This is a genomic window from Phocaeicola intestinalis, assembly GCF_014837065.1.
In the GTDB taxonomy this organism is placed as follows: Bacteria; Bacteroidota; Bacteroidia; order Bacteroidales; family Bacteroidaceae; genus Phocaeicola; species Phocaeicola intestinalis.
Genome location: NZ_JACSPP010000016.1, coordinates 1 through 56390 on the forward strand (window position 1 = coordinate 1; position 56390 = coordinate 56390).

The following is a 56390-nucleotide window of genomic DNA, read 5'->3' on the forward strand; positions in this document are numbered from 1 at the left end:
TTTCTTTCATTTACAAATTTAATAATTCTCTTGGCTTTATGCTATTTTGCTAGCACATTACAAACATAGGAACTAAATAATTGTCCGTTTGTCCATTGTTAATTGCGCAAGTTTTTTGCCATCTGAGAATTAATTGCTAACTTTGTAGACAAGAGGCAAAGAACTTGCTTTGTCCTATCAGAATCAACAAGACAAGGAGGAACGTCTTATGAAAGAATACAAACCAATAGAAAAAGAGACCACGGGCATGGTCAGCGAACCAGGGCTTTCATACAGCAGTCCTAATGCGGTAAAGCCACCTGTGTCAGAGTTTTCTGACCAAATAATGGACATGCTTTTACAGCAACCCACCCAAGTCAAGCTGTTGATTATTAACAAACTAGCTGGAAGTATGCTTGTGGACAAAGAAACGGGAACGACGCATGAAAATCCTGAGGTTTGCAGTCGCAAGGAAATTGAAGCGAAGTTGGACAATCTTCATGTGAAAGGGCATTTACGCCGATTATTTGGAGCAGCTCCTTTCATTGATGAGAATGATGACTGGAAAAAAGAAAAAGAGGCTTATTTAAGGAAAAAATACGGAATGTAAGATGAAATTATTCTTAGACACCAATGTAGTGGTAGATGCTGTAAAATTCCGTGAACCTTTCGTACATGCAATTGTCCCGATATTCGAAATGGCTGATGGTGGCATCCATCAACTGATAATTTCAGATTTAACCTTTGTCAATGTGGCATACCTTACAAAAAAAGGAATGTCGTTGGGCGAATGGTACGGACTATTGGATGAGTTGCGTTCCAATGTACAAATTGTAACCACAGGAGAAACAAGTATTGATGCAGCTTTATTATTGAGAGCTAAAGATTTTGAAGATGCCGTGCAATATTTCTCGGCAAAGCAAACTGCGGCAGACTGCATCATCACCCGCAACAAAAAAGACTTTTATTTTTCGGATATTCCGGTATATACTCCGGAAGAATTCTTGCTTAAGTAGCATACTTATTCGTTCTTAGAAGCTGTTTTGAATTTATCGTGCGATGATTTGGGATGAGTTTTTGAGGCATTTTCGCTTGTGTGATGAGGAAGATAGCGGGCTATCTGACGAAGAACAGGGGCGAAAAGGACCAAAAAATCGCCCAAAGCACACACGAAAACGGATACATCAAGCCAAGAAAAACTTTTTGGAGAAATTCAAAACAGTTTCTCAAATATTATTTTGCTTTTAATGCATAAACACAACGATAAGATTGCGCCTATTTTGGCGTATGCTCAAAAGGCTGTAATCCGTCCTTCCAACATCTTTACCATAGACAATCCGGACGCTTTGTTTATAGCAAGTGGCAATCTCTTTGGGTTGTTTATCCCCACGAAAAGCGAAATCCAAAATGTGGACTTGCTGGTAAGAAGAATCATGGTGTCCCGCCTTGCCTATGCGGAAAACATGAAAACCTTGTTGCTGTCGGAAGACTATGATTTCTTGAATAATCAATTTTCGCTTCTCAACCGGATATGCCATCGGATATTGGATAATAGTGCGAATGAATACAACTTGACGTTCGAAAATGGCAGATTTGAATCGAACACTCCCGGTATAAGAGCTAAAATCAGAGCTAAGCAAGCCAACCTATATGCCCGCAACCTTCGGATTTACCAATTAGGGCAGGAGGAAAAACAAGTCTTTGCTCCGTTTCAAATAGATAAACGGTATACAAACGGAGCGATGGCGGAAAGTTGGTCTCAATCACAAGTCAGCGTTAAAGACGCCTATATGCTTGACGACCTTTTCATCGCTTTCAAACGGAAAACTACCATGTCATTCAAAGAGACATTCAATAACCTGATGACACTTTCGTTTTTCATGAATTACGCCATACACGAAGAGGGGATGTCTTACAGGAAAACATTGGAATGTCCCAAGATGATAAACAGCGACTATTCTTTTATCAGAGAGAACGACAACGACCCTTATAAATACATTCGTGTCTTAGCTTTTTTGGGTTTATCGCCGATTCAAGCAGGTTCATTGAATATCTGTCTCAGCATAAAAGAAAAATTGAAACAAAAATGGCAAAATCGAATAAATCCACGGAGACACTTTTAGTCCAGTTGGAAAGCCTTTGTACGACCGATGTGCAAAGAAACCGCTACAATGATATCGAATCGGAACATAGGGTATATAAAAATATGGACCGACGTATAAAAACCGATGACCAACGGTTGTATAGAGTGTTACACATTACCCGTATGTTAGACACAAGCCTTCAACTATTCCTAGATATACATGGCTGCCGTCATGGGCATTCTATTGGTGAATATTTAGATGACCTTTCGAGAGGAAGTACCCCTTTCTTGCGTCTGAATGTTTGCTTGAAGCAACGGTTCAAAGAACAAATAGCTAATGTAAGAAACAAGTATATGCATTCTTCCAACCAATTTCCACGGGAAAATGAAGTAAATGCCTTGACAAGCACCATCCATGAATGCTTGCAGGCTGTTTTGAATTTGAAAACTTCATAAATTTTTCATATAAACCACATGATGAATATAATAAAAAAATTATGGAACAACAGGCGAATCCTTCGTTCCATCCTTCCTACCGTTTATTTCAATTTCCACTATCTTCCTTTCAGCCAAGCTATCAGGCTTCCTATGCTGCTTTATAAGCCTAGATTGTTAAAAATGAAAGGAAATGTTAAAATCGGGGGGGGGTAAAATGAAGTTTGGCATGATACGGTTAGGATTTCCTACCGTTTCCTTATATCCCAACCCAGGTATTGTATATGAAAATCATGGCGGAACGATTACATTTAATGGTGAATGTAGTATTGGCAATAACTCTGCAATCTCCATAGGAGCTAAAGCAAATGTTGAGTTTGGGGATAGATTTACGGCTACAACTACATTGCGCTTGACTTCCTACTACAAAATAACCATTGCCAATTGTGTAACTTTCGGTTGGGATACATTAATTATGGATACGGACTTTCATAAATTAACGAAAGTGTCTGGTGGTTATAGCAAAGGATATGCCTCTATATCAATCGGTTCAAACAATTGGTTCGGCAATGGATGCAGAATCATGAAACGTACCACAACACCAGACTATTGTGTTATTTCCGCAGGGACAATATTGTCCGGTCCTGTTTCTGCTCCTTCTTATAGCGTGGTTGGGAATGACAGCCATATCGTTGTAAAAGCAACTGGAGTTTGGAGAAATGTGGATGATGATGTGATAGAATATTGATTGAAAGGAAAATTTCTAATAAAAAGATTGAAGAAAGTCTGAAAACGATGACAAATAATAAGAGGTTGATATATCTTGATACCGCAGCTGGAATATTTATTATTTATATGATATTTTATCATTGCAGCCAGTTCGCCGATATGACAAATAATCATGTGTTTAAATTTTTACAGGTTGTGTTCTCATGCTTTATGGCTTGGTTTTTCTTCAAATCTGGTATGTTTTATAAAAGAGACATAACGGTTAAAGAAGAATTTATACATACACTACGCAAATTATGGAGACCATATATCTTGTTTTGGTGCATTGGCATAGTTGTCGAGGCAATAAAGTATTCCAGTATTGGCGATACCAATTGGATGCATTATGTTTTGACACCGTTCAAGTCCTCCTTATTGTACGGCGGTGTCAATAACGGTGCATCGCCGATGTGGTTTTTAGTGACACTGTTTGCTGTACGCACATTGTCTCCCGTGATGTTGAAAATTTGCAATGGCTATGGTTGGGCTGTTTGTGGCGTAGTCGGTGCTATTTTATGCTATATTAATGGAATGTATGGCTGGGGATTCATCCATCCATATTATATTTCAAACTTTTTCCCTGCCATGTTTTTCTATGGTTTAGGATTTTTAATGAAAGAAAAACAGTTCGATAAGGAGATATTTTTCATTGCACTCGTTATTTATGCAATTTCATTTGCTTGGCCGTCAATGGTTGATTTCCAAGCCAATTCTCTAACAAGAGGGAATGCTTTTTTATGGTATGTTTATGCTCCTGCTGCCATTGTCGTGTTTAATTATATCTGCAAAAAAGTCAATTACGCAGTTAGACCTGTTACAAACATCGGTAGAAACTCAATGTGGTGGTTTCTTGCCCATTGGCCTGTGTTATGTCTTTCAGATATATTTTATGTTAATGTATGTAAAATTTCGGGGGGTACTGCTTGCAACAGAATTTATAACAGTCATGTCGATATTGGCATTGTTACACCCTCTTGTAAACCGCTCTCCACTTAAAAGTTGGATATAACGATTCATAATAACTCAAGTACTGTCCTGTATTTCTTTGACATCAAAAATAATAGCAGATTTTATTCATCTCAATAATGCCAGACACATCAGCCAACAACAAGCGCATAGCGAAGAACACGCTGTTCCTGTACTTTCGCCAATTTCTAACGATGGCGGTCGCCATTTATACCTCAAGGATTGTCTTGAAGGTATTGGGAGTCGTGGATTATGGTGTTTACAACGTTGTCGGCGGCATGGTGGCTATGTTCGCCTTTCTTAACTCTGCATTATCCCAAGCTACGCAGAGGTTTATTGCCTATGGGCTGGAAAAAGATGACGTGGATACCCAGCGAAAGACGTTCTCAATGTTGGTGAACGTGCACATACTCATTGCGGTTATATTGCTCGTGTTGTGCGAAACTGTCGGGCTATGGCTGTTTTACAACAAGCTTGTGATACCTTCTGACAGGATTGAGGCGGCCTTTTGGGTTATGCAATGCTCAATAGCCACTCTGATGATAAGCGTAACACAGGTACCATACAACGCCTCTATATTCGGCCATGAGAGGATGAACGCCTATGCATATATAAGTATCTTTGAGGTTTTGTTGAAATTGGGCGTGGTCATAATGTTGCAATATTTATTTTCTGACAAACTCCTTGCTTACGGAATAATGATGATGGCGGCACAGTTCATCGTAGCCATGATCTATCGCGTTTATTGCCTGCAAAAGTTCAACAACTGCAAATACTGCCTATATTGGTCAAGATCTGTGTTCAAGCAAATATTCAGTTTTTCGAGCTGGAGCCTTATCGGCAACTTGGCTTACACGATGAACAGCCAAGGAATGAATTTCCTGATAAACATATTTTTCGGCCCTATATACAATGCGGCAAGAGGCATCGCTGTTGCCGTTGAAGCAGCCATAAGCTCTTTCGTGACCAATTTTTTGAGTGCGTCTATTCCTCAAATCATTAAGTCGTATGCTGCCGGAGATTTGGACTATTGCCTTAAACTGAACTATAAGAGCAGTAAATTCGGCTTTTTCTTATTTATGTTAATTTCATTGCCGCTAATCAGCATAATGAATACTGTTTTATCGTTATGGTTGGTTGAAGTACCGACTTATGCAAATATCTTCTGTGTGCTTTCACTTTTCTACGTACAAGCCAATACCATGGGAGGCACGTTGCAAAATGTCGTGCAAGCTACCGGGAACATCCGGATTTTTCAAATCTATAATGGCACTTTAAAACTATTGCCTCTTCCCATCGTATATGTATTATATAAATGCGGAGCTACGGTAAGCACCTATTTATACGTACTCATTGCCGTATCACTGATAGGCATTTTCGTCCAGCTATGGGCAACCCAAAACATCATTCATGATTTTCGTCCAGCTGATTTCCTTAAAAAAGTCACATGGGCTGAATTAAAAACATTCCCCATTCCATGCTTTTGCAGCTTATACTGCTGGCACTTGCCGCAAACCTATCCTATGGCAATTGGAATTTGTGTATTCATTTTTATTATTAGTCTTAGTTTTGTTTGGTTGGCCGGGCTTACAAAAGGAGAAAGGTTGTGGATAAAAACAGCTATTCGAACGAAAATGAAAAGATGAGATTGTAAACATACCAAGGTTAATTATAAACTTATACGGTCTAAATCAAACAAAAAACTTAAACATGAAAATAAGTATGAGTTTATAAAAGAATCGTATTTTTAATCTAAAATCACAAACAATATCATATTACAATGAAAAAATTATATGCACATTGGTGTTATATTGACAATTTTGGAGATGCTTTGAATCCATATCTTTTAAACAAACTATCAGGCTGTAAGGTCATATATTGTAACTACAAGTTTCCTAATTACTACTCTGAAATAAAGGTACTGATTAAAAATATTTTAAAATTGAAAAGTGTTGATGTATTTAGGTTAGTACCTCCTTTATTTTGGAAAAATAAAAAAGTAATATTAGCAGTAGGTTCAATATTAGACCGTTCACGTTCCAATTATCTTATTTGGGGAGCTGGTTACATGAATAAAAATGAACATGCACAAGGGGGACAACTATATGCTGTTAGAGGTTATTATTCTGCAAAAAAATTGCATTCAGAAGGTTTTCCTTTCTGTACAGTATATGGTGACCCAGCCATATTACTTCCATTAGTATATACTCCCCAAATTGAAAAAAAATATGAATGTGGTTTAATCCCTCACTTAAAAGATTATCAATCGGTTAAGAAAATTTACAACTCAGCAAATATTATAAATCTTAAAACTGAAAATATAGAAAAAACAATAGATCGAATAGCGTCATGTAAATTCATATTATCAACTTCTTTACATGGTATAATAGTGGCACATGCATATGGTATACCGGCATTATGGATAAAAAAAGGTGATATATCTACAGACGGAATTAAATTTCAAGACTATTTCAGTTCTGTAAATATTCCACCATATTGGGGAAATTTCGATATGTCATTCCTAATAAATAAATCATACGATGAAATACCTAAAGATATTAAAAATTTAATGCTGCCACAAATTCCCATATCTGAAGTTCAAAAGTCATTGATTAAAGTTTGTCCATTCAAAATATTACCTACAGTTAAGCAAAAACTTCTTATCAATTAATCCTCAAATATGTAATAAGCACCTTAATTTTAACTAATAACTTTGGATTAAATGAACTGATGTAACCGATTGACAATCAAGCATTGTTTAGTAAAATCTTTTGCAAACCAATTCTGATTGACTATAAATAGAACAGAAAATGTAATAGGTATATCAAAATAAGACTTTGTGTTTTATACAAATTTAACTTAAGAACCATTCTAATGAAACCAGTTTTAAATTTTACCATTCGGACTTTACGAAAAATTATCGGCAACAAGTCCCATCACCACCCTTTAAAATATTATGGTTATGTTGACCTGAACGACCAACAGGCCAACGACTATATTTATAGATTCCTAACGGACGGGAACAGCGGAGGCAAAATGCTGAGCAAGTTTGGTTCAATAGAATTAGGCAATATAGTGGCAGCCCATTATGAATTACATCATTGGAATCGAGAATTTTTCAGTGATGTAATGGATTATAATGCATCTTTTGATTTACGCAGAATGATGAAGATGCTATGTTCTAATGCCGGTTTTTTCCCTTATAACTTAAACTTAGGCATAAAATATTATAATCGCATGCTTTTAGATATGCTTGAGATAGACGTATTAAGCAGTTATATATATGAAGAAAAATATGTCATGCCTTTTTTGACCGAAATAAAGAAACGTGTTAACCTTGATGGCTTTTACGCTCCCTTTATGTGGAAAAATCCTTGGACAAAGGCACTCAAAGGGAAACGTGTGCTTGTAGTACACCCATTCGTTGAAAGCATAAGGTATCAATACGAAAGTAACAGGGAAAAGATTTGGACTGACCCAAATGTGCTTCCTGAATTCAGTGAGTTGCTGACTTTGAAAGCGGTACAAAGTATAGCTGACGCAAAAGAGCAGCCATATAAAAATTGGTTTGAAGCATTGGAATATATGGAGGATGAAATATCGAAAATGGATTTTGATGTAGCTATCATTGGTTGTGGCGCATACGGTATGTGTCTTGCCGCTCACGTAAAACGTATGGGGAAAACAGCCATTCATCTTGCCGGCTGGACACAGATGTTGTTTGGCGTATATGGTAACCGTTGGATAAAAGACCAACCCGAATACGCTAAGTTCATCAACGAATATTGGGTACGTCCTAATGAAAATGAACGACCAAAAGGTGCAGAGAAAGTTGAAAATGGATGCTATTGGTAAGCCCTATTGGTAAGCGGGACGAAAGCAATGTATTTCTATAAAATAGGGATGGTATTTTGAACTAAAAACATAGATTTTGATAAAATGCCATGAGTATTTATCTTATTCTACTGATATTGTTGTGTGCAGAATTGATAGTAGCAAAAATAAACGTCCGCTATGCACGATTAATATTCCCTTTTCATATTTCAGGGGTACTCACTCCTAGAAGACCTCAAGAAATTCTTTGCCGAGATCACCGCAGTCAACCGCAACTACGGAAAACTTACACCATCGACCATCGGCTTAAATGCTAACAAACTGTAAAAATTAACTGAATTTTAATCTTATTTTAGACATACCGCCTGAAAAGCGGGAAATACGTCAGAATTGGACGTTTACATGCCTGATTGGACAGGAAAGCCATAAAATTGAAGAAAACGATTAATGAAACAAGTATAAATAGATGCCGAAAAGGTACTGTGCAGGATTTTATAAAAAAGTTTAAGGATTTACAGGTGAATCCGAATATGAAAAAAGAGGTTTGTCTTGCAATCAACTTTATTTCGATAGGTGAGTTGAAAGACGCTTTTAACAGGATGGAACATGGAGAAAATTTCAAACAAAAAGACATTGTGGTACAATTGGCATGGTTACTGAATGGATTCATTTCTTTATGCAAAGAAAGGGATTTGAATTGCAGAATCTTCTGTAATATGTGATTGTTGCTAAAACAGTTGTCGTTTTAATATTACTTTTTTACTTATGGCTTTCAGTTTTATAAAATTTGATAAAAAGAAAATAGGAATAGTGTTCTTATTGCTATTCATGACAAATATATTTAGTATTAGAGGATATGACACTCCTATGTATAAAAACACTACCATTATAGTCCTTGTTTTATTGGCATTGTACACATTTTTGTGTTTAGGAAAAATAAAAAATGAACATATTCGTTTACGAAAACTCGTTTGGGGATTGATTCTGATTCCGTTCTTAGGTTTTATTCCTGCATATATTCTTCATGGACAAGGCATTGGTATGTCTATTATAAGTGCTCATATTCATGTCGGGTATTTCATCTTTTTTTTCTTATTTCTTACAAAAATAAAAGAGCAAGAAGTTTTAAAGATTTTTTGTCTATTTGGTGTTTGTTGGAGTGCTATCGAAATCATTCAACAATTCACATATCCAACCTATTGGTTCGCTACAAGATATGAAACAGATGATAGAGGAATTGAAATTAGAAACGGTATTTATCGATTTGTAGTATATGGAGTGAATTTCGGATTAATTTTATTATTTTATTGTTTTGAAAAATTCATGCAGATAAAACGTAGGTCGTATTTAGCAGGTATGCTGATTGCATTGATAGGAATATATCTATTGGCTACTCGACAAATCATAGTTATGTCTGTAATTTGTTTGTTCGCAGGATTGTTTATAATGAAGAAGATTAGCGTTGGAAGTTTAGTGCTCTTGGGAATATTCTCAACAATAATCTATCTAAACGCAGATTCGCTTTTCGGAGACTTTATTGAAATGACCAAAGAAGTAGACGAAGATTATATCCGTTTCCTTGCATATGAATTTTACGGCATTACGTACAACAAAGGAAGTGTATTGGCTTTTCTATTAGGTAATGGAACGCCAAAATCACCTTCTGAATATTTTCAGGAAATAACAAACTACCAGGAGTATTATGGCCTTTATAGAGACGATGTAGGTTTAATCGGAATATACAGTCTTTATGGGATTGTGTATGTTATAATGATAATCTGGTTTTATTGGTATGCATTTAGAAACAGGAAATATTTAAGTCCTTATCTGCAAATGTATGTATTGTATATGGCAGGTACTTCTGTCATGTTGTTGCATTTTGGTGCTCACTTACCTACAATCGTTACAGGCAGTTTCATTCTTTATCTAATTGAGAAAAACATTGAGAGAAACAAATCTACGAAAACAAGCCAATATGAAATTCAGTGTAACAATTCCCGCTTATAAAGCCAAATTTCTAAAAGAATGCATCGAAAGCGTTCTTGCCCAAACCTATAAAGATTTTGAACTAATCATTGTCAATGACGCTTCACCGGAAGATTTGACTTCCATTGTAAAATTATTTGATGATCCACGGATTCGCTATTATATCAACGAAACAAATTGCGGAGCACTGAATGTGGTAGACAATTGGAACAAATGCCTTTCGTATGCCACTGGAGATTATATTATCTGTATGGGCGATGATGATAAACTGTTGCCTAACTGCTTGGAAGAATATGCTAAACTCATTGAAAAATACCCAGGATTAGGAGTGTATCATGCAATGACAGGAATCATAGACGAAGATTCAAACCTCATTCGGATGCAAGAAACTAGGCCAGAACGAGAAGGAGTGTATTCGATGTTGTTAGGACGTATCTTATATCGGCGGATTCAATACATTGGTGATTTCCTTTTCGATAGAAACTTGCTTAAAGACAACGGAGGATTCTATAAACTTCCTATAGCATGGGGAAGTGATGACATATCAAGTTATATAGCAGCAAAAAATACGGGAATAGCCAATATGCAAGTCATCGGTTTTTTATATAGGGATAACTTGCAAACCATCACCAATTCAAGTAATGTAGTTTACAAATTAAAGGCGATGATGCAAGAAGAAACGTGGTATAAGGAGTTTTTGTCACATGAACCAAGTAAAGAGGATATTATTGAATACATGTATTGGAGAATGTCTTCAATGAACATTTCTAAATTTATAATAAGAAGAAAACTGTCAACAATCGTAAATGATTTAGTAAATAAAGGCTTTGGAAGGGCATATTACTATTGGAAGAATAGAAAGGAGTATCTGATTAATACAAAATTAATTGCATATGCCTTGATTGAAACTATGAAACGGAAACAGATTACTAAATCTAAATGTTAGATTTTTATGAAAAAAATACTTGTTGTTTCTCCTGTTCAAACGCCTCCAGTGCTGTCCGGAAGTCAAAAATGTATTTATGAGTACTGTGAACTTCTTAGAGCTATAGGGTTTGAAGTTTATTTTTTGTATATAAAGGGACAAAATGAAATTGAAAAACATTTAAAAAATTATTGGGGAGATAGGCTATTCATATATAAAAGAAATCTCATTTTAGATGTTTTTAAAAGAGGATTCATCGAGTGTAGGAAGAAAATAAGTGGATACAATCATATTGATGATTTATATCCAGTAGGACTGACCCGATTTGTTAAGAAGCTTCAACAGAAGAATAATTTTGATGCCATTATTATCAATTACGTAATATTATCCAAACTGTTTACATCCAAACTTAGTGGCAAAAAGATCCTATATGCACATGACTGTTTATCGTTTAAAAAGCAACGTCTTAACGTAAAACAATTTTGGATAGACTTAACTCCAAATCAAGAAGCTAAAGGATTGCAAAGATGTGATACTGTACTTTCTATACAAGAAAATGAATCTGTTTATTTTAAATATTTGTATCCCCAAGGGAATATTGTAACTGTTTATTCAAATTTTAAAGTTAGTCAACAAACTATTACAGGTAATAAAAACATATTGTTTTTGTCCGGGAAAAGTATACTTAATGTAAATGGTATCAATTATTTCATAACAGAAGTGTTTCCTCTGATTTTAGAGAAAGAACCAGATGTTCGATTGGTGATTGGGGGTAGCATTTGCGATGTATTACCTCGAATAGAGAATCCGAACATAAAATTATTGGGACGAATTGATAAGGAAGAAACATTTTACGAAATGGGAGATATAGCCATTAATCCCATTTATCAAGGTACTGGATTGAAAATTAAAACATTTGAAGCACTTGCATATGGAAAGGTAACAATTGTTCATCCTCATAGTGCTGAAGGTATATATCAACCACAGAAAGCACCTGTTTTTATAGGCCATACTCCTCAAGAATTTGCGAAGCATGTTGTTGATGCTTTATCCGATATTAAGTTACGAAAGTTGTATTCAGACAAAGCCGTTGCATACATTCAAGATTTAAACTTGTTCATCGAACGACAATATTGTCAAATATTATCATAAGAAATTAATGTATTTATGAAATCTCCAAAAATCATTGCGGAAATCGGTTGCAATCACAAGGGTGATATGGCAATCGCTAAAGAGATGATTATGACTGCCGCCACTTATTGTAAAGTGGATGTAGTTAAGTTTCAGAAACGTTGCAATAAAGAGTTGTTGACTCCTGAAGAGTACAATGCTCCGCATCCTCATCCGGAAAATTCATACGGGAAGACATACGGCGAGCACCGGGAATTCTTAGAGTTCAACCTTGAACAACACCGCCAACTGCAAGAATGGTGCAATGAATTCGGCGTGGAGTATTCTACATCCGTTTGGGACATCACTTCGGCTAAGGAAATCTGTACCCTGCATCCTAACCTGATAAAAGTGCCTTCCGCCTGTAACTTGAACAAAGGCTTGTTGGAATATCTGTGCGATTATTTCGGCGGTGAAATCCATTTGTCTTTCGGCATGACTACCCGTGACGAGGAAGAACAGATTATCCAGTTCTTCGAATCCAAAGGTCGTAACAAGGATTTAGTTATTTATGATTGCACATCAGGTTATCCTGTGCCTTTTGAAGACATTTGCCTGCTTGAAATCAACCGTTTGCGTGAACTGTATTCAGACAGAGTGAAAGCCATCGGTTTTTCCGGACATCATTTGGGTATAGCTGTAGATAGTGCTGCCGTAGCTCTTGGTGCGGAATGGATAGAACGCCATTATACGCTCGACCGTACTTGGAAAGGCACAGACCATGCAGCTTCCTTGGAACCGGATGGCGTGCGTAAGTTGGCTCGCGACTGCCGTGCCGTGGCAAAAGCGTTGACTTATAAGAAAGAGGACATTCTCGATATAGAGAAAGTGCAAAGAAATAAATTGAAGAAAAATCAAGTGAAATGGTAATCGCATTCATACCTGTAAGGGGAGGTAGCAAGTCTATCCCCCTTAAAAACATCAAGCCGTTCTGCGGCAAGCCATTAGTTTGTTGGAATATCGAAGCTTTGGAACAGTGTGAAGCAGTGGATGAAATCATTGTAGCTACAGATTCGGACAAGATAGAAGAAACGGTAACATCTCAATTTTATAAAAAAACAAAAGTATATCGCCGTTCTGCAGAGAACGCTTGCGATACGGCAAGCACGGAAAGCGTGATGCTGGAATACATCCGTTACGCACAACTTACGGCGGATAACATCTTCATGCTGGTACAGGCTACATCCCCTTTGACTGAAACCATTCATTTTACGGAAGCCTTGGAGATATATGGCAACGGTGAATATGATTCCATTCTTACCTGCGTCCGTAACTACCGTTTCTTTTGGAACGAGGATGGCACAAGCATGAACTACGATTACAGGAACCGCCCCCGCCGGCAGAACTTCTTAGGGATGCTGATGGAGAATGGTGCCTTTTATATAAATAAGGTAGGGAACATCCTTGTGTCTGGCAACCGTCTCAGCGGACATATCGGTATCTACGAGATGCCGGAGTACACAGCTACGGAAATAGATGAGCCGGATGACTGGATTGTGTTGGAGAACCTAATGCGCAAGCACGTTTTGTCAAAACACAAAGAAACGAAAAAGTCAATCAGGCTTTTCTTGTGCGATGTAGATGGTACGCTGACCGACGGAGGCATGTATTATTCCGAAAACGGGGATGAATTGAAGAAGTTCAATACCCGTGACGGCATGGGTTTTCAGTTGCTTCGTGAAGCCGGAATAAAGACTGGCATTATTACATCGGAAGACACTAAGATTATGGAAAAACGTGCGAAGAAGCTGAAAATAGATTTCTTGTATCAAGGGAAGCGGAATGGAGGGAAGTTAGCTGTAGCTAAAGAGATATGTGAACGGCTTGGCATCACACTTGATGAAGTGGCTTACATCGGTGATGATATAAATTGTATCGAGCTTCTGGAAGCAGTTGGTGTGAAGGCTTGTCCGGCTGATGCTTGCGAGGAAGTAAAAGCGATTGTTGGCATACAGAGGATGACGAAGAAAGGTGGATTCGGTTGTGTAAGAGAGTTTATCAAAAACTTTATATTATAGGAGTGTAAGATGGAAAAGATAAAAATTATATTTGTACATCCTTCTCAATTATCAGAACGATGGTTGAATTATTATCATTTAGACGAATTGCAAAACGCATTCGACATTGAATATTGGGATTGTTCTGCACTTGCGAATCCTAATTTTAAGGCAAAAGAAATACAAGAACGGCCTTATTTGCAGGTAATAAAGAATATTGGTGATTTTAAGGAAAATATAAACCGAATTCCCAAAGATACATTAATCGTGAACGATTTACATGCAAATGTAGCGAATTATCCCCTTTACATGAATATAGCTAAGCGATTTAATCATCGAATATATTTCGATTTTTTCGCTAATACACAAGGAGTACATAAGAGTAAGTTGTTTTCTAAACTAGCCACCTCCAATCTTAAAGATTTAATTTGCTATATCTTGATTAGAAGGAAATTTCACTTTTATGTATTTAGTAGCCGCTATTCTTCTGACGGAAGATATCGAATCAACCATCCTGATTTTGAAGTGTATCAAAAGGTTGCTAAAGATTCAACTAATAATAACCTTTCGAATTATGTGGTATATGTGGACAATTTTTTCCCATTTCACCCCGATATACTAAATAGAGATTCTCATGTTGACCCTACTCGTTTAGCACCTCTATTTTATGGTTCGCTAAATTCCTTCTTTTCCAAAGTTGAACAACACTTTGGTTGTAAAGTAGTGATAGCTGCACATCCTTCGTCTGTATATACAAACAATCCGTTTGATGGCAGGGATATAATTTATAATAAGACCTGTGAATTAATCAAGGACTGTACGGCGGTATGTATGCACACAAGTAATGCACTCTCATACGCCATCCTATTCAATAAACCTTTGGCTTTGTTAACCAATAAAGCTTTTCAACAAGCCCGACTTGAATTTATGAGATTAGAAAACATATCAAACATGCTTTCGATGAAACTTATAAATACAGATACAGTGGACGATATAAATTATGTATTCAACCATGTAAGCAAAGATTTTACTGAATTTTATAAAAAAGAATATTTGATTGCTGACCCAAATAAAACAAATGCAGAGCTTTTTGTTGAATATTTTAATTTATTACACAAAACAATTTATCAGTCATAGTGATTTAAGGAGAATATGCAAATAAGTAAGTTGTAAGCAGTCAAAAAAAGGCTATTAATTGAAATGAGTAACTTCGCTGCCAACCAAATTTATAGAATTATGTATAGCAGTGAAGATCTTGAAAGGTTTTACTTTCAGTACCAGACTGAGGCTTTGCCTCATGGAGAATTTCTCCAATCGTTTTGTGTCAAGAATAAAGTCCCTTATAACATTTTCCAAAAATGGTTTAAGGATACTCGAAAAAAGTAGTTGAAGTTCAGGTTGATGGTGCTCCAGTAATTACCTATGAGGAAAAGACTAAGACTGGTGACCAGCCTAAACTTGCATCAAGAAGCAGTGATGACGACACTGAGATTACCGCAACCTATCATAGTGTAATAGGAACGGTAAAGCTTCATGGCAGTTCTGCTTGGAACTTCATCGGGACTTTCTTCAAAAATATCTTTAACGGGTGCAGGGATTATGTTAACATGGTTCCTAATAAAATCACTTTGGCTACCTGCCAATGTTGAATTCAATAATTAACAAAACTCGGTTTTGAGCACTGAAAAGTGCCCTTTCAAAGGGGGATGCCCTAAATTGAGTGCTTACTAAATTCAAGCCTTTAAACTGTTAAGCACTTTATTGCTTTCGTCATGGAGTAGCAGAGGAACTCAGACAGAACTGAGGCATTAAATGGAACAGATTATTTCCGCATATATCGCTGTTTCATACGTAGTATTCTGTCAATTATTGCATTGATGACAACATGCTTTTTGATGTGCAACGGATATCCAAACGGGGAGGGCACAATAAGTTTGAAGCCTTTACGATAGAATATCCGTCGTTGATAGACCAGTGCAGGCAAGACGGCTGGATTTCGGAAAAATGTAAAAGACACATCTTGCAGCATATTATGACGGAATTTCTGCCTTCGTTACTATTTAATAAGTATATCGCACGGATAGAGACGTTCGATGCTACAGGTTTTCGACAAAATATCAGAAGATATTTTCCCAGGTATGCATACGGGCTGGTATGGTTGCTTGCATTTATTCAGCCTTTCCGCTTATTAGCGCGCAGATTGAAACTCCAAATTCATTCCTAACTATTTGGCATTCTCAAAATAAATCTGTTACTTTGTGTTGTAGGCATTTATTTACTGCTAAAATTGCTATTTTAAACTTTAAATGGATAATTGATTATGTCAACCTCTGCTTTAACATTTGATTTGGATGAAAGCATTGCCAATGCTTATTTGACCTTATTGCGGCAACAGAGCAAAAAAGTGAAGCTGTTATTGTTAAAAGGATTGCAAGAAGAATTGGATAACTCTGCGCAAAAAGAAAAAGTTTCAGCTAAAAACGGATCTTCCTTAATGGGGTTACGAGGCATTTTATCGGATGAATTGTCGGATGAAGAAGTTCGTATAATGCATTTCAAAGAAAAATATGGCTTATGAAACTTTTTTTAGATACAAATATTCTGCTGGAGTATTTTTGTAATCGAGCTCAAGCAAGAGTTGTAGAAAAAATTCTTCAATATATAGAAGAAAAGAAAATGGAAGGCTACATTTCTGTAGGTTCATTTTATACAATAATCTATTTGATAGATGGACATTTGAAGAAAAGCGGTCTTTTCAATCCCAAACGATTAGCATTGTTGCGTAAAATTCTGGAAGGGATTCTTACGCAATTTAAAGTCGTTTCTATTACAGACTTGCAATCAGCAATTCTTGATGAACGATTTTCAGATCTGGAAGATAGTTGCCAATATTATACTGCACTTTCTGCCAATTGTGATTTTTTACTTACTCTAAACGAACGGGATTTTAAAAATGTTATCTCTAACCGTATTTGTGTTTTGACACCGGAACGTTTTTGGACAGAATATATGAACCCTATCGAATAAATATACACATATTTGTGTTTTTCTTAACTGTTTGGCTTTTCTTGAAATAAATCCGTTACGATGATTTGTATATACATAAATACAAGTATAAAATGAAAGCATCAGAACCTGCACCAGCTTATAATACAGCATCTTTTCAAGCATTGAAAGACAGGATAATAGCATCTGTCAATACCGCGACAGATGAAAGCAAACTTGAGCAATGTTTGGCTATCTTGCATGACCATGAAATGCCGGGAATCTACACGAATGAGGAGTTTAAAGAAGAATTACGCTTGTCTGAAGCTAATGGATTCATTTCGCACGAAGAGGCTTTAGCGGAATTTGCAAAATGGGGATTCGTAAAATAAAATGGAGCAAAAGAGCGGTTTCTAATTTTACAGAAACTTTAATGTAGTATCGGAAATAATTTATCGCTATGACTCAACTATTGTAGCGATACGTGCGACAATGAAGAAATATCAATAAACAGCATTGACATCGAAAAACTGTCCCCCCCCTTAACACAAATTTAGGTAAAATCTTCGAGATTCTACACCGACAGAAAAAAACGTTTTTTCTTTAGAGGAAAGATAGAAACATCTGCTTCCTCTGAGTGCATTGCTTGTCATAGTAGCGTTTATACCTTTGCGCCATCATCATTAAAATCTATTTGGCTGATTAATATCATCATAGCCATTTGTGTATTCGCACCTTCTTTGCCCGGAATAGAAGTTTATTGTATCTATACAAGCTGAAAGACATCAAACAAATCTATAACATATCATCCAATGAAAATTGCATTTATCAGCACCCGTGGCATACCAAACAATTACGGGGGCTTCGAACAGTTTGCCGAATACATTTCAGTAGGATTGGCAAAAAGGGGGCATGAAGTAACGGTTTATTCGCCCCAATTCCACCCATATAAAGAAAACATGTACAAAGGCGTGAAGATTAAGCACATCTATAGCCCGGAAACATGGATGGGCAGCTCCGTTGGAAGTTTCTTCTATGATTTCGCCTCATTGAAGGACGCACTGAAGAATGAGGATTTTGACATAATCTATGAGGCTGGTTATACGAGTATCATTCCAGCCTACATTTGGTTCAACGTAAAGAAGCGGAAACGCCCGATATTCACCACGAATATGGACGGACTGGAAAACAAACGGTCGAAGTTTAGCCCCATGGTGCGCCGCTTCCTTGACTGGGAGGAGAAGATGGCGGTGAAGTATAGCCATTACCTCATTGCCGACAACATGGGCATCCATGATTATTACAAGGAGAAATACGGTAAGGAGAGCAAGTTTCTGGCTTACGGTGCAGACATACACGATAATTTCAACCCTGAATACCTGAAAGAGTATGAATTGAAGCCGGAAGAATATTACATTCTCATCGCTCGCCTTGAACCGGAAAATAACATTGTGATGGCCATTGAAGGTTACCTTCATTCAAAAGAGAATGGGCACAGACCGCTCATTGTAGTAGGAAAGACGAATACCCCACATGGGAAAGAACTTGTAGCCAAATATGGAAATGAACCAAACGTAAGATTCGTGGGTGGAATCTATGATTTCAAAAAACTCGACTCCGTGCGCCACTTCTCACTGGCTTATTTTCACGGACATAGTGTTGGAGGCACCAATCCGTCGCTGCTTGAGGCGATGGCTGCTGGATGTTTCGTGTTCGCGCATGACAACATTTTCAACCGTGCTGTGCTGAAAGATAATGCCCTTTATTATCCGACAGTCGAAAAGGTTACGGAATATTTTGACAACATTGATACCATTGCCGAAAACAGCAAAAAAACATTCACAACCAACAACATAGAGGTGATAAGGAATGAATATTCTTGGGAACACCTTGTTGATGAGCACGAGAAATACTTCAAGTGGCTGATGGAACAAAACAACAGATAAAGACAAAACTTAATTTAGACTTATTATGAAAGGAATAGTATTGGCAGGTGGCAGCGGTACACGGTTGTACCCTATCACCAAGGGAATCAGCAAGCAGTTGATTCCTATATTCGACAAACCGATGATTTATTATCCCATCTCGGTGCTGATGCTTGCCGGAATCAGGGAGATACTCATCATCTCCACTCCTTACGACCTGCCGGGATTCAAGCGGTTGCTGGGAGACGGCAGCCAGTTCGGGGTAAAGTTCGAATATGCCGAGCAGCCCTCTCCTGATGGACTGGCACAGGCATTTATCATAGGGGAGGAGTTTATTGGCGATGATTGCGCCTGTCTGGTGTTGGGCGACAATATTTTCTATGGTGCCGGACTGAACAGCATGTTGAAACAAGCAGTCAAGGATGCCGAGGAGAACGGTAAGGCTACGGTATTTGGCTATTGGGTGAGCGACCCGGAGCGTTACGGCGTGGCGGAGTTTGACAAGGATGGTAACTGTCTGAGCATTGAGGAGAAGCCGAAAAAGCCGAAGAGTAATTACGCCGTGGTAGGATTGTATTTCTATCCGAACAAGGTCGTGGAAGTAGCCAAGCATATCAAACCGTCTGCCCGTGGAGAATTGGAGATTACAACAGTGAACCAAGAGTTTCTGCGTGACAATGAATTGAAGGTGCAAACCATGGGACGTGGATTTGCTTGGCTTGACACGGGTACGCATGATTCACTTTCTGAGGCATCGACATTCATTGAGGTGTTGGAGAAACGCCAAGGCTTAAAAGTGGCTTGTCTGGAGGGAATTGCCTATCGCAAAGGTTGGATTACAGCTGATAAGCTGAAAGAGGTCGCGCAACCGATGCTGAAAAACGACTACGGGAAGTATCTGATGTCGATTCTTGAAGAAAAGGAAGATTCGTTGGAGAAGAATTTGGAATATTAAAGGAATATGGAAGTAATAAAGACAGAAATAGAGGGCGTGGTGATTATCGAGCCACGCATCTTCAAGGATGCCCGCGGCTATTTCTTCGAGAGTTTCTCGCAAAGGGAATTTGAGGAGAAAGTCGGTCATGTGGAGTTCGTTCAGGACAACGAGAGCATGTCATCGTATGGTGTCATGCGTGGGCTGCATTTCCAGCGTCCGCCTTATACACAGGCAAAACTTGTAAGGTGCGTTCGTGGCCGTGTGCTTGACGTTGCTGTTGACATCAGGAAAGGCTCGCCCACTTACGGCAAGCACGTGGCTGTGGAGTTGACCGAGGATAACCACCGGCAGTTTTTCATCCCAAAAGGCTTTGCACACGGTTTTGCCGTGTTGAGCGAAACGGCTGTGTTCCAGTACAAATGCGATGAGTTCTATCATCCAGAAGCGGACGGCGGCATAAGCATTCTTGACGGTAGCTTGGGTATTGACTGGCAAATACCGACCGAACACGCAATACTGAGCGAAAAGGATACGAAGCATCCGCTGTTGAAAGACTTTGAATCCCCTTTTGTTTATTCAAAATAACGGAATGCCATCATGAACATACTTGTAACAGGCGCAAACGGCCAGCTTGGTAACGAAATGCGCATAATAAGCAAAGACACGAACGACAACTATACTTTTACGGATGTCGTAGAGGTTGAGGGCGTTGAAACGACAATCTTGGATATAACTAATGCCGACGCCATACGGAAAATAGTGAAAGAAAAGGATATACGGTGCATAGTCAATTGCGCCGCTTATACTAATGTGGACAAGGCAGAGAGTGACGAGACATTATGCAGGAAGCTCAATGCTGATGCACCGAAGCTATTGGCAGAGGCGATGAAGGAAGTGGGAGGACTTCTTGTGCAAATCTCAACAGACTATGTTTTCGGTGGCGACCCGTATAACACTCCTTGCAGGGAAGACCAAAAAGGCACGCCTACGGGCGTTTACGGCCAGACAAAGCTGGAAGGCGAGGAGAACATCAAGGCGGTGGGTTGCGATTACGTGATTATCCGCACGGCATGGCTCTACTCCGAATACGGCAGGAACTTCGTGAAGACGATGTTGAACCTGACGGCGACGAAACCGAAACTGAATGTGGTGTTCGACCAGGCCGGCACGCCGACCTACGCCTACGACCTCGCGGTGGCGATAAAGACCGTGCTCGCGGACTATGAAAAGGAGAACCCGAATAACGGATATTCAAAGCGCGGCATCTACCACTTCAGCAACGAGGGCGTATGCTCATGGTTTGATTTCACCAAGAAAATCGCCGAGCTTGCCGGAAACACGGCATGCGACATTCAGCCCTGCCACAGCGATGAATTCCCCAGCCCGGTGAAACGTCCCGCCTATTCGGTATTGGACAAGACGAAAATAAAGGAGACATTCGGGCTGAAGATACCCTATTGGACAAACTCATTGAAAGTCTGCATGGAGAATATGAATGCCCTAAAATGATAACGACAACAAAAATATAAACGACATGGAATACAAGAGAAACATCATCATAACAGGCGGCGCGGGCTTTATCGGAAGCCACGTGGTGCGCCTGTTCGTAAACAAATATCCTGAATACCGCATCATCAACTTAGACAAGCTGACATATGCCGGCAACTTGGCTAATCTGAAAGACGTGGAAGACAAACCGAACTATACTTTCGTAAAAGCCGACATCTGCGACTATGAGACGGTGAAGTCGCTGATGGCGAAGTACAAAGTGGACGGAATCATTCATCTTGCGGCAGAGAGCCACGTTGACCGAAGCATAAAAGACCCGTTCACCTTCGCCCATACAAACGTAATAGGAACTTTGACGCTGCTCCAAGCCGCAAAGGAATATTGGGAGAGCCTACCCGAAGGATATGAGGGGAAACGCTTTTACCATATCTCTACGGATGAAGTTTACGGAGCATTAGAGCTGACCAATCCGGAGGGAATTGAATCTCCGTTCACTACAAAAGCAAGTTCGGAGCACCACCATGCCTATGGAACCGAGTTCTTTACCGAGGAAACGAAGTATAATCCGCATTCTCCTTATTCGGCTTCAAAGGCAAGTTCAGACCATTTTGTACGTGCTTTCCACGACACCTACGGAATGCCGACCATCGTAACCAACTGTTCCAACAACTACGGACCTTACCAGTTCCCTGAAAAACTCATTCCATTGTTTATCAACAACATCCGCCACAGGAAGCCGCTGCCGGTCTATGGAAAAGGCGAGAACGTAAGGGACTGGCTGTATGTGGAGGACCATGCAAGGGCGATTGACCTCATCTTCCATAAAGGCAAGATAGCCGACACATACAACATCGGTGGCTTCAACGAGTGGAAGAACATTGACATAATCAAGGTTGTCATCAAGACCGTTGACCGTCTGCTCGGAAGGAAGGACGGCGAGGACATGGACTTGATAACCTACGTCACAGACCGCAAGGGTCACGATATGCGTTACGCCATTGACTCACGCAAACTGCAACGCGAACTTGGCTGGGAACCGAGCCTGCAGTTCGAGGAAGGTATCGAAAAGACTGTCCGCTGGTATCTGGATAATCAGGCATGGATGGACAACGTGACGAGCGGTGACTACCAGAAGTATTACGAGGAAATGTATAAGGAACGGTAAACGTCTTTTTTGCCAACTCAAGGGCAATGCCGTCCCTTTTGTCCCATATTATACTTAACGGCTGTTTTTGGCTATGGTAAACATAGCTGGCATACGATGTACCATGGAACGTTGTTGCTGGGAGCGCGAGGGTTATTTACAGGCAAAAGTTTACCGCATAGAGCGGCTTGTTTTCCATCCATCCTTGGTCCTTGTAAGGCAACATCGACAGGCGCATTCCTTTCAACTGGGGATGTTTGTCAATATAGGTACGTAGTGATTTCGAACGGACATTTACCTCTGCTTTCACTTCGATAGGGATGACCTTTTCATCCTTTTGGATGATAAAGTCTATTTCTACTCGCGAGTCATTCGCACTGTAATAATAGGCAGGGATGCCCTTGGACACCATCTGGGTAAGCGCAAATAGCTCGGTGAATGCGCCTTTGTACTCACTGAAACAGCTTTCGCCGACCAGAATGGTCTCTGGGGGCGTGTCTACCATCGCGCCCATCAAGCCGACATCGAGGGTGAACAACTTGAAAGCGGAAAAGTCCTCGTAAAACTTCAGCGGAAGCGACGGTGTGGTGACGCGGTTGACACGGTAGACCAGCCCTGCGTCGATGAGCCGCTGTATGGCCAGCTCGAACTCGGAAGCTCGGGCACCCTTCTTGATGGCACCATAGATAAATTTCTTGTTGTCCTTGGCTAGTTGTGAGGGAATGGTGTCCCACACTTGGTTGATGCGCGGCACTTGACTTGAAGGGGCATGCTTGGAGAAGTCGCGGCGGTAGCCGAACAATATTTGCTTTTGAAGGTTTCTCACCTCACTGATGTCATGACTCCTGGTGTACTCGCTTACCACCGCCGGCATACCACCTGTGAAGTAATATTGACGTAGACAATCAGTTAACTTGCCGGCAAAAGTGTCTATCACGTTAAAATCCCGTGTACGCAATATGTCTGCCAATTGTTTCTCACCAATGGCCATTAAGAACTCGTCGAACGTCATGGGGAACATCTTGATCACGTCTACCTTACCCACAGGAAAGGAGGTGTCGCCATGCAACGATATGCCCAACAATGACCCTGCCACGGCGACATGATACTCGGGGGCGTTCTCGCAAAAATATTTCAAGGAGTTTAATGCCAAGGGATTTTCTTGTATCTCGTCGAGGATAATCAGCGTTTCGCCAGGCTTGATGCTGACATGGGTAACGGCAGACAAGGACAAGATGATGCGGCGGATGTCATAGTCCCGCGAAAATATCTTCGTAACCACATCGTTGTTGTCGCAGTTGACGTATGCAATGTTTTTGTATTGCGTCCTGCCAAATTCTTTCAAGATATATGTCTTTCCCACTTGCCGCGCACCATTGAGGATAAGTGGCTTACGGTTGGTTTTATTCTGCCAATCAATGAGTTGAGCTAATATATTACGTTCCATATCGCATTTATTTGCACGAATAACTGGCACAAAGTTACATTTTTTTGCATGAATAAACAAGTGTTCCATACATTTTTCTGCACGAATAGGAACTGTGGTTGCGCTATCCGAAGGCAAGGAAGCTGGGCATGACCGCCACGCCTTGCCGGTTGAACCGTAAGGGATTCAAAGACTTATTTGACACGCTCATCACTTCGGACAGCATCGCGGACTTTATCAGGCAGGGATGGTTGTCCGCTTTCGACTATGTGTCTATAAGGCCGGGCAGTTACGATCAAAGGCTCATAGACGGCCTGTCGAAACGTGGTGCCGACGGCGATTATCAGGTCAAGGAAATGGATGCTGTGCTGAACCGCAGACCGAGCATAGAAAGGCTATATGAAAGCGTGCTGCTGTATGCCGACGGAAAGAAAGGCATCGTGTATGCGATAAACATCAGCCACGCACGGAACATTGCTGAATATTACAAGGAACATGGGATGAATGCCGTCGCCATATCCAGATGGCAAGGCCGACACTCTCTCTTGCCAAATACCTGCAGCAAGTAGGACGCGGACTTAGGAAAGTGGATGGCAAGGAAACGTGTGTACTGATTGACAACGTGGGGCTATACCACATATTCGGGTTGCCGACCGATTATCGGGACTGGCAAGCGATGTTAGAAGGGCGTATGGCAGGAAAAGGCTATGCTAACCATATTGGCTTGGCAGTCCGTGACAGTTCTATATCCATTCCTACAGTCGCGGACAACGGGCTTGAACTTATAGTGTCGCACGACAACCTTATGACGTATCTTAACAAAAATTGTCCCGTCCAAACAATACGGCTTGCCTGAAAGCCTATAAGGACGTGGCGAGTGGACTGTACGGACTGAGGCGCGGAAATATGATTACCTGCAAACCGCAGTTTGTGAGGGTGTTTGATATTTAAGAAGACTTTGCCATCGTAAGGCTGGTGAACTTGAGCATGGCCGTGGTAGACGATAGCGGAAAAGTGAAGCACAGCCTTGCCGGTTACAAAAGCGTAAGGATTCAGGAAAACCATATTATCGCTGTTACGGACAAGAGGAACAATGAAATGTACATCGACCTATACAGCGGACACTTGTACACGGGGAAACCTAAAGTTGTTAGGTTGGGAGACGTGCAGCTGTTGGAGGTGGACGGCATCTACTACAGCCGCACACGGGAACTGTACAAAAGCAGGAAGAGTACAAGTGGGACAAACATCCTCACCTGCGGGCATTACGTGCGCATCGTAGATTATTTTTCACCTCCCCGATGCAGGCAGGTCAACGAGGACGATGCCACGTGGGGGTATGACTGCGTGTGCCTGTTTGCCGGAGACCACGACACATATTATCATTATTGCGGGATGTTGACTGGTGGAGACATCGTAATTGTCGACAATGCCGGGAAGTATTACCTTGTGGAGAATGCAAGCAAGGCTAAGCGATACATAGCCTGCGAGCATCCCCAAACAGCGGAAGAGGACTTCGATGGTGTCATTCAACGGCTGAAGTCCGAAGCCATGAAACGCTTGACGGAACGAAAGATGGAAGAGCGGCAAAACGATGAACGGAAGCACAGGGCGCGGCTTGACGAGCTGAAAGCCGCCGTGCCGTTCAGGTCTGGTCTGAAATGGGGATTGCAGTTGGACAGGCGTGTTGTCGTACCGCCAATTTACAGAAACATCAAAAGCCCCGTGGGCTGTTATTGCGCCGTGGAGGGCAACCCCAATCAATGGGGCATCATCATGGTGGATGGGAAAGTGGTGATAGAAACGCGCTACACGGATGTGGAGATAAACGAAAACGGAACGGCCCGGCTGACAATAATACCAGGGAAAATCAAGACGGTGAATCTGAGAAAACAATAAGGTCGCATAATGCTTGCTTGGCTGTGTAGCGGTCAGACAAGAGAAATAAAAAGCCTTTGCATTTCTGTTTCAAACAGGAGGCAAAGGCTTTTCTTGCAGTAGGACAGATAGGTTTCCGCCACATCCGAATATTTATTGCATGGACGTCTTTATGCCAAGCTCCCTGCAATGCTTACACAATAAATACAAATCCTTATTTCAATAGCGGAAGCTGATCCAGCATGTTCTTAATGCGGATGGCTGTGCGGGGCATAGGTTCGGCTACGGTCAGCCCGACAATATCCTTTTCCTGCCCGATATCGTTTATCACACGCACCACTTCTGCGATTTTCATTCCATCCGGGACCACACCGACCGCCGCAATGATTTCTGCCGGGTCGAGTACATCCATATCAAAGTGAATGACAACCTTGGATGCCCCGCACGATTGCAACCATTGCCGTACCGCATCACTGTTCTCGCGTACATCTTCCGGTGTCAGGTGTTTGATGCCATATTGTTTTTGTCTTACCTTGATTTCGTCACGCTCCCAATCGCACAATCCGACAAAAAGGATTTTGGAAGGGTCTATCTTCACCGGCAGTTCGGAAACAAGCTGTTTGTCGCCCAGCCCCATGCAGGCTGTTACCGCCATGGCGTGATAGCCCGCATACACGTCGCCGGGCAAGGTGATGTCCGGGTGTGCGTCAATCCAGACCATTGCCACATCATCCTTGTATTTGTCCGCAAGATAGGTAAACGGAACGACGCTTGCCGAACATTCTCCGCCCAGTGTTACGATTTTATCAGGATGGGTTATTTTCAGAATATCCAAAGCTGCTCGGGTCTGCGCGATGAGCGCCTCTTTGTCCAAAACGCCGTCGGTTACTTTACGCTCTATCTTGTCGGTTGCCACAGGAACCGTGTAGGTTTCTTGCCCGCTGTCCGGTGCAAGGAAATTCAGCAACTGCGCCCCAAGGTAATATCCCCTCGAAGCCTGCTCCGGGTCTTTTACTTCCGTTATCCAGTGGGCGATGTCTCCACCTTGCCACTGCGGATAAACCAGCCGGATGGTTTTTGTACGTTGATTATTATCCATGGTGATTTCGTTATTTTGTGCCTTGCCGGAAAACAGCGTTCCGCATAGCAAAGCAGTTACTAATAACATTCTGTTCATATTCCCCTTTTTTGTGTGCGAAGATAGCATCCTTACGCCACGTCTGCAAGTACGGGCAAATTATTCATATACGGATAAATTTGTCCCTATATCCGTTTCTCGTCATAAAATATGTACTTTTGTCCTGCGAATTGACAACATCAAATATATGTATAAGAAGAAAATACCCTTAGACTTGGATTGCGGTGTGGCCATAGCCATGGAAGTCATGGGCGGCAAGTGGAAATCGTGCATCCTCTACGAACTGGAGAAAGGCTGCAAACGTCCCAGTGAACTGCACCGGCATTTTGAGGATACCAGCCCCCGTGTCATCAACCAGCAGTTGAAAGAGCTGGAAATGCACGGCATGATAGAGAAAACGATTTATCCCGAACTTCCGCCCCATGTGGAATATTCCATCACGGACGACGGGCGGAGCCTTATCCCCATTATCCGGATGTTGGAACAATGGGGAAATGATTTCCGCCCGAAGATGGTGCGGATATTAGAAAAAACGGGAATGGCAGAATAGTTTTTATATACAATTGTAACACGAAAAAGTTATCTTTGCCCCGGATATAAATCAAGCAAACATGGAAACAGAAAAAATGAAAATGAAGGCAGGCAAGTTGTACGACGCCAACTATGACAAAGAACTGTTGGCGGAGCGTGCGGCATGTGCCGATCTGACTTACGAACTGAATCAGCTACGCCCCTCCAAAGCGGAAGAACGGGATGCGTTGGTAAGGCGCATATTGGGTAAAGTGAAGGGCAACTGCACGATTGTCTCTCCTTTCTTCTGCGATTACGGCTATCACATCGAAGTGGGTGAGAATTTCTTCGCCAACATGAACTGTGTCATCCTCGACGAAGCTCCGGTGAAGTTCGGCGACAATGTGTTCGTGGCTCCGAACTGCGGCTTTTATACGGCAGGGCATCCGCTGGATGCAGAACGCAGGAACCAGGGACTGGAATATGCACGCCCCATTACGGTAGGCGATGACGTATGGATAGGGGCCGGTGTCAGTGTGTTGCCGGGCGTGACGATAGGCCGGGGTGCGGTTATCGGTGCGGGCAGCGTGGTGAACCGGGATATTCCGCCACGGGTACTGGCTGCGGGAAATCCCTGCCGGGTGATTCGTGAGATTACAGAAGAAGACAAGAAGCGATATACAGAAAACGTCTGAATAACATCAGTCCAGCCCCTTCGCGCACAACCATTCGTACATCAGCTCCGCCACTTCCCGGTTGTTCAGGTCGGACATCGGGAAGTGGGTGTTGCCGTGCAACCCTGCTTCGGGCAAATGAACGACCGTGACATCACCGCCCAGCTTGTTCAACATGTCCGCCCAGCGGCGCATCAGGTGGAGGCGGCGTGTCCATTCGTAGATTTCGGGACGCTCGTCCGTCTCGGGCAGGTTGTCGCTTGGATAATTCTTGACAGAAAGACGGGTTAAACATAAAATTAATTGTTTGTTGGTTATCTCGTTAATAATAACTTTCGTGGAAAGTCTCGAAATAGATAATACCACCCCGATGAGAAATGATGATTTTGTTTTCTCTTGCCAACCAACCGATGGCACAAGCCAATGTAAGTGGATCCAACTTCGTGTTTTCTATGAGTTCTTCCCATGAAAGATTCTTTCCATGCAGCGCACGCCATACGATGCCTGCATTTTCACCAATTGCATTTACATTCATAACTATATAGGTTTAAAGTTCATTATTACAATGTTTCCTCCAGCGGCATAATGACACTGTTCATCACTGCATCTGCATCGGCACCCGTATAAGTGGCTTGCACCATTACCGTAGGCGGCGCGATGTCCGGATATTGCTCTACAGGCAGGCTGACGAGCGAAATCGCCCCAATCATCACAATCAGGATGGAGATGGCAAGGGCTGCCATCGGGCGTTTGATGAAGATATTTTCTTTCATGCTTTCACGTCCTCCTTTGTTTTATTTAACAGTCATGCTTTCGCGTACCAGTCCGGCACCCTTGGACACAATTTCATCACCTACGTTCAGGCCGTCCGTCACAATGTATGTACGTCCGTCGTTCACGTCTGCCACGGTAATCAGCGTGGATGTGGCTTTCCCGTCCACTACCTTATATACGATTATTTTGTCCTGCTGCTTCACGGTCGCCTCTTGTGGGATGACGATGCAGTCTGTGTAGGTATTGGGCATCAGTACACAACCCGACGCACCGCTATGCAGCAGTCTCTTCCCGTTGGGGAACACAGCCCGCACGCTCACCGTACCCGTCTTCCGGTCTATCACACCGCTGATGGTCTCGATACGGCCCTTTTCTTCGTAGATAGACTGATCGTTGAGTTGCAGTTGCAGGTCGGGCATCTGCACCAGCGCACTGTCCAAGGTGCCGTATTGGCGGACAAGCGCAAGCAGTTGGTTTTCGGTCATGGAGAAATAGACGTACATCGACGAGTCCGATACGGTGGTCAGCGGTTGCGCCATACTGGGGCTGACCAGTGTGCCCACTCGATAAGGCAGTGTGCCCACCACGCCGTTGCCGGGGCTTTTCACCACGGTGTACGAGAGGTCGTTCCGGGCGTTCACCTCCTGTGCCTCAGCCTGTGCCAGCCCAGCTTGGGCGGTGAGGTAGCTGTTCTCAGAGGTGCGCAGAGTATAATCTGACACCACGTTCTGTTTGCGCAGTTCCTTGTTGCTCTCGTAAGTCAGTTCGGCAGTCGCCAATGCCGCTTGTGCCGACTTCACGTTGGCAATAGCGGTGTTCAGTGCCGCCTGATAGGGCACTTGGTCAATGATAAAGAGTGTCTGCCCCGTGCGTACTTTCTCGCCTTCGGCTACGCACAATTCTTGTATGGTTCCCGACACCTGCGGATAGATGTCGATGTCCTGCCGTCCGCGGATAGTAGCCGAATAGGCGGTATTCAGTTCTTGGTTGGAAACAGTCACCTTCATGGTTTCATAGTTCCCTCCGGCAAGCGGCTGTTCGTTTGTCTGCTTGCAGGCTGTGGTTAGCAGAATGCAACCGAGCATTCCCCATAGCTGCATCTGACATTTGCATTTGCTTTTCTTCATTGCTGTCATATATTTTGTTGTTTACAAGTTTGTCGGCAAAATTAGAGGGTTTATCTGGTACGCCCGGTTTCTTTTCGTTGGGGATGATTGTCAAAATCGGAAGTAAGGGAAAACATTTTTTCTACGTTCAGAATGATATTGTCCAAAAGAATATTACCTTTGCATGCACATTCTTCCTGCAAAGAAATACGTTCAAAGGTAGCCACAGTATACCTTTAAAAATGATTTCTTGCAATCTAACAGCTGATAAAGACATGGATAAAACAGAAGCATTACACCGGAAATGGCAAGCTCTTCAACCTTTGCCGGAGCGCAAGCGATACCTGCTGAGCCAACGGTTTACGGTGGATTACAATTATAATAGTAACCACATCGAGGGCAATACGCTCACCTACGGACAAACAGAGCTGTTGCTTCTTTTCGGTAAAGTAAGTGGCGAGGGTGACTTGAAAGATTTCAACGACATGAAGGCCAGCCAAGTGGGACTGAAGATAATGGAGGAAATGGCAGAAGAACGGAAAACGCCGCTTACGGAAACCTTCATCCGGCAACTTCACCGGACACTGATCCGCGAGGATTACACTGTCTATCGTTCCTTGCCCAGCGGCGGACAAACTAGTTACACCATTCACGCAGGGCGGTACAAGACCCGCCCCAACAGTGTCATCACCCGTTACGGCGACCGCTTCGAGTATGCATCGCCCGAAGAGACTCCGGCATTGATGGCCGACTTGGTAGCATGGTACAATGAGGAAGAGGCTGGCGGACGGATAAGTCCCGTGGAGTTGGCAGCACTGTTTCATTACCGCTATATCCGCATCCACCCCTTCGAGGACGGCAACGGACGCATAGCCCGGTTGATGGTGAACTACATCCTGTCGCGCCACGGCTGGCCGATGGTGGTGGTGAGGAACAAACGGAAAAACGAGTACATCGATGCCTTGCATGAGACAGATGTCGTTGTCGGGCCTACACCGTCGGTAGGGGCACATGCCCCATTGGAACAAATCAGGCATTTTGTCAGATATTTCAAGGCGTTGGTTGAAAAGGAGCTAAAGTATTACATCAGTTTCGCCACCGAGACTTCGCCCGATGTATGGTGGTACGACGGTGACCGCATCGTGTTCCGTAGCCCGACAAGCAGCCTCCTGCTCCATGCCATGCAGCAAAATCCCGACATCACGATAGAAGAACTAAGTCGGGCGGCGGGCATCGTGACAGCGGCCGTGAAGAAACAACTCAAGCAAATGGCTGAAAAAGGTTACATACAGCGTCGTGATAAAGACAACAGTTGGCTCGTATTGGCCACAGCCTCGGTATAGAATACTAAACATCTAAAGGTAGCCACAGTATACCTTCAGGCATAAAGATAAAAGATGTGTATGAAACAAAACAAGCCGACATTTGCTGACAGTGCAACTGGCATTTTGCAACTGCCTTCTGAGGAACCTTTTGTTGTGGGTATGAATGTATCCGTACCTTCTCCTGAGTTTCAATTACAAAAGCTGGAGCATTTCACCCTCGTGTTCGTCAACCAAGGGACAGCACAGGTGGAAATCGACTTCCGTCTTTTCCGGATAAAGCAAGGCGACATGCTGGTGCTGGCCACCGCCCAATTCTTCCAGTGCATAGAGGCTACGCCAGACTTGAATCTCTCTTATGTGACCTTCACGCACGACATCTACCACGAAGTGACGTTGGTGTTCGACACGCCTTTCTTTGCTTTCCTGAAAGAATATCCTTGCTTGTCTGTCTCAGGCGAGGAGAATGTACGACACCTGAATCACATGCTGCACGCACTGGCCGATATTTACCAAGAACGCGACCACACTTTCCGTCTGCCGATGTTCAGAAATCTCGTGCAAAACTTTCTGATGAACCTATACGACAAAGTGAAGGGGCAGTTCCTTAACCATGACATAGCCCATACCTCCCAGCAGGAGGAACTGTTGGGCAAATTCATTGTCTTGGTTTTCCAACACAGTGGCAATCGACGTGAGGTGCAGTTCTATGCCGACAGCCTTTCTATCACCACGCGCTATCTTTCGTCCGTAGTGAAAAGTCTGACAGGGAATACGCCCAAGGATATCATTGATACCCGCTGCATACAGGAAATCAAGATGCAGCTCCGCACTACTCGCGACAGTATGCAGGAAATTGCTTTTCGCCTTGACTTCCCCGACCAGTCGTTTTTCAACCGCTACTTCAAGAAACACACGGGCATCACGCCATTGGAATACCGCAGATCCAGAGGAAGTCTACTCGTATCTTTTTAAGCTGGCATCTATTATGATGCAATATAGTAAATCAATTCTCCCTTATGGCTTCATCAGCTTTTCAAACCTGAAGTATTCCGCCCGGTATCCGGATAGATGTAGAACAGGTCCATTTTGTTGCGATGGGTTTCCTTATCGATGGTCAGCACGACACCGCCGACTCGCCTGTTGTCCTGATAGACGTAGAAGACATCGGCCTTGGGATGGTAAAGCGCTTCGTCCACATCCCGGTCGGGAACAGGCTCACCGTCATCGGGCATACCGAAATGTTCTATGACACCGATGGCAAAAATCTCTTTGACATCTTTCTTAAAGTCCCCGAATTCGTTTCGTGGTACCGGTTCAAACCGTATGTTCATCTGTTTAACCTCCTGTTCGTTTTGTGCAAAGTGATGTGCTGTCATTTCATTTCGTTCAGCGATGCCCGGATGCGGCTCAAGGACTGCACCGTGACACCCAGGTAAGACGCGATGTACTTCATGGGGATTTGCTGGATGACCTCCGGATATTCGTCCAGAAGCGTCAGGTAGCGTTCGAAAGCATTCTTTTTCCATAAGTCCATGAGCCAGTTCTCGTAGAGCAGGATGAAGTTCTCCAGCATCCTGCGCCCTAAATTTGCCATGGTAATGGAGGAGTTGAAATGCCTGTGCAGTTCTTCTTTGGAAAGGCAAATGGCTTCGCTCTCCGTCATGGTCTCGAACGACAGGCGCGAAGGCTCGTCGGAAATATAGCCCCAGACGGAAAACACCAGTTCGCCCGGCGTGGCAAACCAGGCAGTAGCTTCCTCTCCGTTCTTGAAGTGGTAAGCCCTCCAGATGCCTTTGGTGATGATATACACGTTGCTGTCGACCTCATCCTTGTGGACGACGATTTCATTCGTCTTGAAACCCAGAAACAAGGTCTCTTTCACCCGGTTCAGATGACCGGCTCCGTAATTGAACGAGAGGATAGGCACTATGCCGTCCGACAGCCCCACGAACATCTGCACTCCCAAGTTCAGCATATAATTGATGGCCGTAAATGCAGCTACTCCCACTTCTCCCCAGTTCTTCATCATCACCCAGTTGAAGAGGAATACCGTAATGCCGGCTGACAAAGGTAGTAAGTAGATGTTGAGAATTAGTTTATATAATGTGGTCGGCTCAGAAACGCAGATTAACGCAGATTTTCGCGGATTCTTTTAATTTACTATTTTTCGATTTACGAAGTACGATTTAAAGCTCAAATAGTAGATAGTAAATTGTCAAATCGTAAATTACAATAATCTGCGCTAATCCGTGAAAATCTGTGTTTCTGGTAATATCATTTAATTTTGCACACTTACTTAAAAAGAATAAATGGATATTCAACGACAGTCAATACGTCCCTCCTGAAAAATAAATATATACTGCATTCTTTATGTGGTCAGATTGGCAAATAGCTATAAGTTAGGCGGCATTTTATTTGAGCATTCCGGTTTTTACCTGTATCTTTGTCATCGCTAAAATCAAGCTTTATGGAAAACTTCAGTGAATTAATCAAGAGACGGCGCAGCATGCGTAAATTTACCGGCGAAGAATTGACTCAGGATGAAGTGGTATCATTGCTGAAAGCAGCATTGATGTCACCCACATCGAAACGGAGCAACAGTTGGCAATTTGTGGTCGTGGACGACAAGTCTACGCTGGAATTGCTGTCGAAGTGCAAAGAAGCGGGGGCTTCGTTCCTGAAGGATGCCGCAGTGGGCATCGTGGTGCTTGGCGACCCGTTGGCAAGCGATGTGTGGATAGAAGATGCATCGGTAGCTTCCATCATGATTCAGCTTCAGGCAGAAGACCTGGGGCTGGGCAGTTGTTGGATTCAGGTACGCGAAAGATATACAGCTACAGGTATGTCGGCCGATGAGTTTGTGCACGGGGTGTTGGATATCCCTTTGCAGCTTCAGGTACTTTCCATTATTGCGGTTGGGCATAAAGGCATGGAGCGGAAACCTTTCGATGAAGACAAGCTGCAATGGGAAAAGATACACCTTAATAAATATGGTGAACGATGACTGCAAAGGCTTCGAATCATAAAGACACGTATCGTGCTACGGCAGTGTTCTTGGGAATAATGGGACTTCTTTATTTGCTCGACCGTCTGATTGGTTTCGCTGCCCATGGTTTGCCTTGGGTGATGCAGAAAGATACGATGTTGCTCTATGCGGCGGTTATCTTTTTATGGTTTAAGGCGGACAAGTCGGTAGGAATTGTCCTGGCAGGTATCTGGTTGATACAGAACATCGGACTGGTAGTTTCTTTGTTAGGACAGATGTCGGGCTATCTGCTTCCTGTAGCATTGCTCCTGATAGGTATCTTGTTGTATTGGCTTTCATCCCGATAAATGAAGAATGAGAAAATAATGAATAAAGAATTGATAGACGGACAGCCTGTGTCCTTGAAAAAGGTCGTATTGGTGGGTGCCGGAAATGTGGCTACCCATCTGGGACCGGCATTGTGCGATGCCGGTTATGAGGTTGTACAAGTGTTCAGCCGTACCGAAGCCTCGGCTTCGGCATTGGCCGGTAAGTTGCACTGTCCCTATACGACAAGGCTTGACATGGTGAATCCGGAAGCTGACATGTATATTGTATCTGTCAAGGACTCGGCTTTGGAAAAAGTGATACCTCCTTTGGTAAGTCGTCATCCGGATGCTTTTTTTGTACATACGGCTGGAAGTATGCCGATGAATGTATGGAAAGGTCTGGCGCGGCATTATGGAGTGCTTTATCCGATGCAGACATTCAGCAAGGGTAGGGGGGTAGACTTCTCAACGGTGCCTTTTTTTGTCGAAGGGTCGGGAAAGGAAGAAATGGAAACCTTGAAAATATTGGCAGGGCAGTTGGGAGGAAAGGCATACGAGGCTACGTCCGAGCAACGCCGCTATTTACATGTTGCTGCAGTGTTTGCTTGCAATTTTGCCAATCACATGTATGCTGTGGCAGAGCATTTGTTGGCATTACACGGATTGCCTTTCGGGGCGATGTTGCCTTTGATAGACGAAACGGCACGCAAAGTACACGAGCTTTCTCCCTTGGAGGCACAGACCGGACCGGCAAGGCGGTATGACGAAAATGTAATCAACCGTCATCTGAGCATGCTTGCCGATGAACCTGAACTTGCCGAGCTATACGAGTTGATAAGCAAGAACATTCATAAGTTTTTAAGTTCTTGAGTTTATGAACTTTTTAGTTTTTGCATAAGAAGCTGTTTTGAATTTATCGTGCGATGATTTGGGATGAGTTTTTGAGGCATTTTCGCTTCTGTGATGAGGAAGATAGCGGGCTATCTGACGAAGAACAGGAGCGAAAAGGACCAAAAAATCGCCCAAAGCACACACGAAAAAGGATACATCAAGCCAAGAAAAACTTTTTGGAGAAATTCAAAACAGCTTCTAAGAATAATTGAACTAATGAACTTACAGACTCACAAACTAAAAAAACACAAACTCAGATATGATTAATTATGATTTGACAAAAATACGGGCACTGGTATTTGATGTGGACGGAGTGTTGAGTGCCGAAACCATTCCGATGAGCATGGAAGGTGAGCCGATGCGGACGGTGAACATCAAGGACGGATATGCTTTGCAGCTTGCCGTGAAATGTGGGTTGCATGTGGCAATAATTACAGGAGGCCGTTCGGAAGCGATACGGAAACGCTACGAAGGGCTGGGGGTGAAAGATATCTATATGGGTGCGTCGGTAAAAACCAACGAATATGCCGACCTGTTGGCAAAATATGAGTTGATGCCGGAGGAAGTATTGTATATGGGTGATGACATTCCCGACTATGATGTGTTGCGTATGGTGGGTTTGCCTTGTTGTCCTGCCGATGCCGCCCCCGAAATCAAGGCGATATGCAAGTATATTTCCCATCGCAAAGGAGGATACGGATGCGGAAGGGATGTGGTAGAACAGGTATTGCGTGCACAGGGCAAATGGATGTCGCACGCGGATGCTTTCGGATGGTAAATGCATGAATATTAAAAATAGAAGAGTGATATGATATTGGAGAATTTACAGAAATACAAAGTGAAGCTTGCTTCCAATTCACCCCGGCGCAGGGAATTGCTTTCAGGCTTGGGCATCGATTATGAAGTGAAGGTGTTGCCAGGCATTAACGAAACATATCCCGAATCGTTGAGAAGTGAAGAAATACCGGTATATATTGCACGTGAGAAAGCCGATGCTTACCGTAAGGATATGGATGCGGACGAATTGATTATCACGGCAGATACCATAGTGTATGTTGATGGTGAAGTGTTGGGAAAGCCGGAAGATGAAGCAGATGCTTGTCGGATGTTGAAGAAGTTGTCGGGACGGACTCATCAGGTTATTACAGGAGTATGTCTGACTACGGCAGAGTTTCAGAAGACATTTGCATCAGTGACAGAAGTGACTTTTGCTTCGTTGAGTGAGGAGGAGATACATTATTATGTTTCCCGTTATCGCCCTTTCGATAAGGCAGGTGCATACGGTGTGCAGGAATGGATAGGTTATGTTGCTGTGGCCAGCATTCAAGGGTCATTTTATAATGTAATGGGGTTACCAGTGCAACGCTTGTATCAGGAATTGAGCAGTCTGTAAGGTATGTGCAATCATAAAAATGAATGTCCGCATTCTGACCGATTACCCTGCATGGGTTGCTTGCGGAATTCATTCAAAGCTCAAGTAGGCCTTTTGATGAACATAAGTGAGTTGGCTGTTTCACATAAGTAACCCAGGCGTTTCACATAAGTAAGTCAGCCTTATCACTTATGTTCGTTTTTTCTCAGAAGCTGTTTTGAATTTATCGTGCGATGATTTGGGATGAGTTTTTGAGGCATTTTCGCTTCTGTGATGAGGAAGATAGCGGGCTATCTGACGAAGAACAGGAGCGAAAAAGACCAAAAAATCGCCCAAAGCACACACGAAAACGTATACATCAAGCCAAGAAAAACTTTTTGGAGAAATTCAAAACAGCTTCTCAGTGTTGTCCGTAAATTCCTTATACTCTAGGAGACAGATTTCCTGTCTTTAGTCACCCCGGTAATAGTATAGTAAAGCGTGACGGGCGATGAAATCCAGATTCTTTTGTACCAGGTCTGTGTTTTTCCCTTCTGGAAGTGATGCATCGGGAAGTAAGCCGTTGCGGATGCAGTAGGTGAGCAGGTCGGGAGGGCAGAGGCTTTCTTCTGTCAGCAACCGGAAAGCGTTGGCTTGCGCCAGGCTATGGTCATACATCGGATTGTTTTTGTCGGCTATGTATTCGCAGATGTCTTTTGCCAGGAGGATTCCTTTGGCGGGATTCGTCATCAGAATGAAATTGCGGTGTGCTTTCATTTGCGGCAAAGTGTGGTTGTCGTCATCTTGCCAGTGCAATGTATCGACCAGGAAGCGTCGAAGTTCACCGTATCCGTTCAGGTAAACAATGGAAGTTCCGTCGGTTCCTTCGGTGAAGTCCCGGTAGATTTTCTCATTAGCCGCGGCTATGTGTGGAGGTAATACAGGTTCTTCTGTGAACAATCCTTTTATTGCTTTCCAGTCGGTGTTGTCCGAAAGTATGCTTATCCATTCGTGGAGAAACAGTGCCAAGGGACCTGTTGGCATAATGAACCGGTCGTTAGGTGCTACGTGGTTGATATAAGGATACATCGAAGGTTCGGTCAGGTACGTGTGCCCGAAAAGCCAGGTCAATTTGCGGTCGGCATCGGTTTCACTATCGAAAGAAGCAAAATAATTTTTCAGTACAGGATTTTCAGGTGCTTCTTCGTATGCTTTGTCCAGGATGGAGTAAAAGCTTTGTGCCAGGTTGGTGATACGGGTATCTTCGGGATTAAGGTAGCTGGAAGTTATTCCGGCCTTCTGCCAGGTGTTCCAAATCAGGAAACGCAAATCTTCCTCGTTGATTTCATCGGGATAATAGGAAGCATCGATAGTATAAAATGGAAGCATGGTACCGTATAGTCTTTGGTGCTCGCCGGTAAAGCTTTGCCAGAGTTGCAGGCCGGATATTTGATCTTCAAGATATGCCGAAGCATAGAGCGCCAGCTTTTTGCGGAGAGCTTCGGGCAGTCCTGTCGTAGTGCATGCATGGAACAGGCGGTTGGCAAGTTCCACGAAATAAATGTCGGAAGGCTGTAGGGTTGTATAAGGATGAATTTGCAGCCAGTCGTTTGCGTAAATGTTTTTTTGCTTCATGAGAGTGCTATGTTTTAGTGTTTGGCAAAGAGGGTAATAAGTAAGGAGGTTCCGGCAAGGCAGACACCGGTCAGGGTGACGCCTGTCCATCCGGCATGGTGCCAAAAGGTTCCGGCGAGAAAAGTCCCAAAAGCACCTCCGATGAAATAAGTAGTCATGAAAATTGTGTTGACACGGTTTGCGGCACGTGGAGCCAGCGAAAGGGCACAGGTCTGATTGCTGATTTGTATGCATTGCATGCCAATGTCTATCAGGATGATGCCGGCAATGATGCCTGCGTAACTATTCTGGAAAAGGTAGAGGAGACACCACGATGCAATCATAATGCCACAACCGATGAAATTGAAACGCCTTACTCCGTAGCGGTGTACATATCTCCCGACGAAAGATGCAGTCAAGGCTCCTGCCATGCCGCATAGTCCCAGCATTCCAATGATGTTGTTTCCTGCATAAAAGGGAGCTTGGCTCATCTTGAATGCAAGACAAGCCCACAAGGTAAGAAAACACCCGAAACAAAGTCCGGCACGGAAAGATACCAGGCGGAGTGTGGCATTCTGCCGGATGAGTGTAAAGACCGATTTCATCAATCCCCAATAGCTTCCTTTAAAATTGGAAGGCATGTCGGGTAATGTGCGTATGATGATGAAAATGCAAGCCAGCATCATGCCTGCCGCAATGTAGAAAATGGTCCGCCATCCCCAGTATTCGCCTACAATGCCACTTATCACGCGTGACCCTAGTATACCGGTCAGCAGTCCGCTGATGAGTAGTCCTACATTTTGGGCTTTCTTTTCGGGGCGTGAAAACTGGGCAGCTATTGGGATGAAGATTTGAGGCATGACCGAACAGATACCCGTGATGAGCGAGGCAAGCAAAATAAAATGGATGTTTGTCGCTACCGCTATGCCGAACAGTGATGCTGAAAGCAGCAGAAAATTGACAACGATAATGTTTCGCCGGTTATAGAGGTCGCCAAGTGGAATGATGAACAGCAGTCCTGCCGCATAACCTATCTGGGTGGTCATGGGAATGAGATTGGCGGTAAATTCAGAAATATCCAACTCATCGCTGATACGATTCAACAATGGTTGGTTGTAATAAAGGTTGGCTACCGAGATGCCTGCAATGATGGCTAGTGTCCACAGCAGTGAGGCGGGTAAGCCTTTGTTCTCTTCCAATGTTTGTTTCATGTCAAGGAAATCATTTTTCGTTAAGTGGCGCAAAGTTAAGAAACTATTTTGAGATAGACCGCTATCTTCCTCGTAGTAGAGACGTAAAATTTTGCGTCTTTGCAAGAAATCATCCCTGATTCATGATAAGAAGCTGTTTTGAATTTCTCCAAAAAGTTTTTCTTGGCTTGATGCATCCGTTTTCGTGTGTGCTTTGGGCGATTTTTTGGTCCTTTCCGCTCCTGTTCTTCGTCAGATAGCCCGCTATCTTCCTCATCACAGAAGCGAAAATGCCTCAAAAACTCATCCCAAATCATCGCACGATAAATTCAAAACAGCTTCTAAATTCAAAACAGTTTCAAATGCTTTTTATGCATTTTGTTCCGCTTTCGTCTCGATGGGCATTGTGTTTTCCTTGTATGCGGCGAATCCTTTTACTTTAACCCGTTCCTTTTTCTCTTCTTCAGCTACGGTAGCATTACCCAGTTGGTTCAGGTTTTCTTTGATGGCGTTGTGTGTGTCGAAGAAAAAGTCGAGCAACATTTTCAGGTGTTCTTCCAGTTCTCCTTCGTTGGGTGAAAAGTATGTATGGCAACGCGAATGCAGTCCTACGGTTTTCCCGTCCTCATCTGCCATGTAAACGGTAGTGACCAGCGAATTGACATTGACCAGGTTGATTATTTCTTTCAATACAGGGAAGGCTTCGTTGTCGGTATTGATAGAGCCCCACCATGGATTCCATATCATGATGAAACGGTTTTCTTCTTCTGCGGCAATGTAGAAATCGTCTCCCTGATACTTGAAGGCGATGTGTCCTTCCTCGTTTTCCTCGGGTTGGCATCCTATCTTTTTCAAGGTGCTGACTACCAATTGTTTTGTACTGATTTCATCTAGTTCGTCCTTGGTCATTTGTTCCAGATGTTCCAGCCGTTTTTTTCGTTCGTGTATGATGCGAATCAAGAACAATACAATTGGCCAAAGGGCAAGGGCAATGACGGCTACCAGTATGGTGATATCTGAAATGTTGTTCATAATGATGGAGTTTTAAGATTTATACACTTAAAGATACGAATAATCTTGATATAGATTAAGCTTCTGCTTCCTTTTATATTTTTTTAATCTAATATTCCGCAGTAAAAGGACTTTGAGTTTGTTTTATAGACAAACATTAAACAAAAAAGGAGAGATTGATTATGAAAAAGATTTTATCAACTTTAGTCATTTGTGTGGCATTTTTAAGCACTGGTGTGCTTCAAGCCCAAGAAACAGAACGTGAATTGACTCGTGAAGAAAAGAAAGAAATGCAAGCCAAATTGGACAGCTTGCTTTTCGAAGAAGCGAAACAAGCCTTGAATGACAAGGCATTTACTTTAGAAGCCGACAAAGTTGTCTTCAAGTATGGACAGATGGCATATGTCAATTCGAATACAAATTTTGTATCTGTAGATGGTGAAAAGGCGGTTGTACAGGTCGCTTTTAATATTCCAGTCAGTGGACCGAACGGGCTGGGAGGTGTAACGGTAGACGGTTCGGTATCTTCTTATGAAGTGAAAGAAGACAAGAAAGGCAATTTGCGTTTGACCATGAATGTAATGGGAGCGGGAATTTCGGCAAGAGTGGAAATTGGCATGATGAAAGGTTCCAATCAAGCATCGGTTGAAATCTTCCCTAATTTTAATTCGAACCGTTTGACTTTGAATGGTGTTTTGTTACCTTTGCATAAGAGTACAGTATTTAAAGGACGTTCGTTTTGATGGAATGTGATGGATTGGCCAGGAAACTGGCGTGACATTTTTTATGATTTGACTAATTAAATGGAAAGACAGATATGAAAAAGAATTTGTTTATGGCATTCGGTATAATTGCTTTAATGAGCTTGGCCGCATGCGAGAAAGACCCGGATATGGGGCAGTTGGACAGTGATTTGGTAGTATAGACAAACATTAAACAAAAAGGAGAGATTGATTATGAAAAAGATTTTATCAACTTTAGTCATTTGTGTGGCATTTTTAAGCACTGGTGTGCTTCAAGCCCAAGAAACAGAACGTGAATTGACTCGTGAAGAAAAGAAAGAAATGCAAGCCAAATTGGACAGCTTGCTTTTCGAAGAAGCGAAACAAGCCTTGAATGACAAGGCATTTACTTTAGAAGCCGACAAAGTTGTCTTCAAGTATGGACAGATGGCATATGTCAATTCGAATACAAATTTTGTATCTGTAGATGGTGAAAAGGCGGTTGTACAGGTCGCTTTTAATATTCCAGTCAGTGGACCGAACGGGCTGGGAGGTGTAACGGTAGACGGTTCGGTATCTTCTTATGAAGTGAAAGAAGACAAGAAAGGCAATTTGCGTTTGACCATGAATGTAATGGGAGCGGGAATTTCGGCAAGAGTGGAAATTGGCATGATGAAAGGTTCCAATCAAGCATCGGTTGAAATCTTCCCTAATTTTAATTCGAACCGTTTGACTTTGAATGGTGTTTTGTTACCTTTGCATAAGAGTACAGTATTTAAAGGACGTTCGTTTTGATGGAATGTGATGGATTGGCCAGGAAACTGGCGTGACATTTTTTATGATTTGACTAATTAAATGGAAAGACAGATATGAAAAAGAATTTGTTTATGGCATTCGGTATAATTGCTTTAATGAGCTTGGCCGCATGTGAGAAAGACCCGGATATGGGGCAGTTGGACAGTGATTTGGTAGTATATACCGATCATGACAATAGCGTTGATTTCAGCAAGTATGTTACATATTATTTGCCTGATAGTATTTTGGAGGCAGGTGATATACATGCTTCGTATTGGACCGACAACAATGCACTGGCTATAGTCGGTGAAGTAGAAAATCAGATGAACCGTTTGGGTTACCAGCGTATTACTGATCCGACTCAAAAAGGCAATGCTGATGTAGGTGTACAATTATCGTATGTGTCACAGACCAATACTGTCATTTCCGGCGGTTATTGGGGAGGCTGGTGGGATCCTTTTTACTGGGGAGCCGGCTGGGGCGGATGGTATTATCCTTATCCGGTAAGTTATAGTTATGACACGCAAGCCTTGATTTTAGAGATGGTGGATTTGACAGGACAGGATGCAGACAACAATCAGCGTCAGATTCCTGTAGTATGGTATGCCAGTGCTTCGGGGTTCCAGTTCGGGAGCAACCGTGTGAATATGCAGTTGTTGTTGGATGGTGTGGACCAGGCTTTCAGTCAGTCGGCTTATTTGAGTACCAATAAATAATAAAGGAGGATTAAATTATGAAAACAATGATATTCAGAAGTTTTGCAATAGCTTGTTGTGTAATGCTGTGTGGAGTCGCAAAGGGATATGCTCAATGGGATGCCCGTAAAATGCATTTTACTATCGACTGGCAGGTAAATGCTCCATATTCTACTGATTTTGCAGATAAAATCAGCGGGTGGGGGATGAATTTTGAGGCTACTTATAATGTGGCTCCACGTTGGGCGATAGGAGGCTTTATAAATTTCCACACCAATCATAGGTATGTAGGCAGGCAAACTTTACAACTTTCCCCTACTGAATCGCTGACGACTGACCAGCAACGTTCGGCTTATCAGTTACCTTTTGGACTTACAACTTCGTATAGTATATATAATGGTAAGGTAGTTAAGCCTTATGTAGGTGTGAAACTGGGAGCAGCATATACACGTTATACCACCTATTATGGTACAGGAGGGGTGTATGATAATCCATGGGGATTTTATGCTTCGCCTGAAATCGGTTTGCGCATTTTCCCATTTAAAGGTCATCGTTTAGGTTTTCACATAGCAGGTTATTATAGTTATATGACCAATAAAGCGGAAACCTTAGCCAGTGAAGATATTGATGGACAGAATAATGCCGGTTTCCGGTTGGGTGTGATTTTTTAAAAGGTTCTTTTAAAAGGTCTTGATTTCACATAAAGGGTCATCTCAAAATTTTTAGGGATGACCTTTTATGTGTTTAATTGATTCCTGACAAAATGACATGACTTGGGACTTATTGTAATGTGCGATTGACTGATTCGATGTAATCCAGCAATTCTTGTCTTCCTGTCTTTTTTTCGGATGAAGTAATGAAATAGGGGGGGAGTTCTTCCCATTGCTCTTTCAAGGTATCAAGAAAACGTTCTACATTTTGCTTAGTCTTTCCGGCACTTTGTTTGTCGGATTTGGTAAATACAAGCGCAAAAGGCACGCTGTTCTCACCCAGCCACTCAATGAATTGTAAGTCTATCTTTTGAGGTTCAAGCCGGCTGTCAACCAGTACAAACAGGCATGTCATCTGTATTCGTTCCAATACGTAATGTTGGATGAGGTTCTTGATATTTTCCATTACCTTCTTCCCTCGCTGTGCATAGCCATACCCAGGCAAATCAACCAGGTACCACGAATTGTTGATGAGAAAATGATTAATGAGTAATGTCTTTCCGGGAGTAGACGAAGTCATAGCCAACTTAGAGTGATTGGTCAGCATATTGATGAGGCTGGACTTGCCTACGTTGGAGCGTCCGATAAAAGCATACTCGGGCAGATTTCCATCCGGACACATATCCGCCCGCGAATTACTGACAACGAATTTGGCACTTGTTATTTCCATATTGTTTTTATTGATTGTGTTAGAGATGTTAATATTCCAGACACTCATCCAAATCATGTGTGATTTGTGCTTTATCGAGATGTTGCCCGATGAAAACGAGTTTTATCATGCGGTCTCCATACTTTTCATCCCAGTCACGCATTAACCCAGGCTCTTGCACCATCAGTTTGACCAAGTCTTCTTCGGGTGCGGTGGCATACCATAAGCCTGCTTCGTGCAGTTGCTTTTGTCTTCCTGCCTGTTCGAAAAGATAAGACATGTCGCGGTTATGGCTGAAGTAGCATACCCCTTTCGCACGGATGATGTTTTTCGGCCATTTGGTAGCGATGTAGCGGTCTAACTTATGAATGTCGAAGGCAGGGCGACGGTAATACACGAATGTGCAGATACCGTATTCTTCTGCTTCACCCTCATCGTGGTGGTGATGCTCGTGATGGTGATGATTTTCTTCTTCGTGAAGTCCGTCTTCATCGTGGTGATGTCCTTCGGCAGCTTGTAGGTGAGCTTCGCGTTCTTCTTCTTCGGTCGCAGCTTTTTCAATACCCCGAATCCATCCGGCAGATGTTGCCACACGTTCGAAATTAAACATCTGTGTATTTAGCAACTTATCGAGGTCTGCATTCCCATAGTCGCATTCGATGATTTCGGCAGCAGGCTGAATTGTACGGATTATTTGTTTGATACGGTTTAATTCTTCGGGTTTTACTTCAGAAGCTTTGTTGAGCAGGATGATATTGCAAAATTCGATTTGTTGGATAATCAGGTTTTCAATATCTTCTTCGTCAATGTTTTTGCGTGTCAGGTTATCTCCACAGGCAAATTCGTCTTGCATACGCATGGCATCTACTACCGTTACGATGCAATCCAGCCGGCAAATGCCATATTTTGCATAGGCACCACCTAGTGAAGGTATGGAACAGATGGTTTGTGCGATGGGTTCCGGCTCACAAATGCCACTAGCCTCAATGACGATATAGTCGAATCGCTGGCTTTTCATCAGCTCAAACAACTGTTCTATCAGATTGGTCTTTAGTGTGCAACAGATACATCCGTTTTGCAAGGATACCAGGCTGTCATCTTTTTGATTTACGACACCTCCTTTTTGAATCAGGTCAGCATCAATGTTTATTTCGCCTAAATCATTTACAATGACGGCAAATTTGATACCCCGTTTGTTGGAAAGGATTCGGTTTACTAAAGTGGTTTTTCCGCTGCCCAGATAGCCGGTAAGGAGCAGCACCGGAATTTCTTTTGGTTTCATATGAGATGAGGATTAATAACGGTATTTTGAACGCAAGCCACACAGGCTACACAGAAAATAATTTTCAGAAACTGTTCGGGAATTCTACAAAAAGTTTTTTGGCTTGATGTATTCGTCTTCGTGTGTGCTTTGGGCGTTTTTTGTCTTTTCCGCTTCTTTCTTCGTCAGACAGACCGCAATCTTCCTCATCATAGAAGCAGAAATGTCTCAAAAACTCATCCCAAATCATCGCACGATAAATTCACAACAGTTTCTCAATTGAAAAGACTGTGTCGTCTGTGGGTGCTGTGATGGTATCAGCAAAAGCGTATTTATTCGAATAAGCTTCTGAATTTCTTGAATATTTTTTCTTTCAAGGTCATGTTGGGCTTGAAACTTTCCGATTCCTGCCATTTTTCCAACGCTTGGCGTTCTTCTTTGTTCAGCTTTTCAGGAATATATACACTGACATTTACCAGTAAGTCTCCCGTACCTGTATTGTATCCGTAACTGTTAATTGTAGGGAGCCCTTTGCCTCGCAGGCGTAAAACTTTACCCGGTTGAGTGCCTGGCTCTATTTTGATTTTTGCCTTGCCATCGATAGTGGGGATTTCTACCGTGCCTCCCAATGCCGCTGTAGGCACGCTTAGCAAGAGGTTGTAGATGAGGTCGCTTTCATCACGGATTAGTTCGGGATGTTTTTCTTCTTCGATCAAGACCAGCAAATCACCCGGTACACCGTTATGTTTCCCGGCATTTCCTTTACCGTTGATAGTGACCTGCATACCTTCGGCTACGCCTGCCGGTATCTTTACCGTTACGATTTCTTCGCCGTAGACAATGCCTTCTCCGTCACATTCTTTGCATTTGTTCTTGATAATTTTGCCTTCACCTCCACATTGTGGGCACACAGACTGGGTCTGCATTATGCCGAAAATGCTTTGCTGGGTACGGGTGACACTGCCTGTTCCGCGACAGGTAGGACAAGTTTCCACGCCTCCTGTGCCTTCAGCTCCAGTTCCGTGGCAATGACTACATTGAACGTATTTTTTCAGTTTGAATTTTTTTTCTACTCCTGTAGAAATTTCTTTCAAACTGAGTTTTACTTTTACTCGCAAGTCGGAACCTCTGTATCGGCGTTGGCGTGGCTGGGCACTTCCACCACCGACTCCTCCGAATCCTCCTCGTCCGCCGAAGATATCACCGAACATAGAGAATATATCATCCATTGACATTCCGCCTGCGCCGAATCCTCCGAATCCTCCTCCGCCGGCAGCTCCGTCTACGCCTGCAAAGCCGTATTGGTCATAGCGTGCACGTTTGTCCGGATTGCTTAGGACTTCATACGCTTCTGCTGCTTCTTTAAATTTTTCTTCGGCTTCCTTGTCGCCGGGGTTTCTGTCCGGATGATATTGGATTGCTTTCTTCCGGTAGGCTTTCTTTATTTCATCTGCCGAGGCCGACTTGTCGACCCCTAATACTTCATAGTAGTCTCTTTTTGCCATATCAACAAATCTTTTTTATATTATTGTGCAACAACAACTTTCGCGTGGCGGATTACTTTGTCGTTCAGTTTATATCCGGTTTGTACACAGTCCAGCACTTTTCCTTTCTGCTCTTCATTGGGGGCAGGGACCAATGCGACAGCCTCGTGATAGTCTGTGTCAAAAGCTTCGCCTATTGGTTCCATTTTCTGAAGTCCTTCTTGCTCCAGCACTTTGTGGAACTTTTGCGAAATCAATTCGATACCTTGGCGGATGGCATCCAAATCTTCTGTCTTTGCTGCATTTTGCAAGGCACGCTCCATGTCATCAAGAATCGGGAGTATGGCACTGATGGTTTTTTCTCCTCCATTCTTGATTAATTCAGCTTTCTCTTTCATCGTGCGTTTCCGATAGTTGTCGAATTCGGCAGACAGACGCAAGTATTTGTCTTTTTGCTCCTCGATGGTTTTTGTGGCTGTTTCCAGTTCTTTTTGCAATTTTGCTTCACCGGCCAATTCTTGTTCGTCTTCTTTCTTATTGGGTTCTTGCTTGTTTTCAGATGTTGTCTCAGTTTGTTCGCCTGAAGGCTGTTCGGCCTGGCCTTGTTTGATTTCTTCTTCGTTATGATTATTTGTACTCATAATTATATAATGTTTTGTTTGTTCTGAAAAATGGCGCTACAAAATCCGTGCCTGAATGGCTGGCATGCGAAAAACAGGTGCAAAAGTAATGAATTTTTGCCATACTGGCAGGCTTTCTGTATTTCATTTGCCTTTTTTTCTTATCTTTGTGCCCACATAAGTTTAATATAGGTATAGTAAAAAGATGATAACAGTTTCAAACGTAGCCGTTCAATTTGGTAAAAGAGTGTTGTACAACGATGTGAATATCAAGTTTACCAATGGAAATATTTATGGTGTCATTGGTGCCAATGGCGCTGGAAAATCCACATTTTTGAAAGTCATTTCAGGAGAACTGGACCCTACGAAGGGAAGTGTAACTTTAGGGCCTGGCGAGCGTCTTTCAGTATTGAGCCAAGACCATTTTAAGTATGACACGCATACCGTACTCGACACGGTACTGATGGGGCATACGGTATTGTGGGATATCATGAAGCAGCGTGAAGCATTATATGCCAAGGCTGATTTTTCGGACGAAGATGGGCTGAAGGCAGCTGAACTGGAGGAGAAATTTGCAGAGTTGGAAGGATGGAATGCTGAAAGCGATGCGGCGATTTTATTGAGCGGATTGGGCATTAAGGAAGACAAGCATTATGTTCTGATGGGTGACTTGAGTGGAAAAGAAAAGGTACGTGTGATGCTGGCACAGGCTTTGTTCGGTAATCCGGATAACTTATTGCTTGATGAGCCGACCAACGATTTGGATATGGATACAGTGACATGGCTGGAGAATTATTTGGCCGATTTCGAGCATACGGTTTTGGTGGTGAGTCACGACCGCCACTTTCTTGATTCGGTATGTACACATACGGTAGATATTGATTTCGGGAAAGTGAACCTTTTTGCAGGGAACTACAGTTTTTGGTATGAATCCAGTCAGCTTGCTTTACGCCAACAGCAGAATCAGAAGGCAAAAGCGGAAGAGAAACGTAAGGAACTGGAGGAATTTATACGCCGTTTTTCTGCCAATGTGGCAAAATCAAAACAGACCACCAGCCGTAAGAAAATGCTGGAAAAACTGAATGTGGACGAAATCAAGCCTTCTTCGCGTAAATATCCGGGCATCATCTTTACTATGGATCGTGAACCGGGAAACCAGATACTGGAAGTGTCAGGGTTGCGTGCTACCACTGAAGACGGCACAGTGTTGTTTAACGATGTAAACTTTACGGTGGAGAAGGGGGACAAGATTGTGTTTTTGAGCCGGGACCCACGTGCAATGACGGCTTTATTCGAAATTATCAACGGCAATCGCAAGCCTCAGGCAGGACATTATAACTGGGGGGTGACGATTACCACAGCCTATCTTCCATTGGATAATACCAGTTATTTTAATAGCGATCTGAATCTGGTGGATTGGTTAAGCCAATATGGCGAAGGAAACGAAGTGTATATGAAAAGTTTCTTAGGCCGCATGCTCTTTTCTGGAGAAGAAGTGTTGAAAAAAGTCAATGTACTTTCGGGAGGCGAGAAAATGCGTTGCATGATTGCGCGTATGCAACTTCGCAACGCCAATTGCCTGATATTAGATACGCCTACTAACCATCTTGACTTGGAGTCGATTCAGGCATTTAACAATAACCTGAAGATTTATAAAGGAAATATCCTCTTTGCCTCGCACGACCATGAGTTTATCGAGACCGTGGCGAACCGTATCATTGAGCTTACGCCAAACGGTATCATTGACAAGATGATGGAGTATGACGAATATATTGCGTCCGACCATATTAAGGCGATGCGGGCAAGAATGTACGGGGGTGAAGATTAAAGAAACTGTTTTGGATTTATCGTACGCTGATTTGGGTTGACTTTTGAGAGTCTCTCCCGACCTTCCTTTATGAGGAGGCTGGGAGAGGCTGTGATGAGGAAGATAGCGGATTGTTTGGCAAATAACAGAAGCGGAAAGGCAGATAAAGTCCATCAAAAGTTAGATGCCTTAAAAAAATAGATGCCAAAAAAATAGATGTGTTTGCTTTTGGGAAAAAAAGATTGCCAAAAATTTGCAGGTTACAAAATAAACCATTACCTTTGCATCGGTTTTGAAAAAATGACCATTCGGGGTGTAGCGCAGTCCGGTTAGCGCACCTGCTTTGGGAGCAGGGGGTCGTGGGTTCGAATCCCGCTACCCCGACTTGAGTCCTGATTTCGTTGGAAATCAGGACTTTTTTATTTGGTAAATGTCTGTAGAAAAATTGAATATTTGTTCATAAATGTTTTTCTCTGTAACTTCATGTAGATTTAGAGTTTCTGAATCAGAATTTCATCACAATCTTCATAGAAGGTTGCAGCGATGCCATTGAGAAATTCAGAACGGTTTCTCTGTATCTCACTTTTTTGTATTATCTTTGTGCCGCAATAAATATATTTATATTAGACATGGAAAATAAATACATCACTGTATCATACCGCCTTTACGCAATGAACGGCGGAGAAAAAGAACTTATCGAAGAAGCACCTGCCGCACATCCGTTCCAGTTTATTTCTGGAATCGGATATACGCTTGACCGTTTCGAAAAAGAAATCACTGCCTTGGAAAAGGGGGCCGACTTCAGTTTCACCATCCCTTGTGCCGAAGCATACGGCGAGCGTGATGAGGATAATGTGCGCCAGGTATCGAAGGCGATGTTCTGCGATCCCGATGGGAATTTTGATAGCGAGAATATTTATCCGGGCAATATCATCATGCTGAACGACAACGAAGGGCATCGCTTCTATGCCAACGTGGGCGAAATTACCGATGATAAGGTAGTAATCGACTTGAACCATCCTCACGCCGGTAAAGACCTGATGTTCGAGGGTAAGATTATTGAGATGCGTCCTGCCACGAATAAAGAAATCGAAGAAATCGTGAACGCCATGAGCGGAGGATGCGGAGGACATTGCGAAGGTTGTGGCGGAGGATGCGGTGAAGAAGGGCATCATCACCACGATGAAGATGGGTGTTGTGGAGGCGGATGCGGACATTGTCATTAATAGTTTTTGAGTTTCACCACAAATTAGAAGCTGTTTTGAATTTATCGTGCGATGATTTGGGATGAGTTTTTGAGGCATTTTCGCTTTTGTGATGAGGAAGATAGCGGGCTATCTGACGAAGAACAGGAGCGAAAAAGACCAAAAAATCGCCCAAAGCACACACGAAAACGTATACATCAAGACAAGAAAAACTTTTTGGAGAAATTCAAAACAGCTTCTTAATTTGTCATGCTGGACGAAGTGAAGCATTCCGGATGCATACACATGATGTCCACGAGATTCTTTGCCGATGCTACCAATGACGAATTTACAATTTGTCATAATCGAATGGGTTTTCCGCAGGAAATAGGCACTCAGCATGACAAAAGGAGAAAATGAAAATCTGTGAGTGCCTGTGTGCTGACAAACTCAAAAAACTTAAAAACTCAAAAACTTAAAAACTCAAATGATTCTGATAGCCGACAGTGGAGCAACGAAGACTGACTGGTGTTATGATACCATCGGTGGGGCTTACATGCAAGTGCAGACCGAAGGTATCAATCCGTTCCATCAGTCTGCTGAATATATCCGCCATATTCTCGAAGACCAGTTGGTACCCCGATGCACAGTACTTGCAGATACATGTACGGGTATTTTCTTCTATGGTGCCGGATGTCTGCCATCCGTATCGGCTCCTGTCACCGAAGCGCTGCAAGACCTTTTCCCTAAGGCGCACATTGAGGTAGAAACGGATTTGTTGGGAGCTGCACGCGCTTTGTGTCAACACCGTCCGGGCATTGCTTGTATTTTGGGTACCGGCTCTAACTCGTGCTTGTACGATGGAGAGCGTATCACCCAAAATATTTCCCCTTTAGGTTATATTCTGGGCGATGAAGGAAGCGGGGCTTACTTGGGCAAGCATTTTGTAGCAGATTGCCTTAAGAGCCAACTTCCCCTGAAGCTTCGCGATGCCTTGTTGGACACGTTGCGCCTCGACCCGCAAGGTATCATTGAACGCGTGTATCGTCATCCTCAGGCCAACCGCTTTCTGGCAAGTCTTGCACCGTTTATCCATGCGCACAAAAACGACCCGGAGGTGCATACTTTCCTACTTCAACATTTCGGAGAGTTCTTCCGGCGTAACGTTCTGCTTTACTCCAGACGCCTGCCTGTTTCGTTTGTAGGCTCTATAGCCTGGCATTTCCGTGCTGAGATAGAGGAAGCAGCTGCCTGTTGCGGCTTGTGCACCGGCACATTTCTACAAAACCCTATCAAAAAGTTGGTGGAATATCATTCCTCCTGAGAAACTGTTTTTAGAAGCTGTTTAAACTTTGCTTAGAAGCTGTTTTGAATTTATCGTGTGATGATTTGGGATGAGTTTTTGAGGCATTTTCGCTTCTGTGATGAGGAAGATAGCGGGCTATCTGACGAAGAACAGGAGCGAAAAGGACCAAAAAATCGCCCAAAGCACACACGAAAAAGGATACATCAAGCCAAGAAAAACTTTTTGGAGAAATTCAAAACAGCTTCTTAGGTTTATTTTGCAAATTGTATTCGTTGGATAGCCCGCTATCATTCTCATAAAATCGAGAAAACATCCTCGAAAACAGTTCTTTCTTATCTTCTTAGCATCAATGTCTTGAAAGGAGTGGGGTATGGGGTCTCAAACTCCATCCATTCGTGTGTTACTGGATGGTAAAAACACAATTTAAAGGCATGAAGAGCCAATCTTTCTAACGGATTCATTTCGCATCCATAACGTTCGTCTCCTACAACGGGATGCCCTAATGATTGCATGTGTACGCGAATCTGATTTTTCCGCCCCGTTTCCAGTTGCAATTCCAATAACGAAAAGCCATTGGCACGCTTGATGGTGTGATAATGAGTCACCGAATATTTGCCTCCGTCATCTGTCGGAGAGGAGCTTACGTATAGCTTACGGTCGGTAAGCCAAGAACATACCGTGCCTTCATCTTGTTCCATCTCTCCTTGTACAATTGCTACATAGCGGCGGTCGCGCACAAGGTCGTGCCAGTTATCACGTAATGTATGCTGCGTTTTTTCATCTTTGGCATACATCATAATACCTGATGTTTCCCTATCCAGACGGTGGACGACATAAATCCGGTTCCCTTTATGAATCCGTTTTACATACTCATTTAATATATGTTGTGCCGTCCGCTCTTTTTGACGTTCTGTAGCAACCGAGAGTAATCCTTCTTTTTTTTCGACAACGATGATGTATGCATCTTCATACAAAATCTTCAGCATCGGATGATGGAATTCGTGTTTGTGCTTTTCCCGGCTGATTTGCACACACATGCCCGGTTGCAACGGATAATTGTAAAGCGTCTGAATCGTATTGTCCACCAATACCACCCGGTTAGTCAATAAAGCTTTAACCCGTGTGCGGCTTATTCCTGCCATTTTCTTCATCAGGAATTCCATCAATCCGGCAGGTTCGGTTACCCGGTAAGTTGTATATTTCGAAGTAGCATGCGCCTTAATAGGCTTGTTTGTCTTAAAGTCTTTTATTGCCACGTCTATTATTTTTTAATGAATTTTCTTTTCTAACAATACCACATTTTCCACATGATGCGTATGTGGAAACATATCTACCGGCTGGACTGCCTTTACTTTATATTTCACATCGAGTAACTGCAAATCGCGGGCTTGTGTAGCCGGATTGCAACTCACATAAACGATGCGTTCCGGTTCTGCCGCCAATATCACCTGAATGACATCGCCATGCATGCCTGCCCGAGGCGGGTCGGTAATGATCACATCGGGCCGTCCATGCGTGCGGATAAAATCTTCGGTCAGGATATCTTTCATATCGCCTGCATAAAACAAGGTATTCTTTATGCCGTTCAATTCTGAATTGACTTTGGCATCCTCTATCGCTTCGGGCACATATTCGATTCCTATTACCTTTTTAGCCTGACGGGAAACGAAATTAGCGATGGTTCCGGTTCCGGTATACAAATCATATACCAGCTCATTGCCCGTTAATCCGGCAAAGTCACGGGCTACCTTATATAAATTATAAGCTTGTTCTGAATTGGTCTGATAGAATGACTTGGGACCTACCTTGAACCGAAGCCCTTCCATCTCTTCGAAAATATGGTCTTTCCCTTTGAATACGCATACATCCAAATCGCCGATTGTATCGTTGCATTTGTTATTGACCACATATAATAAGGAGGTGATTTGAGGGAACTTGTCCGCTACAAATTGAAGGAGTTCCTTCATTTTCTCCAATTCCTCGTCATTCACAATCTTGCATTGCAACAAGACCATCAACTCTCCGGTAGAAGAAGTGCGTACCATCATATTGCGCAACATGCCTTCTTGCGTGCGCAGGTTGAAAAAAGCATACTGATGTTCGTACGCATAGTCGCGGATAGCGTTGCGGATTTGATTGGAAATATCATCCTGGAGCCAGCATTTCTCGATGGCAAGTACTTTGTCGAACGCACCGGGGATATGAAAACCCACTGCATTCATCTGCTCGTATTTCACATCCTGCTTCACTTCTTCTTCGGTCAGCCAACGCTTGTTCGAGAATGTGAATTCCAGCTTATTGCGATAATACATCGTCTTTTCCGAACCGATGATGGGGCTGATTTCCGGCAATTCGATTTTCCCGATGCGGGTCAGGTTGTCATACACTTGCTTTTGCTTGTACCGAATCTGGTCGGCATACGCCAGACATTGCCACTTGCATCCGCCACACACACCGTAATGCTCGCAAAACGGCTCTACACGCATCGGAGACTTTTCGTGCAACTTTACGGCTACAGCTTCCGCATAATGGTTTTTCTTCCGCTTGACTTGCAAATCGACAACATCGCCCGGCACTACGTATGGCACAAAGATGACCAAATCATTCACCTTGGCAACAGCTTTTCCCTCTGCCGCCACATCCGTTATCGTTACCTTTTCCAGTAAAGGAAGTTCTTTCTTCTTTCTTGTCACGTCGTTTTTCTAATAAATCAAGTTTGCGTGCAAAGGTAAGCATTTTCCTTCATATTCCGGAAAGATTTTAAAGGAAGTCCGAATTTATCCGCATTTATTTTTCACATCCCTGCATAATTTCCCCCAAACTCTTGACAACCGCCTTCCCGGATGGTATCATTGCGAGACGCAGCCGGTTGCGGAAGCCCGCGGATACAGGTGCGGAGGCAAGCGCATATAGGTGCATACGTTGCAAGATTATTAATCTTCAGGCCGCAAGATTATTAATCTTACAAGCAGAAGATTATTAATCTTACAAGCAGAAGATTATTAATCTTACACCAGACGAAGCTATCTATATGGCCAGCCAATCATAATGGTATGAAAAAGCCTGAGAGCCGCTTTTGGCAAGTCTGTTTGTCAAAACATGCCCAAAAACACCTTATTTGTATTTGATATGTTGCAAATTTTCCATAGCTTTGCAGACACTCTACTTATGAGAAACATAATAACCTAATAAATCTTACCAAAAGAAATGGAAACAAAAAGAGTTTACACCTTCGGAAACGGACATGCCGAAGGAAAAGCAGACATGAGAAACCTGCTGGGCGGTAAAGGCGCTAACCTTGCTGAAATGAACCTGATTGGCGTACCTGTTCCTCCCGGTTTCACCATTACTACAGAAGTTTGTAACGAATATTTCGAAAAAGGCAAAGACGATGTAGTAGCTCTGTTGAAAGATGACGTCGAAAAGTCTATTGCGGGAGTCGAAACACTCATGAAATCAAAGTTCGGTGATGTAGAAAATCCGTTGCTCGTATCTGTACGTTCGGGTGCACGCGCGTCTATGCCGGGCATGATGGACACTATCCTGAACTTGGGATTGAATGACGAAGTGGTTGCCGGATTGGCACGCAAGACAGGCAACGAACGTTTCGCATGGGATTCATACCGCCGTTTCGTGCAGATGTATGGCGATGTTGTATTGGGCATGAAGCCTGCCAATAAAGATGATATCGACCCGTTCGAGGCGATTATCGAAGACGTGAAGAAGAAGAAAGGGGTCCGCTTGGACAATGAACTGGAAGTGGACGACCTGAAAGAACTGGTAAAACGCTTCAAGGAAGCTGTTAAGACTCAAACCGGTAAAGAATTCCCTGCCAATGCTTACGAACAATTGTGGGGAGCTATCTGTGCCGTATTTGATTCGTGGATGAACGAACGTGCTATCCTTTACCGGAAAATGGAAGGCATACCGGCTGAATGGGGTACTGCCGTAAACGTACAGGCAATGGTATTCGGAAACATGGGCGACACGTCTGCTACCGGCGTTTGCTTCTCTCGTGATGCCGCTACAGGCGAAGACCTCTTCAACGGTGAATACCTGATTAACGCCCAAGGCGAAGACGTAGTGGCAGGTATCCGCACGCCGCAACAGATTACTAAAATCGGTTCTCAACGCTGGGCGCAACTGCAAGGCATTTCAGAAGAAGAACGTGCCAGCAAATATCCTTCGATGGAAGAGGCCATGCCGGAAATCTATAAAGAACTTGACGAGCTGCAGACCAAACTGGAAAACCACTATCATGACATGCAGGATATGGAATTCACAGTACAGGAAGGAAAACTTTGGTTCTTGCAGACCCGTAACGGAAAGCGT

General features: G+C 42.9%; 64 protein-coding genes, 1 tRNA gene and 3 pseudogenes (1 of these 68 running past the window's edge). 49 read left to right on the forward strand and 19 right to left on the reverse strand.

From position 1 onward, the window contains the following. The first annotated feature begins 208 nt into the window (after positions 1 to 208). The 24 genes and pseudogenes from H9625_RS06875 to H9625_RS06985 all read left to right on the forward strand — a co-directional run bounded on the left by H9625_RS06875 (position 209) and on the right by H9625_RS06985 (position 22664). Positions 209 to 589, forward strand: coding sequence for a hypothetical protein (locus H9625_RS06875; protein ID WP_191763583.1), 381 nt, complete (start codon positions 209 to 211; stop codon positions 587 to 589). Position 590: 1 nt separating this feature from the next. Beyond that, positions 591 to 995, forward strand: a complete 405-nt coding sequence (locus tag H9625_RS06880) for a type II toxin-antitoxin system VapC family toxin (RefSeq protein ID WP_022040837.1) — start codon at positions 591 to 593, stop codon at positions 993 to 995. Between the two features lie 43 nt (positions 996 to 1038). After that, the gene (locus tag H9625_RS06885) at positions 1039 to 1227 is read left to right on the forward strand and encodes a hypothetical protein (protein ID WP_191763585.1); all 189 of its coding nucleotides are present in this window, start codon (positions 1039 to 1041) and stop codon (positions 1225 to 1227) included. Next, positions 1227 to 2102, forward strand: coding sequence for a hypothetical protein (locus tag H9625_RS06890; RefSeq protein ID WP_191763587.1), 876 nt, complete (start codon positions 1227 to 1229; stop codon positions 2100 to 2102). Before H9625_RS06885 ends, H9625_RS06890 begins: the two co-directional genes overlap by 1 nt. Before the next feature lie 624 nt (positions 2103 to 2726). Further along, positions 2727 to 3245: an LbetaH domain-containing protein gene (locus H9625_RS06895; protein ID WP_191763589.1), complete on the forward strand. Its 519-nt coding sequence runs from the start codon at positions 2727 to 2729 to the stop codon at positions 3243 to 3245. A 47-nt stretch (positions 3246 to 3292) separates the two neighbouring features. Further along, positions 3293 to 4261 (forward strand): acyltransferase family protein, encoded by a 969-nt coding sequence (locus H9625_RS06900; RefSeq protein ID WP_191763591.1) that lies wholly within the window; start codon positions 3293 to 3295, stop codon positions 4259 to 4261. A gap of 215 nt (positions 4262 to 4476) precedes the next feature. Continuing rightward, complete coding sequence (locus H9625_RS06905) at positions 4477 to 5877, forward strand: MATE family efflux transporter (protein WP_191763593.1); 1401 nt, start codon at positions 4477 to 4479, stop codon at positions 5875 to 5877. Between the two features lie 134 nt (positions 5878 to 6011). Next, positions 6012 to 6902, forward strand: coding sequence for a polysaccharide pyruvyl transferase family protein (locus H9625_RS06910; RefSeq protein ID WP_191763595.1), 891 nt, complete (start codon positions 6012 to 6014; stop codon positions 6900 to 6902). A gap of 203 nt (positions 6903 to 7105) precedes the next feature. Next, entirely contained in the window at positions 7106 to 8086 is a 981-nt protein-coding gene (locus tag H9625_RS06915) for a hypothetical protein (RefSeq protein ID WP_191763597.1), read from the forward strand. Positions 8087 to 8830: 744 nt separating this feature from the next. Continuing rightward, complete coding sequence (locus H9625_RS06920; RefSeq protein WP_191763599.1) at positions 8831 to 10072, forward strand: hypothetical protein; 1242 nt, start codon at positions 8831 to 8833, stop codon at positions 10070 to 10072. After that, entirely contained in the window at positions 10041 to 10997 is a 957-nt protein-coding gene (locus H9625_RS06925) for a glycosyltransferase family 2 protein (RefSeq protein WP_191763600.1), read from the forward strand. The genes H9625_RS06920 and H9625_RS06925 overlap by 32 nt, the downstream gene beginning before the upstream one ends. 6 nt (positions 10998 to 11003) lie before the next feature. Further along, positions 11004 to 12128, forward strand: coding sequence for a glycosyltransferase family 4 protein (locus H9625_RS06930; protein WP_191763601.1), 1125 nt, complete (start codon positions 11004 to 11006; stop codon positions 12126 to 12128). Between the two features lie 15 nt (positions 12129 to 12143). Next, positions 12144 to 13016 (forward strand): N-acetylneuraminate synthase family protein, encoded by an 873-nt coding sequence (locus H9625_RS06935; protein WP_191763602.1) that lies wholly within the window; start codon positions 12144 to 12146, stop codon positions 13014 to 13016. Then, positions 13010 to 14164, forward strand: coding sequence for an N-acylneuraminate cytidylyltransferase (locus H9625_RS06940; protein WP_191763603.1), 1155 nt, complete (start codon positions 13010 to 13012; stop codon positions 14162 to 14164). The genes H9625_RS06935 and H9625_RS06940 overlap by 7 nt, the downstream gene beginning before the upstream one ends. 9 nt (positions 14165 to 14173) lie before the next feature. Then, complete coding sequence (locus H9625_RS06945; RefSeq protein ID WP_191763604.1) at positions 14174 to 15280, forward strand: hypothetical protein; 1107 nt, start codon at positions 14174 to 14176, stop codon at positions 15278 to 15280. A 99-nt stretch (positions 15281 to 15379) separates the two neighbouring features. Then, positions 15380 to 15624 (forward strand): annotated as a pseudogene (locus tag H9625_RS17645) (hypothetical protein); the annotation flags it as partial. Between the two features lie 839 nt (positions 15625 to 16463). Then, positions 16464 to 16721: a hypothetical protein gene (locus tag H9625_RS06950; RefSeq protein ID WP_191763605.1), complete on the forward strand. Its 258-nt coding sequence runs from the start codon at positions 16464 to 16466 to the stop codon at positions 16719 to 16721. Beyond that, positions 16718 to 17170, forward strand: coding sequence for a type II toxin-antitoxin system VapC family toxin (locus tag H9625_RS06955; protein WP_191763606.1), 453 nt, complete (start codon positions 16718 to 16720; stop codon positions 17168 to 17170). The genes H9625_RS06950 and H9625_RS06955 overlap by 4 nt, the downstream gene beginning before the upstream one ends. Positions 17171 to 17262: 92 nt before the next feature. After that, positions 17263 to 17520 carry a hypothetical protein gene (locus H9625_RS06960; RefSeq protein ID WP_191763608.1) on the forward strand — a complete coding sequence of 86 codons (258 nt, stop codon included), beginning with the start codon at positions 17263 to 17265 and terminating at the stop codon, positions 17518 to 17520. Positions 17521 to 17940: 420 nt separating this feature from the next. Continuing rightward, positions 17941 to 19074 (forward strand): DUF1972 domain-containing protein, encoded by a 1134-nt coding sequence (locus tag H9625_RS06965; RefSeq protein WP_191763610.1) that lies wholly within the window; start codon positions 17941 to 17943, stop codon positions 19072 to 19074. 25 nt (positions 19075 to 19099) lie between these two features. After that, entirely contained in the window at positions 19100 to 20008 is a 909-nt protein-coding gene (gene rfbA / locus H9625_RS06970; RefSeq protein WP_191763612.1) for a glucose-1-phosphate thymidylyltransferase RfbA, read from the forward strand. 6 nt (positions 20009 to 20014) lie between these two features. Further along, positions 20015 to 20575, forward strand: a complete 561-nt coding sequence (rfbC, locus tag H9625_RS06975) for a dTDP-4-dehydrorhamnose 3,5-epimerase (RefSeq protein WP_191763614.1) — start codon at positions 20015 to 20017, stop codon at positions 20573 to 20575. A gap of 12 nt (positions 20576 to 20587) precedes the next feature. Then, entirely contained in the window at positions 20588 to 21499 is a 912-nt protein-coding gene (rfbD, locus tag H9625_RS06980) for a dTDP-4-dehydrorhamnose reductase (protein WP_191763616.1), read from the forward strand. A 25-nt stretch (positions 21500 to 21524) separates the two neighbouring features. After that, the gene (locus H9625_RS06985) at positions 21525 to 22664 is read left to right on the forward strand and encodes a dTDP-glucose 4,6-dehydratase (RefSeq protein WP_191763618.1); all 1140 of its coding nucleotides are present in this window, start codon (positions 21525 to 21527) and stop codon (positions 22662 to 22664) included. 136 nt (positions 22665 to 22800) lie between these two features. Here the strand turns inward: H9625_RS06985 and H9625_RS06990 are convergent, their stop codons facing one another. Continuing rightward, positions 22801 to 24090, reverse strand: coding sequence for an ATP-binding protein (locus H9625_RS06990; protein ID WP_191763620.1), 1290 nt, complete (start codon positions 24088 to 24090; stop codon positions 22801 to 22803). A 98-nt stretch (positions 24091 to 24188) separates the two neighbouring features. Between H9625_RS06990 and H9625_RS06995 the strand changes: the two genes are divergently transcribed. The 3 genes from H9625_RS06995 to H9625_RS07005 all read left to right on the forward strand — a co-directional run bounded on the left by H9625_RS06995 (position 24189) and on the right by H9625_RS07005 (position 25968). Further along, positions 24189 to 24638, forward strand: a complete 450-nt coding sequence (locus tag H9625_RS06995; protein WP_191763622.1) for a DEAD/DEAH box helicase — start codon at positions 24189 to 24191, stop codon at positions 24636 to 24638. Further along, complete coding sequence (locus H9625_RS07000) at positions 24593 to 24925, forward strand: P-loop NTPase family protein (RefSeq protein ID WP_191763624.1); 333 nt, start codon at positions 24593 to 24595, stop codon at positions 24923 to 24925. Before H9625_RS06995 ends, H9625_RS07000 begins: the two co-directional genes overlap by 46 nt. Positions 24926 to 25044: 119 nt before the next feature. Then, entirely contained in the window at positions 25045 to 25968 is a 924-nt protein-coding gene (locus H9625_RS07005) for a hypothetical protein (protein ID WP_191763627.1), read from the forward strand. Positions 25969 to 26161: 193 nt separating this feature from the next. Here the strand turns inward: H9625_RS07005 and H9625_RS07010 are convergent, their stop codons facing one another. Continuing rightward, complete coding sequence (locus tag H9625_RS07010; protein WP_191763630.1) at positions 26162 to 27124, reverse strand: arginase family protein; 963 nt, start codon at positions 27122 to 27124, stop codon at positions 26162 to 26164. 148 nt (positions 27125 to 27272) lie between these two features. Here H9625_RS07010 and H9625_RS07015 point away from each other — a divergent pair, with 148 nt between their 5' ends. Both H9625_RS07015 and H9625_RS07020 read left to right on the forward strand, forming a co-directional pair. Continuing rightward, positions 27273 to 27635: a winged helix-turn-helix transcriptional regulator gene (locus tag H9625_RS07015; protein WP_041583985.1), complete on the forward strand. Its 363-nt coding sequence runs from the start codon at positions 27273 to 27275 to the stop codon at positions 27633 to 27635. Positions 27636 to 27696: 61 nt separating this feature from the next. Continuing rightward, positions 27697 to 28290, forward strand: a complete 594-nt coding sequence (locus tag H9625_RS07020) for a sugar O-acetyltransferase (protein ID WP_191763631.1) — start codon at positions 27697 to 27699, stop codon at positions 28288 to 28290. Positions 28291 to 28296: 6 nt separating this feature from the next. Here H9625_RS07020 and H9625_RS07025 read toward each other — a convergent pair. The 4 genes and pseudogenes from H9625_RS07025 to H9625_RS07040 form a co-directional block, all read right to left on the reverse strand. Continuing rightward, positions 28297 to 28536 (reverse strand): annotated as a pseudogene (locus H9625_RS07025) (alpha/beta hydrolase); the annotation flags it as partial. Between the two features lie 55 nt (positions 28537 to 28591). Then, the gene (locus tag H9625_RS07030) at positions 28592 to 28804 is read right to left on the reverse strand and encodes a winged helix-turn-helix domain-containing protein (protein ID WP_191763633.1); all 213 of its coding nucleotides are present in this window, start codon (positions 28802 to 28804) and stop codon (positions 28592 to 28594) included. Between the two features lie 28 nt (positions 28805 to 28832). Next, positions 28833 to 29042: pseudogene (locus tag H9625_RS07035) on the reverse strand (efflux RND transporter permease subunit); the annotation flags it as partial. 21 nt (positions 29043 to 29063) lie between these two features. After that, entirely contained in the window at positions 29064 to 30179 is a 1116-nt protein-coding gene (locus H9625_RS07040) for an efflux RND transporter periplasmic adaptor subunit (protein ID WP_394354925.1), read from the reverse strand. A gap of 245 nt (positions 30180 to 30424) precedes the next feature. On the opposite strand from H9625_RS07040, the gene H9625_RS07045 reads away from it, so the two are divergent. Then, complete coding sequence (locus H9625_RS07045; protein WP_191763637.1) at positions 30425 to 31492, forward strand: Fic family protein; 1068 nt, start codon at positions 30425 to 30427, stop codon at positions 31490 to 31492. Positions 31493 to 31552: 60 nt separating this feature from the next. Next, on the forward strand, positions 31553 to 32446 hold the full coding sequence (locus H9625_RS07050; protein ID WP_191763639.1) for a helix-turn-helix domain-containing protein: 894 nt from the start codon (positions 31553 to 31555) through the stop codon (positions 32444 to 32446). Between the two features lie 53 nt (positions 32447 to 32499). Here the strand turns inward: H9625_RS07050 and H9625_RS07055 are convergent, their stop codons facing one another. After that, positions 32500 to 32805 carry a hypothetical protein gene (locus H9625_RS07055; RefSeq protein ID WP_191763641.1) on the reverse strand — a complete coding sequence of 102 codons (306 nt, stop codon included), beginning with the start codon at positions 32803 to 32805 and terminating at the stop codon, positions 32500 to 32502. A gap of 41 nt (positions 32806 to 32846) precedes the next feature. Further along, the gene (locus tag H9625_RS07060; protein ID WP_225226329.1) at positions 32847 to 33542 is read right to left on the reverse strand and encodes a Crp/Fnr family transcriptional regulator; all 696 of its coding nucleotides are present in this window, start codon (positions 33540 to 33542) and stop codon (positions 32847 to 32849) included. A gap of 399 nt (positions 33543 to 33941) precedes the next feature. On the opposite strand from H9625_RS07060, the gene H9625_RS07065 reads away from it, so the two are divergent. From H9625_RS07065 to H9625_RS07095, 7 genes are all read left to right on the forward strand, one after another. After that, positions 33942 to 34478, forward strand: coding sequence for a nitroreductase family protein (locus H9625_RS07065; RefSeq protein WP_022040862.1), 537 nt, complete (start codon positions 33942 to 33944; stop codon positions 34476 to 34478). Then, positions 34475 to 34807, forward strand: a complete 333-nt coding sequence (locus H9625_RS07070; protein WP_022040863.1) for a hypothetical protein — start codon at positions 34475 to 34477, stop codon at positions 34805 to 34807. Before H9625_RS07065 ends, H9625_RS07070 begins: the two co-directional genes overlap by 4 nt. Positions 34808 to 34825: 18 nt before the next feature. Beyond that, a complete protein-coding gene (locus tag H9625_RS07075) occupies positions 34826 to 35638 on the forward strand; it encodes a Rossmann-like and DUF2520 domain-containing protein (protein WP_191763643.1) in 813 nt (270 codons plus the stop codon). Between the two features lie 53 nt (positions 35639 to 35691). Then, positions 35692 to 35871, forward strand: a complete 180-nt coding sequence (locus H9625_RS07080; RefSeq protein ID WP_191763645.1) for a hypothetical protein — start codon at positions 35692 to 35694, stop codon at positions 35869 to 35871. 47 nt (positions 35872 to 35918) lie between these two features. Beyond that, positions 35919 to 36437, forward strand: coding sequence for a KdsC family phosphatase (locus tag H9625_RS07085; RefSeq protein WP_022040865.1), 519 nt, complete (start codon positions 35919 to 35921; stop codon positions 36435 to 36437). Positions 36438 to 36470: 33 nt separating this feature from the next. Then, positions 36471 to 37052 carry a Maf-like protein gene (locus H9625_RS07090; protein WP_191763679.1) on the forward strand — a complete coding sequence of 194 codons (582 nt, stop codon included), beginning with the start codon at positions 36471 to 36473 and terminating at the stop codon, positions 37050 to 37052. A 212-nt stretch (positions 37053 to 37264) separates the two neighbouring features. Beyond that, the gene (locus H9625_RS07095; protein ID WP_162608579.1) at positions 37265 to 37447 is read left to right on the forward strand and encodes a hypothetical protein; all 183 of its coding nucleotides are present in this window, start codon (positions 37265 to 37267) and stop codon (positions 37445 to 37447) included. Positions 37448 to 37481: 34 nt separating this feature from the next. On the opposite strand, the gene H9625_RS07100 is transcribed toward H9625_RS07095, so the two are convergent. Genes H9625_RS07100 through H9625_RS07115 form a run of 4 tightly spaced genes read right to left on the reverse strand, consistent with a single transcriptional unit; the run spans position 37482 to position 40837 of the window. Next, complete coding sequence (locus H9625_RS07100) at positions 37482 to 38645, reverse strand: DUF3843 family protein (RefSeq protein WP_022039411.1); 1164 nt, start codon at positions 38643 to 38645, stop codon at positions 37482 to 37484. A 14-nt stretch (positions 38646 to 38659) separates the two neighbouring features. Continuing rightward, positions 38660 to 39835: an MFS transporter gene (locus tag H9625_RS07105; RefSeq protein WP_022039412.1), complete on the reverse strand. Its 1176-nt coding sequence runs from the start codon at positions 39833 to 39835 to the stop codon at positions 38660 to 38662. A gap of 35 nt (positions 39836 to 39870) precedes the next feature. After that, entirely contained in the window at positions 39871 to 40131 is a 261-nt protein-coding gene (locus H9625_RS07110; protein ID WP_191763647.1) for a hypothetical protein, read from the reverse strand. Between the two features lie 52 nt (positions 40132 to 40183). Then, a complete protein-coding gene (locus tag H9625_RS07115) occupies positions 40184 to 40837 on the reverse strand; it encodes a YbjN domain-containing protein (protein ID WP_162608568.1) in 654 nt (217 codons plus the stop codon). Between the two features lie 170 nt (positions 40838 to 41007). Between H9625_RS07115 and H9625_RS07120 the strand changes: the two genes are divergently transcribed. The 4 genes from H9625_RS07120 to H9625_RS07135 all read left to right on the forward strand — a co-directional run bounded on the left by H9625_RS07120 (position 41008) and on the right by H9625_RS07135 (position 43708). Then, positions 41008 to 41568, forward strand: coding sequence for a DUF4251 domain-containing protein (locus H9625_RS07120; protein WP_022039414.1), 561 nt, complete (start codon positions 41008 to 41010; stop codon positions 41566 to 41568). 213 nt (positions 41569 to 41781) lie between these two features. After that, complete coding sequence (locus H9625_RS07125; RefSeq protein ID WP_022039414.1) at positions 41782 to 42342, forward strand: DUF4251 domain-containing protein; 561 nt, start codon at positions 41782 to 41784, stop codon at positions 42340 to 42342. A 74-nt stretch (positions 42343 to 42416) separates the two neighbouring features. Then, positions 42417 to 43058, forward strand: coding sequence for a DUF4136 domain-containing protein (locus H9625_RS07130; protein ID WP_022039415.1), 642 nt, complete (start codon positions 42417 to 42419; stop codon positions 43056 to 43058). Between the two features lie 17 nt (positions 43059 to 43075). Continuing rightward, positions 43076 to 43708 carry an outer membrane beta-barrel protein gene (locus tag H9625_RS07135; RefSeq protein ID WP_087208129.1) on the forward strand — a complete coding sequence of 211 codons (633 nt, stop codon included), beginning with the start codon at positions 43076 to 43078 and terminating at the stop codon, positions 43706 to 43708. Between the two features lie 109 nt (positions 43709 to 43817). On the opposite strand, the gene yihA is transcribed toward H9625_RS07135, so the two are convergent. The 5 genes from yihA to H9625_RS07160 form a co-directional block, all read right to left on the reverse strand. Continuing rightward, complete coding sequence (gene yihA / locus H9625_RS07140) at positions 43818 to 44417, reverse strand: ribosome biogenesis GTP-binding protein YihA/YsxC (protein ID WP_087398297.1); 600 nt, start codon at positions 44415 to 44417, stop codon at positions 43818 to 43820. A 28-nt stretch (positions 44418 to 44445) separates the two neighbouring features. Then, positions 44446 to 45678: a CobW family GTP-binding protein gene (locus tag H9625_RS07145; protein ID WP_191763649.1), complete on the reverse strand. Its 1233-nt coding sequence runs from the start codon at positions 45676 to 45678 to the stop codon at positions 44446 to 44448. Between the two features lie 64 nt (positions 45679 to 45742). Beyond that, positions 45743 to 45907: a hypothetical protein gene (locus H9625_RS07150; RefSeq protein WP_158098037.1), complete on the reverse strand. Its 165-nt coding sequence runs from the start codon at positions 45905 to 45907 to the stop codon at positions 45743 to 45745. Between the two features lie 82 nt (positions 45908 to 45989). Beyond that, complete coding sequence (dnaJ, locus tag H9625_RS07155; protein ID WP_191763651.1) at positions 45990 to 47162, reverse strand: molecular chaperone DnaJ; 1173 nt, start codon at positions 47160 to 47162, stop codon at positions 45990 to 45992. A 20-nt stretch (positions 47163 to 47182) separates the two neighbouring features. Next, on the reverse strand, positions 47183 to 47782 hold the full coding sequence (locus H9625_RS07160; protein ID WP_191763653.1) for a nucleotide exchange factor GrpE: 600 nt from the start codon (positions 47780 to 47782) through the stop codon (positions 47183 to 47185). A gap of 184 nt (positions 47783 to 47966) precedes the next feature. Here H9625_RS07160 and H9625_RS07165 point away from each other — a divergent pair, with 184 nt between their 5' ends. The 6 genes from H9625_RS07165 (at position 47967) to H9625_RS07190 (ending at position 52307) form a co-directional block, all read left to right on the forward strand. Continuing rightward, positions 47967 to 49589, forward strand: coding sequence for an ABC-F family ATP-binding cassette domain-containing protein (locus H9625_RS07165; RefSeq protein WP_087208120.1), 1623 nt, complete (start codon positions 47967 to 47969; stop codon positions 49587 to 49589). 288 nt (positions 49590 to 49877) lie between these two features. Beyond that, a tRNA-Pro gene (locus H9625_RS07170) sits at positions 49878 to 49952 on the forward strand. Positions 49953 to 50197: 245 nt separating this feature from the next. After that, on the forward strand, positions 50198 to 50794 hold the full coding sequence (locus H9625_RS07175) for an FKBP-type peptidyl-prolyl cis-trans isomerase (protein ID WP_022040108.1): 597 nt from the start codon (positions 50198 to 50200) through the stop codon (positions 50792 to 50794). Between the two features lie 51 nt (positions 50795 to 50845). Continuing rightward, a complete protein-coding gene (locus tag H9625_RS07180) occupies positions 50846 to 51016 on the forward strand; it encodes a hypothetical protein (RefSeq protein WP_191763655.1) in 171 nt (56 codons plus the stop codon). Between the two features lie 223 nt (positions 51017 to 51239). Further along, positions 51240 to 52076 (forward strand): ATPase, encoded by an 837-nt coding sequence (locus H9625_RS07185; RefSeq protein WP_191763657.1) that lies wholly within the window; start codon positions 51240 to 51242, stop codon positions 52074 to 52076. 60 nt (positions 52077 to 52136) lie between these two features. Next, positions 52137 to 52307 carry a hypothetical protein gene (locus H9625_RS07190; RefSeq protein ID WP_158098033.1) on the forward strand — a complete coding sequence of 57 codons (171 nt, stop codon included), beginning with the start codon at positions 52137 to 52139 and terminating at the stop codon, positions 52305 to 52307. Positions 52308 to 52390: 83 nt separating this feature from the next. Here the strand turns inward: H9625_RS07190 and H9625_RS07195 are convergent, their stop codons facing one another. Together H9625_RS07195 and rlmD are read right to left on the reverse strand one after the other, a co-directional pair. Then, on the reverse strand, positions 52391 to 53314 hold the full coding sequence (locus H9625_RS07195) for an RluA family pseudouridine synthase (protein WP_087407154.1): 924 nt from the start codon (positions 53312 to 53314) through the stop codon (positions 52391 to 52393). A 12-nt stretch (positions 53315 to 53326) separates the two neighbouring features. Next, the gene (gene rlmD / locus H9625_RS07200; protein ID WP_022040111.1) at positions 53327 to 54751 is read right to left on the reverse strand and encodes a 23S rRNA (uracil(1939)-C(5))-methyltransferase RlmD; all 1425 of its coding nucleotides are present in this window, start codon (positions 54749 to 54751) and stop codon (positions 53327 to 53329) included. Positions 54752 to 55265: 514 nt separating this feature from the next. Between rlmD and ppdK the strand changes: the two genes are divergently transcribed. Beyond that, positions 55266 to 56390: the 5' end (the start) of a pyruvate, phosphate dikinase gene (ppdK, locus tag H9625_RS07205; protein ID WP_022040112.1), read on the forward strand. The gene runs 1596 nt beyond the window's last position; the window shows 1125 of its 2721 coding nt (coding positions 1–1125); it begins with the start codon at positions 55266 to 55268; its stop codon lies off the right edge, out of view.

What these genes read in the sequence shown, in the direction of transcription:
- H9625_RS06875 (WP_191763583.1), top strand. Translation starts at nt 209, where the DNA reads ATGAAAGAATACAAACCAATAGAAAAAGAGACCACGGGCATGGTCAGC.
- H9625_RS06880 (WP_022040837.1), top strand. Translation starts at nt 591, where the DNA reads ATGAAATTATTCTTAGACACCAATGTAGTGGTAGATGCTGTAAAATTC.
- H9625_RS06885 (WP_191763585.1), top strand. Translation starts at nt 1,039, where the DNA reads ATGATTTGGGATGAGTTTTTGAGGCATTTTCGCTTGTGTGATGAGGAA.
- H9625_RS06890 (WP_191763587.1), top strand. Translation starts at nt 1,227, where the DNA reads ATGCATAAACACAACGATAAGATTGCGCCTATTTTGGCGTATGCTCAA.
- H9625_RS06895 (WP_191763589.1), top strand. Translation starts at nt 2,727, where the DNA reads ATGATACGGTTAGGATTTCCTACCGTTTCCTTATATCCCAACCCAGGT.
- H9625_RS06900 (WP_191763591.1), top strand. Translation starts at nt 3,293, where the DNA reads ATGACAAATAATAAGAGGTTGATATATCTTGATACCGCAGCTGGAATA.
- H9625_RS06910 (WP_191763595.1), top strand. Translation starts at nt 6,012, where the DNA reads ATGAAAAAATTATATGCACATTGGTGTTATATTGACAATTTTGGAGAT.
- H9625_RS06915 (WP_191763597.1), top strand. Translation starts at nt 7,106, where the DNA reads ATGAAACCAGTTTTAAATTTTACCATTCGGACTTTACGAAAAATTATC.
- H9625_RS06920 (WP_191763599.1), top strand. Translation starts at nt 8,831, where the DNA reads ATGGCTTTCAGTTTTATAAAATTTGATAAAAAGAAAATAGGAATAGTG.
- H9625_RS06925 (WP_191763600.1), top strand. Translation starts at nt 10,041, where the DNA reads ATGAAATTCAGTGTAACAATTCCCGCTTATAAAGCCAAATTTCTAAAA.
- H9625_RS06930 (WP_191763601.1), top strand. Translation starts at nt 11,004, where the DNA reads ATGAAAAAAATACTTGTTGTTTCTCCTGTTCAAACGCCTCCAGTGCTG.
- H9625_RS06935 (WP_191763602.1), top strand. Translation starts at nt 12,144, where the DNA reads ATGAAATCTCCAAAAATCATTGCGGAAATCGGTTGCAATCACAAGGGT.
- H9625_RS06940 (WP_191763603.1), top strand. Translation starts at nt 13,010, where the DNA reads ATGGTAATCGCATTCATACCTGTAAGGGGAGGTAGCAAGTCTATCCCC.
- H9625_RS06945 (WP_191763604.1), top strand. Translation starts at nt 14,174, where the DNA reads ATGGAAAAGATAAAAATTATATTTGTACATCCTTCTCAATTATCAGAA.
- H9625_RS06950 (WP_191763605.1), top strand. Translation starts at nt 16,464, where the DNA reads ATGTCAACCTCTGCTTTAACATTTGATTTGGATGAAAGCATTGCCAAT.
- H9625_RS06955 (WP_191763606.1), top strand. Translation starts at nt 16,718, where the DNA reads ATGAAACTTTTTTTAGATACAAATATTCTGCTGGAGTATTTTTGTAAT.
- H9625_RS06960 (WP_191763608.1), top strand. Translation starts at nt 17,263, where the DNA reads ATGAAAGCATCAGAACCTGCACCAGCTTATAATACAGCATCTTTTCAA.
- H9625_RS06965 (WP_191763610.1), top strand. Translation starts at nt 17,941, where the DNA reads ATGAAAATTGCATTTATCAGCACCCGTGGCATACCAAACAATTACGGG.
- rfbA (WP_191763612.1), top strand. Translation starts at nt 19,100, where the DNA reads ATGAAAGGAATAGTATTGGCAGGTGGCAGCGGTACACGGTTGTACCCT.
- rfbC (WP_191763614.1), top strand. Translation starts at nt 20,015, where the DNA reads ATGGAAGTAATAAAGACAGAAATAGAGGGCGTGGTGATTATCGAGCCA.
- rfbD (WP_191763616.1), top strand. Translation starts at nt 20,588, where the DNA reads ATGAACATACTTGTAACAGGCGCAAACGGCCAGCTTGGTAACGAAATG.
- H9625_RS06985 (WP_191763618.1), top strand. Translation starts at nt 21,525, where the DNA reads ATGGAATACAAGAGAAACATCATCATAACAGGCGGCGCGGGCTTTATC.
- H9625_RS06990 (WP_191763620.1), bottom strand. Translation starts at nt 24,090, where the DNA reads ATGGAACGTAATATATTAGCTCAACTCATTGATTGGCAGAATAAAACC.
- H9625_RS07000 (WP_191763624.1), top strand. Translation starts at nt 24,593, where the DNA reads ATGGCAAGGCCGACACTCTCTCTTGCCAAATACCTGCAGCAAGTAGGA.
- H9625_RS07010 (WP_191763630.1), bottom strand. Translation starts at nt 27,124, where the DNA reads ATGAACAGAATGTTATTAGTAACTGCTTTGCTATGCGGAACGCTGTTT.
- H9625_RS07015 (WP_041583985.1), top strand. Translation starts at nt 27,273, where the DNA reads ATGTATAAGAAGAAAATACCCTTAGACTTGGATTGCGGTGTGGCCATA.
- H9625_RS07020 (WP_191763631.1), top strand. Translation starts at nt 27,697, where the DNA reads ATGGAAACAGAAAAAATGAAAATGAAGGCAGGCAAGTTGTACGACGCC.
- H9625_RS07030 (WP_191763633.1), bottom strand. Translation starts at nt 28,804, where the DNA reads ATGAATGTAAATGCAATTGGTGAAAATGCAGGCATCGTATGGCGTGCG.
- H9625_RS07040 (WP_394354925.1), bottom strand. Translation starts at nt 30,179, where the DNA reads ATGACAGCAATGAAGAAAAGCAAATGCAAATGTCAGATGCAGCTATGG.
- H9625_RS07045 (WP_191763637.1), top strand. Translation starts at nt 30,425, where the DNA reads ATGGATAAAACAGAAGCATTACACCGGAAATGGCAAGCTCTTCAACCT.
- H9625_RS07050 (WP_191763639.1), top strand. Translation starts at nt 31,553, where the DNA reads ATGAAACAAAACAAGCCGACATTTGCTGACAGTGCAACTGGCATTTTG.
- H9625_RS07055 (WP_191763641.1), bottom strand. Translation starts at nt 32,805, where the DNA reads ATGAACATACGGTTTGAACCGGTACCACGAAACGAATTCGGGGACTTT.
- H9625_RS07065 (WP_022040862.1), top strand. Translation starts at nt 33,942, where the DNA reads ATGGAAAACTTCAGTGAATTAATCAAGAGACGGCGCAGCATGCGTAAA.
- H9625_RS07070 (WP_022040863.1), top strand. Translation starts at nt 34,475, where the DNA reads ATGACTGCAAAGGCTTCGAATCATAAAGACACGTATCGTGCTACGGCA.
- H9625_RS07075 (WP_191763643.1), top strand. Translation starts at nt 34,826, where the DNA reads ATGAATAAAGAATTGATAGACGGACAGCCTGTGTCCTTGAAAAAGGTC.
- H9625_RS07080 (WP_191763645.1), top strand. Translation starts at nt 35,692, where the DNA reads ATGATTTGGGATGAGTTTTTGAGGCATTTTCGCTTCTGTGATGAGGAA.
- H9625_RS07085 (WP_022040865.1), top strand. Translation starts at nt 35,919, where the DNA reads ATGATTAATTATGATTTGACAAAAATACGGGCACTGGTATTTGATGTG.
- H9625_RS07095 (WP_162608579.1), top strand. Translation starts at nt 37,265, where the DNA reads ATGATTTGGGATGAGTTTTTGAGGCATTTTCGCTTCTGTGATGAGGAA.
- H9625_RS07100 (WP_022039411.1), bottom strand. Translation starts at nt 38,645, where the DNA reads ATGAAGCAAAAAAACATTTACGCAAACGACTGGCTGCAAATTCATCCT.
- H9625_RS07105 (WP_022039412.1), bottom strand. Translation starts at nt 39,835, where the DNA reads ATGAAACAAACATTGGAAGAGAACAAAGGCTTACCCGCCTCACTGCTG.
- H9625_RS07110 (WP_191763647.1), bottom strand. Translation starts at nt 40,131, where the DNA reads ATGATTTGGGATGAGTTTTTGAGGCATTTTCGCTTCTGTGATGAGGAA.
- H9625_RS07120 (WP_022039414.1), top strand. Translation starts at nt 41,008, where the DNA reads ATGAAAAAGATTTTATCAACTTTAGTCATTTGTGTGGCATTTTTAAGC.
- H9625_RS07125 (WP_022039414.1), top strand. Translation starts at nt 41,782, where the DNA reads ATGAAAAAGATTTTATCAACTTTAGTCATTTGTGTGGCATTTTTAAGC.
- H9625_RS07130 (WP_022039415.1), top strand. Translation starts at nt 42,417, where the DNA reads ATGAAAAAGAATTTGTTTATGGCATTCGGTATAATTGCTTTAATGAGC.
- H9625_RS07135 (WP_087208129.1), top strand. Translation starts at nt 43,076, where the DNA reads ATGAAAACAATGATATTCAGAAGTTTTGCAATAGCTTGTTGTGTAATG.
- yihA (WP_087398297.1), bottom strand. Translation starts at nt 44,417, where the DNA reads ATGGAAATAACAAGTGCCAAATTCGTTGTCAGTAATTCGCGGGCGGAT.
- H9625_RS07145 (WP_191763649.1), bottom strand. Translation starts at nt 45,678, where the DNA reads ATGAAACCAAAAGAAATTCCGGTGCTGCTCCTTACCGGCTATCTGGGC.
- H9625_RS07150 (WP_158098037.1), bottom strand. Translation starts at nt 45,907, where the DNA reads ATGATTTGGGATGAGTTTTTGAGACATTTCTGCTTCTATGATGAGGAA.
- dnaJ (WP_191763651.1), bottom strand. Translation starts at nt 47,162, where the DNA reads ATGGCAAAAAGAGACTACTATGAAGTATTAGGGGTCGACAAGTCGGCC.
- H9625_RS07160 (WP_191763653.1), bottom strand. Translation starts at nt 47,782, where the DNA reads ATGAGTACAAATAATCATAACGAAGAAGAAATCAAACAAGGCCAGGCC.
- H9625_RS07165 (WP_087208120.1), top strand. Translation starts at nt 47,967, where the DNA reads ATGATAACAGTTTCAAACGTAGCCGTTCAATTTGGTAAAAGAGTGTTG.
- H9625_RS07175 (WP_022040108.1), top strand. Translation starts at nt 50,198, where the DNA reads ATGGAAAATAAATACATCACTGTATCATACCGCCTTTACGCAATGAAC.
- H9625_RS07180 (WP_191763655.1), top strand. Translation starts at nt 50,846, where the DNA reads ATGATTTGGGATGAGTTTTTGAGGCATTTTCGCTTTTGTGATGAGGAA.
- H9625_RS07185 (WP_191763657.1), top strand. Translation starts at nt 51,240, where the DNA reads ATGATTCTGATAGCCGACAGTGGAGCAACGAAGACTGACTGGTGTTAT.
- H9625_RS07190 (WP_158098033.1), top strand. Translation starts at nt 52,137, where the DNA reads ATGATTTGGGATGAGTTTTTGAGGCATTTTCGCTTCTGTGATGAGGAA.